This window comes from Zobellia uliginosa (assembly GCF_900156625.1).
Classification (GTDB): Bacteria; Bacteroidota; Bacteroidia; order Flavobacteriales; family Flavobacteriaceae; genus Zobellia; species Zobellia uliginosa.
In genome coordinates, this window is the sequence record NZ_FTOB01000001.1 from 692060 (window position 1) to 749730 (window position 57671).

General features: G+C 42.9%; 56 protein-coding genes (2 of these 56 running past the window's edge). 42 read left to right on the plus strand and 14 right to left on the minus strand.

What is annotated here, in order from left to right; translation table 11 throughout:
- Window positions 1-1458, minus strand: the 5' portion of a protein-coding gene (locus tag BW980_RS02840; RefSeq protein WP_076453419.1) for a M61 family metallopeptidase. Its footprint begins 354 nt before the window's first position; the window shows 1458 of its 1812 coding nt (coding positions 1-1458); it begins with the start codon at window positions 1456-1458; its stop codon lies off the left edge, out of view.
- Between the two features lie 143 nt (window positions 1459-1601).
- Between BW980_RS02840 and BW980_RS02845 the strand changes: the two genes are divergently transcribed.
- The 3 genes from BW980_RS02845 to bioD are packed head-to-tail and all read left to right on the plus strand — an operon-like array spanning window position 1602 to window position 3757.
- Window positions 1602-2753, plus strand: a complete 1152-nt coding sequence (locus BW980_RS02845) for an aminotransferase class I/II-fold pyridoxal phosphate-dependent enzyme (RefSeq protein ID WP_076453420.1) — start codon at window positions 1602-1604, stop codon at window positions 2751-2753.
- A 1-nt stretch (window position 2754) separates the two neighbouring features.
- Entirely contained in the window at window positions 2755-3138 is a 384-nt protein-coding gene (locus BW980_RS02850) for a putative signal transducing protein (protein ID WP_076453421.1), read from the plus strand.
- 1 nt (window position 3139) lies between these two features.
- Entirely contained in the window at window positions 3140-3757 is a 618-nt protein-coding gene (gene bioD, locus BW980_RS02855) for a dethiobiotin synthase (RefSeq protein WP_076453422.1), read from the plus strand.
- Between the two features lie 6 nt (window positions 3758-3763).
- Here bioD and BW980_RS02860 read toward each other — a convergent pair whose 3' ends face one another.
- Window positions 3764-5389 carry an ArnT family glycosyltransferase gene (locus tag BW980_RS02860; protein ID WP_076453423.1) on the minus strand — a complete coding sequence of 542 codons (1626 nt, stop codon included), beginning with the start codon at window positions 5387-5389 and terminating at the stop codon, window positions 3764-3766.
- A 75-nt stretch (window positions 5390-5464) separates the two neighbouring features.
- On the opposite strand from BW980_RS02860, the gene bioA reads away from it, so the two are divergent.
- From bioA to BW980_RS02895, 7 genes are all read left to right on the plus strand, one after another.
- Window positions 5465-6766 carry an adenosylmethionine--8-amino-7-oxononanoate transaminase gene (gene bioA, locus BW980_RS02865; RefSeq protein WP_076453424.1) on the plus strand — a complete coding sequence of 434 codons (1302 nt, stop codon included), beginning with the start codon at window positions 5465-5467 and terminating at the stop codon, window positions 6764-6766.
- A 9-nt stretch (window positions 6767-6775) separates the two neighbouring features.
- Window positions 6776-7963: a beta-ketoacyl synthase N-terminal-like domain-containing protein gene (locus BW980_RS02870; protein ID WP_076453425.1), complete on the plus strand. Its 1188-nt coding sequence runs from the start codon at window positions 6776-6778 to the stop codon at window positions 7961-7963.
- 72 nt (window positions 7964-8035) lie between these two features.
- Window positions 8036-8614, plus strand: a complete 579-nt coding sequence (locus BW980_RS02875; RefSeq protein ID WP_076453426.1) for a hypothetical protein — start codon at window positions 8036-8038, stop codon at window positions 8612-8614.
- Window positions 8615-8618: 4 nt separating this feature from the next.
- A complete protein-coding gene (locus BW980_RS02880) occupies window positions 8619-10055 on the plus strand; it encodes a flotillin family protein (RefSeq protein WP_076453427.1) in 1437 nt (478 codons plus the stop codon).
- 140 nt (window positions 10056-10195) lie between these two features.
- On the plus strand, window positions 10196-11290 hold the full coding sequence (bioB, locus tag BW980_RS02885; RefSeq protein ID WP_076453428.1) for a biotin synthase BioB: 1095 nt from the start codon (window positions 10196-10198) through the stop codon (window positions 11288-11290).
- Between the two features lie 70 nt (window positions 11291-11360).
- Window positions 11361-12227: a cupin-like domain-containing protein gene (locus BW980_RS02890; RefSeq protein ID WP_076453429.1), complete on the plus strand. Its 867-nt coding sequence runs from the start codon at window positions 11361-11363 to the stop codon at window positions 12225-12227.
- Window positions 12228-12265: 38 nt separating this feature from the next.
- A complete protein-coding gene (locus BW980_RS02895) occupies window positions 12266-12763 on the plus strand; it encodes a DUF6646 family protein (protein WP_076453430.1) in 498 nt (165 codons plus the stop codon).
- Between the two features lie 13 nt (window positions 12764-12776).
- Here the strand turns inward: BW980_RS02895 and BW980_RS02900 are convergent, their stop codons facing one another.
- The 3 genes from BW980_RS02900 to BW980_RS02910 form a co-directional block, all read right to left on the minus strand.
- Window positions 12777-13250 (minus strand): regulatory protein RecX, encoded by a 474-nt coding sequence (locus tag BW980_RS02900; protein WP_076453431.1) that lies wholly within the window; start codon window positions 13248-13250, stop codon window positions 12777-12779.
- Window positions 13251-13382: 132 nt separating this feature from the next.
- Window positions 13383-14930 carry an Rne/Rng family ribonuclease gene (locus BW980_RS02905; protein ID WP_013992740.1) on the minus strand — a complete coding sequence of 516 codons (1548 nt, stop codon included), beginning with the start codon at window positions 14928-14930 and terminating at the stop codon, window positions 13383-13385.
- Between the two features lie 298 nt (window positions 14931-15228).
- Entirely contained in the window at window positions 15229-15519 is a 291-nt protein-coding gene (locus BW980_RS02910; protein WP_013992739.1) for an HU family DNA-binding protein, read from the minus strand.
- A 179-nt stretch (window positions 15520-15698) separates the two neighbouring features.
- Here BW980_RS02910 and mutY point away from each other — a divergent pair, with 179 nt between their 5' ends.
- The 4 genes from mutY (at window position 15699) to gldD (ending at window position 19375) form a co-directional block, all read left to right on the plus strand.
- A complete protein-coding gene (gene mutY / locus BW980_RS02915) occupies window positions 15699-16745 on the plus strand; it encodes an A/G-specific adenine glycosylase (RefSeq protein WP_076453432.1) in 1047 nt (348 codons plus the stop codon).
- A 134-nt stretch (window positions 16746-16879) separates the two neighbouring features.
- Entirely contained in the window at window positions 16880-17344 is a 465-nt protein-coding gene (locus BW980_RS02920) for a single-stranded DNA-binding protein (RefSeq protein ID WP_076453433.1), read from the plus strand.
- Between the two features lie 170 nt (window positions 17345-17514).
- Window positions 17515-18834, plus strand: coding sequence for a gliding motility-associated protein GldE (locus BW980_RS02925; protein WP_076453434.1), 1320 nt, complete (start codon window positions 17515-17517; stop codon window positions 18832-18834).
- Window positions 18821-19375, plus strand: coding sequence for a gliding motility lipoprotein GldD (gene gldD, locus BW980_RS02930; protein WP_076453435.1), 555 nt, complete (start codon window positions 18821-18823; stop codon window positions 19373-19375). The genes BW980_RS02925 and gldD overlap by 14 nt, the downstream gene beginning before the upstream one ends.
- Before the next feature lie 30 nt (window positions 19376-19405).
- Here the strand turns inward: gldD and BW980_RS02935 are convergent, their stop codons facing one another.
- Window positions 19406-19828 carry a hypothetical protein gene (locus BW980_RS02935; protein WP_076453436.1) on the minus strand — a complete coding sequence of 141 codons (423 nt, stop codon included), beginning with the start codon at window positions 19826-19828 and terminating at the stop codon, window positions 19406-19408.
- A 108-nt stretch (window positions 19829-19936) separates the two neighbouring features.
- Window positions 19937-20347 (minus strand): hypothetical protein, encoded by a 411-nt coding sequence (locus tag BW980_RS02940; RefSeq protein WP_076453437.1) that lies wholly within the window; start codon window positions 20345-20347, stop codon window positions 19937-19939.
- Between the two features lie 201 nt (window positions 20348-20548).
- Here BW980_RS02940 and BW980_RS02945 point away from each other — a divergent pair, with 201 nt between their 5' ends.
- The 4 genes from BW980_RS02945 (at window position 20549) to BW980_RS02960 (ending at window position 25375) form a co-directional block, all read left to right on the plus strand.
- Window positions 20549-21421, plus strand: a complete 873-nt coding sequence (locus BW980_RS02945) for a DMT family transporter (protein WP_076453438.1) — start codon at window positions 20549-20551, stop codon at window positions 21419-21421.
- Window positions 21422-21584: 163 nt separating this feature from the next.
- Entirely contained in the window at window positions 21585-22760 is a 1176-nt protein-coding gene (locus BW980_RS02950; RefSeq protein WP_076453439.1) for an imelysin family protein, read from the plus strand.
- Window positions 22761-22830: 70 nt separating this feature from the next.
- The gene (locus BW980_RS02955) at window positions 22831-24255 is read left to right on the plus strand and encodes a di-heme oxidoreductase family protein (protein ID WP_245799923.1); all 1425 of its coding nucleotides are present in this window, start codon (window positions 22831-22833) and stop codon (window positions 24253-24255) included.
- A gap of 13 nt (window positions 24256-24268) precedes the next feature.
- On the plus strand, window positions 24269-25375 hold the full coding sequence (locus tag BW980_RS02960; RefSeq protein ID WP_076453440.1) for an imelysin family protein: 1107 nt from the start codon (window positions 24269-24271) through the stop codon (window positions 25373-25375).
- A 157-nt stretch (window positions 25376-25532) separates the two neighbouring features.
- Here BW980_RS02960 and BW980_RS02965 read toward each other — a convergent pair whose 3' ends face one another.
- Window positions 25533-27602, minus strand: a complete 2070-nt coding sequence (locus tag BW980_RS02965; protein ID WP_076453441.1) for a M16 family metallopeptidase — start codon at window positions 27600-27602, stop codon at window positions 25533-25535.
- A 64-nt stretch (window positions 27603-27666) separates the two neighbouring features.
- On the minus strand, window positions 27667-28989 hold the full coding sequence (locus BW980_RS02970; RefSeq protein ID WP_076453785.1) for a M16 family metallopeptidase: 1323 nt from the start codon (window positions 28987-28989) through the stop codon (window positions 27667-27669).
- Between the two features lie 172 nt (window positions 28990-29161).
- On the opposite strand from BW980_RS02970, the gene BW980_RS02975 reads away from it, so the two are divergent.
- From BW980_RS02975 to BW980_RS03000, 6 genes are all read left to right on the plus strand, one after another.
- Window positions 29162-29626, plus strand: a complete 465-nt coding sequence (locus tag BW980_RS02975; RefSeq protein ID WP_076453442.1) for a DUF4199 domain-containing protein — start codon at window positions 29162-29164, stop codon at window positions 29624-29626.
- 185 nt (window positions 29627-29811) lie between these two features.
- Window positions 29812-30456 carry a 50S ribosomal protein L21 gene (rplU, locus tag BW980_RS02980; RefSeq protein ID WP_076453443.1) on the plus strand — a complete coding sequence of 215 codons (645 nt, stop codon included), beginning with the start codon at window positions 29812-29814 and terminating at the stop codon, window positions 30454-30456.
- Between the two features lie 81 nt (window positions 30457-30537).
- Complete coding sequence (rpmA, locus tag BW980_RS02985) at window positions 30538-30798, plus strand: 50S ribosomal protein L27 (RefSeq protein WP_013992723.1); 261 nt, start codon at window positions 30538-30540, stop codon at window positions 30796-30798.
- 143 nt (window positions 30799-30941) lie between these two features.
- The gene (locus BW980_RS02990; RefSeq protein WP_083690328.1) at window positions 30942-32519 is read left to right on the plus strand and encodes a tetratricopeptide repeat protein; all 1578 of its coding nucleotides are present in this window, start codon (window positions 30942-30944) and stop codon (window positions 32517-32519) included.
- Window positions 32520-32674: 155 nt separating this feature from the next.
- Window positions 32675-35539, plus strand: coding sequence for a TonB-dependent receptor (locus tag BW980_RS02995; protein ID WP_175609839.1), 2865 nt, complete (start codon window positions 32675-32677; stop codon window positions 35537-35539).
- Between the two features lie 56 nt (window positions 35540-35595).
- Window positions 35596-36612 (plus strand): phytase, encoded by a 1017-nt coding sequence (locus BW980_RS03000; RefSeq protein WP_076453446.1) that lies wholly within the window; start codon window positions 35596-35598, stop codon window positions 36610-36612.
- Between the two features lie 265 nt (window positions 36613-36877).
- Here BW980_RS03000 and ahcY read toward each other — a convergent pair whose 3' ends face one another.
- Entirely contained in the window at window positions 36878-38194 is a 1317-nt protein-coding gene (gene ahcY / locus BW980_RS03005) for an adenosylhomocysteinase (protein ID WP_076453447.1), read from the minus strand.
- Between the two features lie 82 nt (window positions 38195-38276).
- Here ahcY and BW980_RS03010 point away from each other — a divergent pair, with 82 nt between their 5' ends.
- The 10 genes from BW980_RS03010 (at window position 38277) to BW980_RS03055 (ending at window position 45871) form a co-directional block, all read left to right on the plus strand.
- A complete protein-coding gene (locus tag BW980_RS03010; protein WP_076453448.1) occupies window positions 38277-38909 on the plus strand; it encodes a 4'-phosphopantetheinyl transferase family protein in 633 nt (210 codons plus the stop codon).
- A 101-nt stretch (window positions 38910-39010) separates the two neighbouring features.
- Window positions 39011-39271: a thiamine-binding protein gene (locus BW980_RS03015; protein ID WP_076453449.1), complete on the plus strand. Its 261-nt coding sequence runs from the start codon at window positions 39011-39013 to the stop codon at window positions 39269-39271.
- The gene (gene pnuC / locus BW980_RS03020) at window positions 39255-39893 is read left to right on the plus strand and encodes a nicotinamide riboside transporter PnuC (RefSeq protein WP_076453450.1); all 639 of its coding nucleotides are present in this window, start codon (window positions 39255-39257) and stop codon (window positions 39891-39893) included. Before BW980_RS03015 ends, pnuC begins: the two co-directional genes overlap by 17 nt.
- Window positions 39848-40414, plus strand: coding sequence for an AAA family ATPase (locus BW980_RS03025; RefSeq protein ID WP_076453786.1), 567 nt, complete (start codon window positions 39848-39850; stop codon window positions 40412-40414). Before pnuC ends, BW980_RS03025 begins: the two co-directional genes overlap by 46 nt.
- A complete protein-coding gene (locus tag BW980_RS03030; protein ID WP_076453451.1) occupies window positions 40411-41949 on the plus strand; it encodes a DUF4301 family protein in 1539 nt (512 codons plus the stop codon). Before BW980_RS03025 ends, BW980_RS03030 begins: the two co-directional genes overlap by 4 nt.
- A 234-nt stretch (window positions 41950-42183) precedes the next feature.
- Entirely contained in the window at window positions 42184-42489 is a 306-nt protein-coding gene (locus BW980_RS03035; protein WP_076453452.1) for a hypothetical protein, read from the plus strand.
- Window positions 42490-42845: 356 nt separating this feature from the next.
- On the plus strand, window positions 42846-43124 hold the full coding sequence (locus BW980_RS03040) for a hypothetical protein (RefSeq protein ID WP_231854802.1): 279 nt from the start codon (window positions 42846-42848) through the stop codon (window positions 43122-43124).
- 500 nt (window positions 43125-43624) lie between these two features.
- Window positions 43625-43930 carry a hypothetical protein gene (locus tag BW980_RS03045; protein WP_076453454.1) on the plus strand — a complete coding sequence of 102 codons (306 nt, stop codon included), beginning with the start codon at window positions 43625-43627 and terminating at the stop codon, window positions 43928-43930.
- Between the two features lie 74 nt (window positions 43931-44004).
- On the plus strand, window positions 44005-44310 hold the full coding sequence (locus tag BW980_RS03050; RefSeq protein WP_013992709.1) for a hypothetical protein: 306 nt from the start codon (window positions 44005-44007) through the stop codon (window positions 44308-44310).
- Window positions 44311-44488: 178 nt separating this feature from the next.
- A complete protein-coding gene (locus BW980_RS03055; protein ID WP_076453455.1) occupies window positions 44489-45871 on the plus strand; it encodes a sigma-54-dependent transcriptional regulator in 1383 nt (460 codons plus the stop codon).
- Here BW980_RS03055 and BW980_RS03060 read toward each other — a convergent pair.
- On the minus strand, window positions 45846-48344 hold the full coding sequence (locus BW980_RS03060; protein ID WP_139327578.1) for a hybrid sensor histidine kinase/response regulator: 2499 nt from the start codon (window positions 48342-48344) through the stop codon (window positions 45846-45848). The two genes, BW980_RS03055 and BW980_RS03060, sit on opposite strands and share 26 nt — an antisense overlap.
- Before the next feature lie 373 nt (window positions 48345-48717).
- Here BW980_RS03060 and BW980_RS03065 point away from each other — a divergent pair, with 373 nt between their 5' ends.
- Both BW980_RS03065 and BW980_RS03070 read left to right on the plus strand, forming a co-directional pair.
- A complete protein-coding gene (locus BW980_RS03065) occupies window positions 48718-50850 on the plus strand; it encodes a TonB-dependent receptor (protein ID WP_076453457.1) in 2133 nt (710 codons plus the stop codon).
- 169 nt (window positions 50851-51019) lie between these two features.
- A complete protein-coding gene (locus BW980_RS03070) occupies window positions 51020-52000 on the plus strand; it encodes a Gfo/Idh/MocA family protein (protein WP_076453787.1) in 981 nt (326 codons plus the stop codon).
- A gap of 153 nt (window positions 52001-52153) precedes the next feature.
- Here BW980_RS03070 and BW980_RS03075 read toward each other — a convergent pair whose 3' ends face one another.
- Window positions 52154-52591, minus strand: coding sequence for a hypothetical protein (locus tag BW980_RS03075; RefSeq protein WP_076453458.1), 438 nt, complete (start codon window positions 52589-52591; stop codon window positions 52154-52156).
- 146 nt (window positions 52592-52737) lie between these two features.
- Here BW980_RS03075 and greA point away from each other — a divergent pair, with 146 nt between their 5' ends.
- Both greA and BW980_RS03085 read left to right on the plus strand, forming a co-directional pair.
- Window positions 52738-53214, plus strand: a complete 477-nt coding sequence (greA, locus tag BW980_RS03080; RefSeq protein WP_076453459.1) for a transcription elongation factor GreA — start codon at window positions 52738-52740, stop codon at window positions 53212-53214.
- A gap of 14 nt (window positions 53215-53228) precedes the next feature.
- Window positions 53229-53621 carry an HIT family protein gene (locus BW980_RS03085; RefSeq protein WP_076453460.1) on the plus strand — a complete coding sequence of 131 codons (393 nt, stop codon included), beginning with the start codon at window positions 53229-53231 and terminating at the stop codon, window positions 53619-53621.
- Here BW980_RS03085 and BW980_RS03090 read toward each other — a convergent pair.
- Together BW980_RS03090 and BW980_RS03095 are read right to left on the minus strand one after the other, a co-directional pair.
- Complete coding sequence (locus tag BW980_RS03090; protein WP_076453461.1) at window positions 53618-53965, minus strand: hypothetical protein; 348 nt, start codon at window positions 53963-53965, stop codon at window positions 53618-53620. The two genes, BW980_RS03085 and BW980_RS03090, sit on opposite strands and share 4 nt — an antisense overlap.
- Before the next feature lie 85 nt (window positions 53966-54050).
- Entirely contained in the window at window positions 54051-55199 is a 1149-nt protein-coding gene (locus BW980_RS03095; protein WP_076453462.1) for a sensor histidine kinase, read from the minus strand.
- Between the two features lie 144 nt (window positions 55200-55343).
- Here BW980_RS03095 and BW980_RS03100 point away from each other — a divergent pair, with 144 nt between their 5' ends.
- From BW980_RS03100 to aat, 4 genes are all read left to right on the plus strand, one after another.
- A complete protein-coding gene (locus BW980_RS03100; protein ID WP_394333487.1) occupies window positions 55344-56228 on the plus strand; it encodes a flavin reductase family protein in 885 nt (294 codons plus the stop codon).
- Between the two features lie 88 nt (window positions 56229-56316).
- Entirely contained in the window at window positions 56317-56982 is a 666-nt protein-coding gene (locus BW980_RS03105; RefSeq protein ID WP_076453463.1) for a hypothetical protein, read from the plus strand.
- Window positions 56983-57083: 101 nt separating this feature from the next.
- Complete coding sequence (locus tag BW980_RS03110; protein ID WP_076453464.1) at window positions 57084-57461, plus strand: DUF3127 domain-containing protein; 378 nt, start codon at window positions 57084-57086, stop codon at window positions 57459-57461.
- Window positions 57462-57567: 106 nt separating this feature from the next.
- A protein-coding gene (gene aat / locus BW980_RS03115) for a leucyl/phenylalanyl-tRNA--protein transferase (RefSeq protein ID WP_076453465.1) crosses the window boundary here: on the plus strand, window positions 57568-57671 show its beginning. Its footprint extends 577 nt past the window's final position; 104 of the gene's 681 nt are visible here — the first part of the coding sequence; its start codon is at window positions 57568-57570; its stop codon lies off the right edge, out of view.

Sequence of the window (57671 nt, forward strand, 5' to 3'; positions counted from 1 at the left end):
CGCTTGCGGATTTTGCTTCAACTCTACCCCCACAAGGCTTAATAGCGTTGGGTAATCGGGCATTTCGCTCTTGTAGATGTACTTGCCGAAGAATACCTCGGCAAAATCGCTTCCGGCATATTCGGCCAGTGTCTGCCGAAGGTCCTCTATAGTGTACGGTTTTTCGGTTTTTCCGTATTTCTTCCAAACGAGTTTCATAAAATCGTCGAGGTTGAGTTTTTCCCCGCGAAGCGATAAATCCAAGGCAAGACCAAGGACACTTCCGTACGAATAATAGGAAATAAAGGTGTTTTCGCGGTTAACGGGGTCTACCGAAGTGGCCGCATCCACAAAGGGGGCTTGGTAGCTCATCTCGATAGGGTTAAAAAATCGGCGTGCCGGGGAGTTCCATACATAGTTGAAGGTACCTGAAATGCCTTCCACATATTTTTCCGGGGAGATAATGCCCGCCCTACAAAGGATCAGGTTGGTGTAATAACTGGTAAAACCTTCGGCAAACCATAGGGCCCCGCTCATATTGGCCTCTTCAAAATTAAAGGGTTCCAACGATTTCGGGCGGATGCGCTCCACGTTCCACGCATGGAAGAATTCGTGGGAAACGGTACCGATATTAGCTTGCATTCCTCCTTCCGAAAGGCTACGGGTACTGGTCAAAACCGTCGAGTTGCGGTGTTCCATACCGTCACCGGAAGCATTTGGGATATAGCAGGCCAGAAAGGTATAGGTACCGTAGTCGAAATCGGGCAGTTCGCCATAGACCTCTTTTTCCGCAAGCACCACCTTTTTAACCTGTTCAAAATAGGCGTCGAGTTCCTCGTCCGTGCCGTTGTGGTGCAGTACAAATCGTATGCTCTGCTGCTTTCCGTTATGGTACACTTTAAATTCACGAACGGAATGGTCGCTGATCTCCGTTGGACTATCCATAAAATAATAGAGGTCTGGGGCGGAATAGGTAGTGCCCGAAACCAAGGGCAATTGTGTGGCTACCTTCCAGTTTAAATCTTCCCGAACCTTAAAATCCACTTCAATTTTTCGATCGCTCAGTTCGGGGGCATACATGAACGTGGCGGGTATGTTCAAATGGGCATGGGTTTCGTCTACTTGCGAATAGGTTCCTCCTCCGCGGTTGGCAAATAGGGTATAGCTAATGGTGATGGAGCCGTCGTGGCCCACCACTTGCCATTGATAGGGATCGGGGCGAAAAACCTCAAGGGCCTGCCCCTTGCTGTCCCATGCCTTAAAAAGGTATACGTTTTTTGCAAATTCGTGCAAGGCGTAGCGTCCGGGTGAAGTGCGGCTCATACGAAAAGCGACCGTGTCCGTTTTCAATTCCGGAAAAATGCCTTTTACGACCGCTTCGTGGTGTACGGCATTCCCAAAGGAAATTTCGTAATGGTTGGTTTGGGCATAGAGAATGCCGGCGCTAATACACAGAAGGAAGGATAAAGAGAATTTCATTAAATCAGGATTGTGGATGTTCAATAGGTTAAAGGTATAATATTCGTCAAAAAAACGGTAGAATAGGGCGAGGAATAGAAAGGACCTTGATCCGGATGCGCGCCGTGGTTTTTCTATTCGTTCAAAGATGCTACATTTGGGTTATGGTAGACCTGCCCGAAAAATTAGCGAAAAAGCTAAGCGATAGAAATGCTGTTAATGCCTTAAGGAGCTTGCCCGCATCCCATGGTTTGGTCGATTTTTCGTCCAATGATTATTTGGGACTTTCACGGAGCCAATCGGTTTCTACCGAAGCCTTGCGTCTTATGGAAGGGCATAAGGTCTTGCAAAACGGGGCAACAGGTTCGCGTTTGCTTTCGGGGAACCACCCTCTTTATCAGGCTTTGGAAACCGAGCTGTGTCAATTTCACCGAGCCGAAGCGGCCTTGGTCTTTAACTCGGGTTACGATTCCAATATCGGCTTTTTTAGTTCGGTGCCCCAACGCGGCGATGTTGTTTTTTATGACGAGTACATTCATGCGAGCATTCGCGACGGTATTCGTATGGGCCATGCCAAGAGTTATAAATTTAAACATAACGACCTCGACGACCTGAACAACAGATGCCGGGTGGAGCGGAGTCGAAATCTCGCCGGCACCGAAATATACGTGGTGACGGAATCGGTTTTTTCCATGGATGGGGATGCCCCCGATTTAAATGGTTTAGCGGCCATATGCAAAGCCCAAAATTGCTGTTTGGTGGTCGACGAGGCCCACGCTCTTGGCGTCTTTGGAAGCCATGGGGAGGGCTTGGTGCAGGCCTCGGACCTGCAAGACAGCGTATTTGCCCGCCTAGTTACCTTCGGGAAAGGTGTGGGCTGCCATGGTGCGGCGATTTTGGGCAGCGAGGGCCTAAAGTCGTACTTGGTGAATTTTGCCCGTAGTTTTATCTATACGACAGGGCTTCCGCCCCATTCGATAGCTTCCGTACTATCGGCCTATGGCCATTTGAAGGTGCCCGTCGATGGGTTGGAAAAACTAAAGCATAACATTTCCTATTTCAACCGTAAACAAAGTGATTTGGACCTGAAGGAGCAATTCATCATCAGCGATTCCGCCATTCACTGTTGCTTAGTTCCCGGGAACCACAAGGCCCGGAACATGGCCAAGGCCATTCAAGATAAAGGCTTCGATGTTCGTGCGATCCTTTCGCCTACCGTTCCGGAGGGGCAAGAGCGATTGCGGATCTGCCTACATAGTTTTAACACCGAAAAAGAGATCGATAATCTACTGGAAGAAGTGGCCAGCTTATTATAATATGAAAGAGAAGTTTTATACCATTGCCTCCTTTGAATATCCCTCCGACGTTCAAATACTGAAAGGAAAATTAGAGTCCGAGGGCATTTCTGTTTTTCTCAAGGATGAGCATACCTTAAATTCCGACCCGCTCATCAGCAATGCCATTGGCGGGGTCAAATTGCAGGTGTACACCGAAGATAAAGAGAAGGCCATTGAAATATATAACGAGGTTAGGGCATATGCCCTAGATGATAATGGGAATTTAGTGGTTTGTCCGAATTGTAAAATGCAAAAATCAGAGGTGTATTATAACAGAAAAGGAATTTTATATAAACTTTTCCCTTTTTTTGAAGAAAAAAAATACAAATGCCTACATTGTAACATGATAACAAAACCTCAATAGCATGCAGCAAATTTTTGTGACAGGAATATCTACCGAAGTAGGAAAGACCATAGCTTCCGCGATTATTGCCGAAGCCCTTGAAGCGGATTATTGGAAGCCCGTTCAGGCGGGAGAGCTGGATCATACCGATAGTGACAAGGTGAAGTCTTTGGTTTCAAATGATAAAACGGTCATTCACAAAAGCAGCTATGAATTGAAAACGCCTATGAGCCCACATGCGGCGGCGGAAAGGGACGGGGTATCCATAGACCGACTTGATATTGTTTTGCCCGAGACGGATAATGCCTTGGTGATCGAAGGAGCAGGGGGAATTTTGGTTCCTTTGAACGAAAACGACACCGTGCTAGATATCATTATGCCTACCTACCATGTTGTAGTAGTGTCTAGACACTATTTGGGCAGTATCAACCACACCTTGTTGACCGTGGGTTGGTTGCAACAAAAGGGATATGATGTCTCCATACTCTTTAGTGGGGATGCCAATCCGGAAACCGAAAATATCATCCTGCACAAAACAGGGGCATCCTTGATCGGTCGCATAGATGAGGAGCCTGTTTTTGACAAGGCCGTCGTTAAAAGATACGCCGATAAGTTCGCTTCTATTTTAAAAACGCTCTAGGTAGGCTCAGTCTATTTTTACCAGGGCCAAATCTACCTTGCTTATGGTGAATTCATACAAGGGTTTGCGCCCTTCTAAATTCTGCTTGTTGAAAATATAGTAGCCGGGCAACTCACACTGATCTGTATTCATTACGATTGACTTGCGAGACATTTCTAGGTATGATGCCGTTTCGTACAATTTGAACGGTGTTTGTATGTGGGTCCGTAAATTTTCTTGTGTAAACACGTAAAGGGGAGTTTGGTCCTCGCCAATGATTTTGTAAATATCTTCGGCATAGCTCTTGTGTGCCGCGCCGGATGAGGTCAAGGCCTTCATGGGCAGGGCCACATGGTCAAAGACCAATCTACAGAGTACGATAAAGGTAATAACAAAAAGGTGTTTGGTATATCCGATGGTCTTATGGTGAAAAATAAGGGTGAGGATAAGAAGCAGTCCGAAAAGCGGCATGGTGTATTTTAGATGGGGTAAAATGGAAAAATAGCCCACAAACGGAATGACCAGACAGGCAAGGGCGGCAATGGCCATGATTGCCTTAAAAAGAGTGTGATAGGCCTTGTGTTTCCAGTTGGTTTCTTTCAGCTGAAGAAACAAAGGGTAGCTCAATACGGTTACTACCATGGGGAAGAACATATAGGTGTACCTGATTCTAGCTCCGGGAGAAACCCAATACACCAAAAAGTTGGCGATAAAGGCGATGACCAGAAAAACAAGGTAGGGTCGTGCCTTGATGTTTTGTATCTGTTCTTTTTTCCAAATAAACAATAGGAATAGGGTAGAGGGAAAGATTACGCCCAAGAAATTCAAGGGAAACATGAAAAGATGTTTTATGATTCCCTCAAACCGGTCGCTGAGTAAGGTGCGTTGTTGTGTTAGTCCCCACATTTCCGAAATATATCTGCCTAGGTTCTCGTAACTTCCATAGATGTAAAAGTAGAAATAGACCGCCGCCATAGATAAGAGGGCGCAAAAAATATGCGGCCAAGAGAAAAGTCGCTTGAGGTCTTTTTTATACAACAGGTATGAGCCCAAGGTGATTATTATAAAGGCGAAAGAGGCAAAACCCTTGGTTAAGAAAGCAAGGGTAATAAAAAAATAGGCAGCACCAAAAAGACGGTAAAACCGCTTCTGTTCGTAAAAATGAAAGATGCTGAATATGCTAAGGGTGACCAGTAAGGAGTAAAAGATATCGATTTCGGCGGTTACCGAAAAATAGAAATAAAGGTCGGCACAGACCAAGTAATAGAAGGCGCTTAAGATGCCGAATCTGGTGCTAATGTATTTTCTGCCCATGTAAAAGGATAGAATGCCCGTGAGCAGAAGTGACAATGCCGAGGGAAAACGAAGGGCAAAGGTGTTATAGCCAAAGAGCTTTATGCTTCCGGCGAGTACAATGTTCCATAATGGTGGGTGGTCGTAAAAGGTTTGGTTTAGAATGGTAGTGACTACAAAGTTGTTGTTCAGCAGCATTTCCAGAGCTACCAGTGCACGCCGTGGTTCTTCAGAATACAAGGGTGCGAGGTGCAGATTGTAAAAAAGGGATATCGTATAGAGGACAATGATTAAAAACGATAGCCGATATAGGTTTTTTGTATTGGTCGGGTGTAAAAAACCGACGTCAAAAAATTTCATTTTCCTTTGATTTTTCTAGGCTAAAGATCAACAAAATACTTCAAAAAAAATGTTTTAATTTCCCATCTTTGCATTATGAAGAAGGCAAACGGGTCAGAAACCCTAGTAAGGGAAAGTTTATCGCTTAGGGATAAAAAGCATTTATGGCATCCTTTAACACAGCATAAGTTGCATCCTGACATGTTAGGGATCGTCAAGGCGAAAGGTGCGGTTTTGTACGATGAGGATGGAAGGGAGTATATAGACGGTATCGCTTCTTGGTATACCAGTGCCTATGGTCATTGTAATACCTATATCACTGACAGGGTCTATGCCCAGATGCAAAAATTAGATCAAGTGGTCTTCAGTGGCTTTACCCATGAGCCTGCCGTAAAACTGTCGGAAGAGCTGATAAAGTTACTGCCCGAAAACCAAGAAAAGCTTTTCTTTTCCGATAATGGCTCCACAGCTACGGAAATCGGTATTAAAATGGCCTTGCAATTCCATTTTAACCAAGGTAGAAAACGCAAGACCCTACTGGCCTTTGAAGAGGGTTTTCATGGGGATACCTTCGGGGCGATGTCCGTTTCGGGATTATCGGTTTACAACGGTCCCTTCGAGGAGTTTTTTATTGATGTGGAACGAATAGCCGTGCCCACAGATGAAAATATTGAAGGCATTCTGGCACAATTGGAAGCCAGGTTGCAGCAAAACGACATTGCAGGGTTCATTTACGAGCCTTTGGTGCAAGGTGCCGCGGCCATGAAAATGCACAAAGCCGAAAACCTGGACCGGATTTTGGTGCTTTTGAAAAAGCACGGGGTGCTTACGATCGCCGATGAAGTAATGACGGGCTTCGGTAAGACTGGAAAGGCTTTTGCTTCCGACCATATAACTTCCAAGCCCGATATCATATGTATGTCGAAAGCCTTAACGGCGGGACTGGTGCCTATGGCAATTACAAGTTGTACCCTAGAGGTGTACAATGCGTTTTATAGTGATGACCTGGCAAAAGGCTTGTTCCACGGGCATACCTATACGGCCAATCCCTTGGCCTGTAAGGCGGCTTTGGCAGGTTTAGACCTGCTACGGTCACAAGAGATCCAAGACAGTATCAAAAGAATAATCGCCTCACACCAGGACTTCGATCTTAAAATAAAGAATCACCCCAAGGTGGCCCGTACACGACAGTGCGGAACCATATATGCGTTAGACCTGAACGTGAAAATGGAGCGCTATGGCAATTTACGTGACCAAATTTTCAGGCATTTTATGAATAATGGGGTATTTTTGCGGCCTTTGGGTAGTACTGTTTATATTTCTGCTCCATATGTCATTACCGATGCACAGCTACAGAAAATATATGCTACCATAGAGGATCTGCTGAACAGTATTTAAATCCAAGGCTTGAAAGAACGACCGATATCCATTACCGCAATAGGCTCAATTTCCCCATTGGGAAAAACTTCAGGGGAAACCTGGGCGAGCTACCTTAAAGGCAGCCATCTTTTTGAACAAAAGGATTTTGGTGAAACCAAGGAATGGGCCGCTCCCTTGTCAAAGGACTCAAAAGAGGAAATAGAACAGCTTAGGAATTCCGACAACAAATACAAAAGCCTTGACGATTCGGTCTTGTTCGCACTTTATGCCTCAAGGGATGCAATTGCCAAAGCAGGATGGAAGGCGGGCGATGGTTTCGGCGTCAATATCGGTTCATCGCGGGGGGCAACGGCACTCTTTGAAAAATACCATAAAGAATTCCTCGAAAACAATAGAACGGCAACACTCTCGTCGCCTACCACCACCTTGGGGAATATTTCGTCTTGGGTGGCACACGACCTAAAGACCAAGGGCCCCGATATTTCCCATTCCATTACTTGTTCTACGGCCCTTCATGCCGTTTTAAACGGAGTGGCATGGCTAAGAAGCGGTATGGCCAATAAGTTTTTGGTAGGAGGAAGCGAGGCGCCATTGACCCCTTTTACCATTGCGCAAATGAAGGCCCTTAAAATTTATTCGCAGTATCGGGAGGAGAAGGCTTCCGAAGGAAATGGGGGCTTCCCTAGTCGAGCCTTGGATTTTGAAAAGGAAAAAAGTACCATGATCCTCGGTGAGGGGGCTTCTGTAATTTGCATGGAAAAGGGACTGACGGAAAAGACCCTGGCCCTTATCGAAGGTGTGGGCTACGCTACGGAACCCTTGCGCCATAATATCTCTATTTCTACAGATGCCGAGTGTTTTCAGGCTTCCATGAAAATGGCCTTAGGAAAAATTCACCCCGATGAGGTAGATGCCATCGTAATGCATGCCCCGGGTACTGTTAAGGGCGATATATCTGAGTATAAGGCTATTGAAAAAGTATTCTGTAACAACTTGCCGTTTTTGACTACAAATAAATGGAAAGTAGGGCATACTTTTGGAGCGTCGGGAGCGTTAAGCATAGAACTGGCGGTCTTGATGTTGCAAGAACAACAGCTGATAAAAGTACCATTTGTTACGAATACTTCAGCACCGGGAAAGCTAAGGAAAATACTGGTAAATGCAGTAGGTTTCGGTGGTAATGCGGTTTCCATTCTGTTGTCCCGTAAGGTCTAGCCTGCTTTTTGAATTCGGTTGAAGTGAGATTATTCTTATCTTTAATCGCCAACCTAAACTTTTTTTTAGCTTATGGAACTAGGGTTCGAAATGATGACGTTGTTCGAAAAAATCTACTGGGTCACAGCCATAACGGCATCCATTATTCTCATTGTTTTATTGATAATGACCTTTATCGGAGGGGAGATAGACGACATCGAGGGCGATGTCGATGTCGAAATTGAGGGCGATACCGGTATAGAATTTCAATTTTTATCCTTTAAAAACCTTGTCGGCTTTTTTACCATATTCGGATGGTCGGGCATTGCGTGTTTGGATGCCGGAGTAGCAAAAGGCCTTACGGTGGTTATATCTGTCATATGCGGTTTGCTTATGATGTTGGCCATGGCCTCGCTCTTCTATTATTTAGGCAAATTACAGAGCAGTGGAACCCTAAGACTAAAGAATGCACTGAACCAGATCGGCGAGGTGTATTTGACCATTGGGGCCAATCGCAAGAGCATCGGTAAAGTAAGTATCAATGTGCAGGGCACGCTACGTGAATTGGAAGCATTGACCAATGCCGATAAAGACCTGGTGCAAGGCGATGTGGTCGTCGTAAAGGAAGTGACCGCGAACGGAATTTTAATTGTTGAACCCATAAATAATTAACTAAATGCTATCAGTACCCCTACAACTTGCGGGAAGCGCTTCGTTGCTTGCCATTGGCTTTGCCATTCTTTTCTTTTTTATCATTATCATATCGTTTATCAGACGGTACAAACGCTGTCCTTCCGACCGTATCCTTGTGGTTTACGGAAAGGTGGGAGAAGGTAGTTCTGCCAAGTGTATACACGGTGGTGCAGCCTTTATCTGGCCGGTCATCCAAGATTACGAATACTTGGACCTGACCCCTATTTCAATCGAGGTGAACCTAGTAAATGCCTTGAGTAAACAGAATATTAGGGTAAACGTACCTTCCCGTTTTACCATCGGTATCTCTACCGAGCCCGGAATCATGCAAAATGCCGCCGAACGTCTTTTAGGTCAGGGTATGCAAGAAGTGCAAGACTTGGCCAAGGAAATCATTTTCGGTCAGTTGCGTTTGGTAGTGGCTTCAATGGATATTGAGGAAATTAACTCGGATAGGGATAAATTTTTGACCAATATCTCACAGAGTGTAGAATCGGAATTAAAGAAAGTGGGTCTAAAACTCATTAACGTAAACATTACGGATATTGTTGATGAGTCGGGCTATATAGAAGCATTGGGTAAAGAAGCCGCGGCACACGCCATTAACGCGGCAAGAAAATCCGTTGCTGAGAAAAATAGGGACGGTTCCATTGGTGAGGCCAATGCCGTTCAAGATGAGCGTACCCAAGTGGCCGCTGCCAATGCGCAGGCCGTTGAAGGGGAGAACATTGCGAAAATTAATGTGGCGAATTCAGATTCCTTACGTCGTCAGCGTGAGGCCGAGGCCGAAAGAACTGCGATCGCAGCGGAAAAAGTACAGGCGGCAAAAGCTTTGGAAGAATCGTATGCTGCTGAAAAAGATGCGGAAATTGCAAGGGCCGAAAGGGTTCGTAGTTCACAAATGGCCGATATTGTAGTTCCTGCGGAAATCGATAAAAAGAAAGTGGAAATCGCCGCCGAAGCCGAAGCGGAAATGATCCGTAGAAAGGCGAGAGGTGAGGCCGATGCGATCCTTTTCAAGGCACAGGCCGAAGCGAAGGGGCTTTTTGAAATATTGACCAAACAGGCACAAGGTTTCGATGAAATCGTAAAAGCGGCAGGTGACAGTCCTAAAGACGCCGTACTGTTGTTAGTGGCCGACAAGCTTCCTGAATTGGTGAAAACCCAGGCCGAAGCCATCAAGAATATTAAAATAGATAAGGTGACCGTATGGGATTCTGGCGCCAAGACGGGTGATGGAAAAGGCTCTACCGCCAACTTCATCTCCGGAATGTACAAGTCCGTTCCGCCTTTACAGGAAATGTTCAACATGGCCGGAATGCAATTGCCCGACTACTTGAAGGGTAGGGAAGTGGCCGAAGCTGCCAGGGCACAGGAAAACGATGCGACCGAGGTCGATACGGAATCCGATAAGGAGTAACGCGATTCTAAATCATAAAGAACAAAGCCCGTGGATTCATTTTCACGGGCTTTTTTTGTGGGCTTGGGTATGATTGTTAGGGCGAATTTGGAATATCAATTTTAGAAAGGTTATTTTTGAACCGAGATTTCAATAAGACTATGAGCGAAACAAGACATAACTGGACGAAAGAAGAAATTCTTGAGATATACAATAAACCTTTGATGGAGCTGCTTTACGATGCGGCCACCATTCATAGAAAACATCACGATCCGAATACGGTTCAGGTTTCTACCCTACTTTCGATAAAGACCGGGGGCTGTCCTGAAGATTGTGGCTATTGTCCGCAAGCGGCCCGCTATCACACCGATATCGAGGGCAACGACCTGATGTCGGTTTCGCATGTAAAGGCCCAGGCGCTAAGGGCGAAGGCCTCTGGAAGTTCGCGTGTTTGTATGGGGGCGGCTTGGCGTAATGTAAAAGACGGGCCCGAGTTCGATCAGGTCTTAGAGATGGTTCGCACTATCAACAAGCTTGATATGGAGGTTTGCTGTACCCTAGGTATGCTGACCGAAAACCAGGCACAACGTTTGGCCGAAGCAGGTTTGTACGCCTATAATCACAACCTGGATACTTCTGAAGATTACTATAAGGATGTAATCTCTACCCGTGCTTTTGAAGATCGGTTAGAGACCATAGATAACGTTCGCAAGAGCAATGTAACGGTTTGTAGCGGTGGTATCATCGGTATGGGCGAGGCCGTTGAAGACCGTGCCGGAATGTTGGTGGCCTTGGCCAGTTTAAATCCCCAGCCCGAATCCGTTCCGATCAATGCCTTGGTTGCCGTAGAAGGTACTCCGATGGAGGATATGGAACCCGTTTCTATTTGGGACATGATCCGCATGGTGGCCACTACCCGTATCGTTATGCCCGAAACACAGGTGCGTTTGTCGGCTGGCCGTACCGAAATGAGCAGGGAAGGACAGGCTATGTGCTTCTTTGCAGGGGCCAATTCGATTTTTGCGGGGGACAAGTTGTTGACCACTCCGAATCCTGACGTAAACGAAGATATGGAGATGTTCAAAATGCTAGGCCTGAACCCTCAGAAGCCCTTTACCAAAGTTTCCCAACCCAAGACGGTGGAAGCTGGGGAATCAAAATTGAAGCCCTTGGGCGAGAAGCCCAAATGGAGCCGACCAGGGCATACCATAGAGCGTAACGAAGAAGCCAAGGCAAAGAGCAAAGTGGTAGATTAGTCATTTAAATTAATTTTAATAAAATCTTTCCACAACGTTATTTAAATTTGCCGCTTAAACTGCAATAAAGATTCCATTGAAGTTAACTGCTGTTCCTAGGGTATCTACTATAACCAAGGAAGATTTTTTAGAGCATTATTTTAAGCCGCAGAAACCTGTGGTGATAGAACGTGCGATAGAAAATTGGCCCGCTTTTGAAAAGTGGAACCTCGATTATATCCGAGAGATCGCGGGAGACAAGGTCGTTCCCTTGTACGATGATCGGCCCGTAAGCCATAAAGATGGTTTTAACGAGCCCCACGCCCAAATGAAAATGTCGGAATATATAGACTTGCTAAAGGCCGAGCCTACCAAGTACCGTATTTTCCTTTGGAATGTACTCAAGGAAGTGCCCCAGTTGCAACAAGACTACCAATTTCCCGATTTCGGATTGAAATTAAAGAAAAAGTTGCCGATGCTTTTCTTTGGAGGACGGGAATCGTACACCTTCATGCATTACGATATTGATATGTCGAATATCTTTCATTTTCACTTTGAAGGAAAAAAGGAGTGTATCTTATTTGCGCCATCAGAAACGAAATACCTGTATAAGGTTCCTAATTCGCTTATAGCGCACGAAAGCATAGACTTCTCCGATCCCGATTTAGAAAAATGGCCGGCCCTGCGTCATGCCAGTGGTTTTAAGGCGGAACTCAATCACGGGGAGGTACTTTATATGCCCGAAGGGTATTGGCATTATATGAAATATAAAACCCCAGGTTTTTCCATGAGCCTAAGATCTTGGCCAAAGAATCCTATAAATTTTGCCGAGGGGCTTTATAATGTTTTCGTAATGCGTAATTTTGACGTTTTAATGCGAAAGATACGAGGTCAGAAATGGATAGACGGTAAAAATAAAAGGGCGATTGAGCGAACCACCAAGTTAGCAGCTAAATAATTTTTTTTGAATATCCTTTTCCTTAAAAAACACTTTAAATGAAATTCTACGTTTTATCCGTTTGTTTACTTCTTACGACTACTTTTATTTCTGCACAGGCTTATGAAGGTAGAGATGATCAAAAGTTTCAGGTAGGGGCCAATTTGCAGAATAATGGTACCGGAATAATGGCGTCGTATGACTTTGGTCTGGGCGAAAATATATCCATCGGTGCAACTTCGACCTATTTGTTGGGTATAGATGAAAGCGTGTCGGCCAGTACTTGGGACCGTTTTGATCTAAAGGCCCGCTTTAGTGCCCACTTGGGGAACATCATCGGCCTTAGTGATGAAGTCGATATTTATCCGGGTTTGGATTTGGGACTTAAGAATTTCGGGTTTCACACAGGGGCGCGTTTCTTTTTCTCCGACGGATTGGGTATTTATACCGAAATCGGTTTCCCTATAGCAAAGTATAAAATAGAAGATTTGGAACCTGCCGATAAATTCCACAACCAGTTTATGGTGAATATCGGGGCTGTCTTTAATTTTTTATAGGAAGCAGTTGTTGCTAGGGTACGAGCTCTTTTAGTTTTTCGTAGACCAAGTGGCTTTCCCATCCCCTGTACAAGAGGTAGTCTGCCAATTTTTTCTTTCGCTTTTGTGGATTGCGTTCTGAGATCTGTGCCAATCTTTTCTCTGCTAGGGCGTCTAAGGTCTTTTGGTAGTCTTCTGGGTCTATTTCCTTAAGGGCCGTGGCAATGTTGTATTTTGAGATATTGCGTTGCTTCAGCTCGCTTACAATGCGGTTTCTGCCCCATTTTTTTATGGAAAACTTCCCTCGGGCAAAACTTTGGGCAAAGCGTTCTTCGTTCAAAAAATTTTCTTGGATCAAATGCACCACGATTTGGTCGATTGCTTCGGGGATCATGCGCATTTCGCGAAGCTTTGCGACCACTTCCTTATGGCAACGGTCTTGATAGGCGCAGTAGCCTTCCAGTTTTCTTTTGGCTTCTTCTATGGAATAAGCGCGTTCCGTATTCATGGGGGTATTGGGTTGGATTGACGTATTACTTTACGCGAAAATACACTTTACGCACCAAATGTTGGGGTGGTGATCGTAAAATAGCGGGCATAAAAAAAGCGACCATCGTTGTCGAAGGTCGCTTTTAAATTCTTAATATATGGTTTTACCGTCTTTATCCTTAAAGCGGTATTCGAGATACGTATACGCATCCCTAGGTTGAATTTTAATCCATTTTTTATGCTCTAAGAACCACTTAGAACGTATGGAAGGAAAACCTTTAGTAATATAGGCCGCGATAAACGGATGAATGTTAAGTGTAATTCCGTTATCTTTCTTGGGCCCTTTCAACAACTTTTCAAGGTCGGCGTTAATTTTGTCTATCAAGACAATTGGGGCTTCTATTTCTTTGCCCCCACCATTCGGATTTTCCTCGGTGGTCTTGATGTTCATTTCGGGCCGTACCCGTTGTCTGGTAATCTGTATAAGTCCGAATTTACTCGGAGGCAATATTTTGTGCTTGGCCCGATCATCTTTCATCTCATCGCGAAGATGGTCAAAAAGTTTTCTACGGTGTGGCGCTTTTACCATGTCTATAAAGTCGACTACGATAATTCCGCCCATATCGCGCAAGCGCAACTGTCTGGCTATTTCTGAAGCTGCCAAAAGGTTGACTTCCAAGGCTGTATCTTCTTGATTCTTGGCCTTGTTCGAACGGTTACCGCTGTTTACATCTATAACGTGCAATGCTTCGGTATGTTCTATAATGAGGTACGCGCCTTTGCTCATGCTGGCGGTACGGCCAAAAGAAGTTTTTATCTGCCGCTCGATCCCGTATTTTTCAAAAATAGGAACTGTCGAGTTATACAGTTTTACTATAGATTCCTTTCCAGGTGCAATCTCTAGCACGTAATCTTTGATCTGCTCGTAAAGGGTTTCGTCATCTACGTGGATTCCTGTAAAGGAATCATTAAAAACATCCCTAAGGATGGAAGATGCCCTATTGAGCTCGACCAACACCTTTGAAGGTGCTTGTGCCTTGTACAATTTTTTACACATTGTCGACCATTTGGCCAACAAGTTTTCTAGGTCTTTGTCTAATTCCGCTACTTTTTTGCCTTCGGCCACTGTTCTGATAATGACACCGAAACCTTTAGGTTTTATACTTCTTACGAGTCTTTTTAACCTGTCTTTTTCTTCGTTGCTTCCAATTTTTTGGGATACGGAAACGCGATCAGAAAAGGGTACCATCACCAAATAACGCCCCGCAATGGAAAGTTCGGAGCTAATTCTGGGTCCTTTGGTAGAAATGGGTTCTTTAACGATTTGAACCAGTAATGATTGATTTGCTTTAATGACGTCTGTAATAACGCCATTTTTGTCAATGTCTTTTTCGAATGGAAAGTTGGCAAGTGAGTAATCCTTGATTTTATTGGTACTCACGCCCTTGATGAATTTAAGCATAGTGGCCAATTGTGGCCCGAGGTCATGATAGTGCAAAAAGGCATCTTTTTCATAACCTACGTTTACAAAGGCAGCGTTCAAACCGGTAACAGGCTTGCGTACCTTTGCCAAGAATATGTCACCAACAGAAAAATTGTTGTTGTCTTCTTCTTTATGCAATTCAGTGAGCTTTCCATCTTTTAACAGGGCAAAATCGACGGCATCGGAACTAGATCTTACGATTAATTCTCTATTCACCTGAATGTATTTGTATTCGTTCGGCCCCTATATAAAAATAGATATATAGTGTGAACGAATAGATTAAACAATGCTTGAAACGGATTATAAAATCCGCCGAAATTTTCTTAAATCTCTATGTCAATGAACGTATGTGATGAAAAAACAAGCAAAGGGGCTGAAAATTTTTTCAACCCCTGGCAATTATTTTTTCTTGTGTCGGTTAGCTCTCCTACGCTTCTTGCGTTTATGGGTAGCCACCTTATGTCTTTTTCTTTTTTTACCGCTCGGCATAAAATTCTACTTTTAGTTAGTATATTTATTTAACTTGTACGTTGCTTTTGACACCTTCTACAAAAACCTTAGCGGGCTTAAATGCAGGAATATTGTGTGCCGGTATTTTAATGGTGGTGTTCTTGCTGATGTTTCTTCCGGTCTTCTCAGCTCTTGTTTTAATGATAAAACTGCCAAAACCACGAAGGTAAACATTATCTCCACCTTCCAAAGAAGATTTCACCTCTTCCATAAAACTCTCAACTGTGGCCTGTACATCTCCTTTTTCAATTCCCAGCTTGTCTGAGATTTTCGATACAATTTCTGCTTTCGTCATCTTTCGTGTTAAATTTTCAGTATAATTTTTTTGGGATGCAAATATATAAATTAAAATTAATCTTTCCTGCTAAAGACTTAATTTTAAGTAGTTCACCGTTACTTTTTATTTCTATCGCCTTCCTGGCAATACATATCGATCGTGAAACCATTAGTTTTGTGGTTTAACCTTAGGGCATAATGAACTTTTCAGAGGAAATTCTCAAGTGGTATCAAGTCAATAAACGGAGCCTGCCTTGGCGTGGTTCTACCGATCCCTACAAGATTTGGTTGTCAGAGGTTATATTACAGCAAACTCGAGTGGTGCAGGGTATTCCCTACTACCTTAAATTTGTTGAGACTTACCCTGAAGTAGGTGATTTGGCCCGTGCTTCCGAGGCTGAAGTCTTGAAGCTTTGGCAGGGTTTGGGCTACTATTCAAGAGCTAGAAACCTGCATGCCGCGGCCAAGATGGTGAGCGAACAATATGGGGGTGTTTTTCCTGAAACCTATGGCGGTTTACTTGGGTTAAAAGGGGTGGGCGACTATACGGCAAGTGCTATTGCGAGCATATGTTTCAATGTGCCCGAACCCGTTGTAGATGGTAACGTTTATCGGGTTTTGGCGCGTTACTTCGGAGTCGATTTGGCCATCAATAGTACCGAAGGTGTTAAATATTTCAAAAAATTGGCGAGAGAGGTGATGGATGTGGGCCGAATTAGGGATTATAATCAGGGTATCATGGAATTTGGGGCCATTCAGTGTGTGCCTAAAAGTCCTGATTGTGAGGCGTGTCCGTTGAGTGAAAGTTGTGTGGCGCTTCAAATGAAGCGCGTGGGTGATCTTCCCTTAAAATTAAAAAAGACCAAGGTCAGGTCGAGGTACTTTAATTATATTGTTTTTGTTTCCAAAGATGGCCGAACGGTGCTGGAACAGCGCAAAGGGAAGGGAATTTGGGAAAATTTATGGCAATTCCCGCTTATAGAATCGACCCAAAAACTTTCGCAATCCGGTTTTGAACGGCGTTTTGGGGAGTTGAACCAAACGGTAGACCTGGTTTCCATAGATCTTTTCAACCCAGAGGCCATTGTTCACAAATTGTCGCACCAGCATTTGTATACCAGCTTTTGGGTCGTACGTACAAAGGAATTTCCCATGGATGGAATTTCGTTCGAAGAAGCCGATACATACCCCGTTCCCGTGTTGATTGCCGACTTTTTGAGAAGCTTTAAAAAATCGTATTTTTGAAAGGGTCCTTTACTGTGAATTTCTTTCGGGACAGGGTTTCCCGTAAATTTTAGGCCCGCATAGGAAACACTTGGTAGTGGAGGCCAAAAAACGAGTATATTTGTAGATTCATATTGCAAAAAAAAAGGAAGATTATGAGTGGTACGTTGAATAAAGTTATGTTGATCGGGCATTTGGGCGATGAGGTTAAAATGCACTATTTTGAAGGAGGAGGATGTATTGGCCGCTTTCCTATTGCCACCAATGAAACCTATACCAATAAGCAAACCGGAGAACGCGTAACCAATACAGATTGGCACAATGTCGTGGTCAGGAACAAAGCTGCTGAAATTTGCGAAAAGTACCTGAGCAAAGGTGATAAGGTGTATGTTGAAGGTCGCCTTAAAAATAGGCAGTGGCAAGGTGAAGATGGCAATATGCGCTATAGTACCGAGGTTCATGTACAAGATTTTACATTTCTTTCTACCAAAAAAGAAAGTATGGCAAATCAGCAATCGGGAGGGCAACAAGCTCGTCAAAATACCGTTTCAAATACATCGAGTGCCCCTAAAGAGGCTCCGTTAGTTAGACCAGAAGAAGACGATGATCTTCCATTCTAAATAAAAATGAGTAATTTTAGTAAACAAGAGGTATAGCCAAACATTATGATACGACTGTTTTCAGACCGATTTAGTGTTAAGAAGTATCGCAACTTTACTTGCTCTTTTGATGAGGGGTGTGGATCAAAGTGTTGTTCACGAACCTCCGTTTATTATTAAATTACTGACCGTTGGACCCTGACCCCCTTAGTTTACAGCCTTACTTTATTAATTTCGGAAGTGCTTTTGCACTTGAAATTACTATTCTGATACTCCTGCTCATATGCTCGGCCCTTATTTCGGGTGCCGAAGTGGCCTTTTTTGGCCTTTCGCCGACCGATGTAAACGAGATAGCGGAAAAGAAAAGCGTACGTGGTAATATTATTGCCAAGCTCTTGGAAAGGCCCAAAAAACTTTTGGCTACCATTCTTATCGCCAACAATGCGATCAATATTGGGGTGGTACTGTTGTTCAGTACCATTGGAAACAGCCTTTTTGCCAATATCGAACTTGAATGGCTCAGGTTTTTATTGGAAGTTGTAGTCGCTACATTTCTTATATTGATGTTCGGCGAAATCTTGCCTAAGGTGTACGCCAACCGAAACCGGGTGCTCTTTGCACATTTGATGGCCTACCCATTGAAAATGCTCGATTTTCTGTTTTCACCGTTGAGCATGCCTATGAGGGCCGGTACCCTATTTCTCTACGATAAGTTGGGAAAACAAAAATCCAATCTTAGCGTAGACCACCTTTCACAGGCACTGGAGCTTACCGTAGATGGCGATACTACTAAGGAGGAACAGAAGATCCTACAGGGAATCGTTACTTTTGGTAATACCGACACCAAACAGGTGATGCGCCCGCGCATAGATATTTTTGCGGTTAGTGAGGACATGAAGTTTATGGAGGTCTTGGCCGAGATCAAAAAGCACGGATATTCGCGTATACCCGTCTTTTCCGAAAACATGGACAATGTATTGGGGGTGCTCTACGTTAAAGACCTGTTGCCTTATATCGATAGGAAGACGTTCAATTGGATGTCGCTTATTCGGGAACCTTATTTTGTGCCCGAGAACAAAAAGCTTGACGATCTTTTACTTGAATTTCAGGAGAAGAAAAACCACCTGGCCGTTGTGGTCGACGAATATGGCGGTACTTCGGGAATCGTTACCTTAGAGGATATTATTGAGGAAATAGTAGGTGACATCAGTGATGAGTTCGATGATGAGGACTTGGTGTTTTCAAAATTGGATGATTTTAACTTTGTTTTTGATGGAAAGACGGCATTGAAAGATTTTTACCGTGTGACCAAAATTGAAAACGAGAACGAATTTGAAGAGCAAAAAGGAGAGTCGGAAACCATTGCCGGTTTTGTGCTTGAAATAGCGGGAAGCTTCCCTAAGCGGGGAGAAACCGTGGTGTTTAAAGACTATCGATTTGTTGTAGAGAGTTTAGATAAGAAAAGACTGAAACAGATAAAAATTACCTTGCCCCAAAATGTTGAAATGTAGCCCGTTGCTTTTTGTTGTTTTTTTAATGGCCATCGGCTGTAAGGAAGATGTGTTGCCCAAACCCAAGGCGCAATTGCGTTTGGAGTACGAGGCACCCAAACTAGGCGAGCTGCAAACCGACCATTTCGAGTTTACGTACAACACCAAGGCCAAGATCAAGACGCGTACCGAAACGGCGTTGACCCTTGAATACCCTGAAATGAAGGGCGAAATCTATATCAATTATAAAAAGGTGGATGGCAATATCGATAAATTGCTTTCAGATGCCCAAAAGTTGAGCTATGAACACTCGGTAAAAGCCGACGGCATCACGGAGCAGCCTTTTATAAACGATGAAAAAAAGGTATACGGAATGTATTATCAAGTCAGTGGGAATGCCGCTTCGCAGGCCCAGTTTTACGCCACCGATAGCACCGATAACTTTGTAATGGGGTCTTTGTATTTCTATACAAAACCCAACTACGATTCCATCTATCCGGCAGCGGCCTATCTTCAGAACGACATTCGCGGCATTATGGAAACCCTTAAGTGGAAGGAGTAAGGGGGTAAAATTAAAATAAGAAGCTGTTTCTTATTCTATGCCTAAGGTAGTTTTTGCTTGGGCGATACTCAAATCTATCTCTTCGTCAAGCAAGGCAACTTTCTTTTCCTCTTCCAATAGCCATTTTTTCTTTTGCGCGCTTAGCTTTTTGCCTTTGAACATTTCGTCGGCCGTAAAACGCTTACCGAAATTCTCCATCCAGATCATCATGGATTTATTGGCATTTTTAAGGTCGGCTATCGCGTTCTCGTATTTGGTCTTTTCGTAAGAGGCATTGGCCTTGGTCTGTAATTTGCTTATGAGTTTAGAGACAATGGGCATTTTATCCATGACCCTGTCGTGCGATTCCATAACCTCTTCCATTTTAGTGGGTTCGGCAGCATCATTTTGTGCGTTAACGCTAGGTGTGCCCAAAACCAAAACAGTGGTAAGTAGTAAGAATAAGTTTTTCATAGCCGTATAACCCTTGTAATTAAGCAAGGTAAAAATACGGCTTCGGTAGAGCTAAGGCCCTGTTTGTCCGTTAACGCTATGTTTTTTCGTTGTACGGTAGCTTTTAACCTATTTTTTCAATAATTCTTCGGCATTTTTGATGCTTCCGTTTATCTGGTCGCGCACTTTTTCAATGTTCGTTTCTTCCTCGTTCAGCCAAGCTTGCTTTTCTTTTGATAGCGCTGCTCCGTTCAAGATTTCATCCGAAGTAAATCTAGAGCCAAAATTCTGCATCCAGTCCATCATAGATTTGTGGGCCGCTTGAAGGTCTTTACGGGCTTTTTTATATTCGAGGCCTATTTCGGTGCTGTCTTCCTTGCTGCTTAACTCACCTACTAATTTGCCTATTTTTCCCATTTCAGGCATTACATCATCGTGAATGGCCATCACGGTTTTCATTTGGTTGCTTTCTTCTTTTGACTTACACGAAACCGCAATTACGGTACACGCTATGACCAATGCCATTATTATTTTTTTCATTGCTAGTTCTTTTTTGCAAATATAATACTCCTGCGATGGTTAAGAGGTATCTGTGGCCCGAATTGATGTTTTCCTTCGGGGATGTATCTTGTTTTACGAATAAAAAGGCTTGTAGATGCGGGGCTAAATTCAAAAGCATATCAATAAAAAATCGCACTTTTGTGGCTCATTTCCAATGACGGGATATAATATGGCAAGACCTTGAGCGATTACAACAAAAAGTGGCTTTACCTGGTTCTTTTATCCTTGGTCTGGGGCTCTTCCTTTATTTTGATAAAGAAGGCCTTGGTAGGGCTTACGCCTATGCAATTGGGGGGTCTGCGAATTGTATTTGCCTCCTTGGTGCTTTTTTTGGTGGGTTTTAAATCGGTACGTTCCTTAAAGCTAAAAGATTGGAAATGGATAACCTGGGCCGGTTTGTTAAGTTCTTTTTTCCCTCCTTTTTTATTCGCCTTGGCACAAACCCAGATCGATAGTGGGGTTACTTCTATTTTTAATTCGGTCGTACCCTTGTTGACTACTATCGTTGGGGTGCTTCTTTTTGGTGCAATTATTACCAAGCGACAGGTGCTTGGCGTATTCATTGGTCTGGGCGGAACGATAGCCCTGATCGTTGCCGGTATGGACTTTAATCCCGACCAAAATTATTGGTACGCCATATTTATATTATTGTCGGCCTTGGGCTATGCTTTGAACATTAATATAGTTAAGAAACATTTGTCTCATTTGAGTCCTTTGGCGGTTACCACATCTAGTTTTGCCATTGCTTTTCTACCGGCTTTGGCCTTGGTCGTTCATTCCGGCTTTTTTAATGAGGTTCTAGGAAACCCGAGTATGCAGACTTCCTTATGGTATTTGTTGGCCTTGGCCGTTATAGGGACGTCGATGGCCAATATCTTTTTTAATAAGTTGATATACTTGTCCAGTCCGGTTTTTGCGGCTTCCGTAACCTATACCATTCCTTTGGTGGCCATTTCTTGGGCCGTGCTGGATGGAGAATCCTTAAACGCTTACCAGCTTATTGGCGGGGTAATTATATTGTTGGGGGTGTGGATGGTCAATCGGAAAAAATAAGATTTTTCTATTCTTCTATACATTTGAATCTTACCTGTGTTCTTGAGTAAAACCCTGATACGTTTCGTTGAATTATTTCTATTTAATCTAAATAAAGGTTGTTAGTTCGAAATCGAAAAAATATATTTGCGCTTTATTTTAAAACAGTCTAAATAAGAATCATATGAAAAGACCAATTTCAAGATTATACGCAATCAGTGCTTTGGCTTTAGTGTTATCCGCTTGTTCAAGTGATGATAATAGTACTCCGGATATTGATAAGGAAAAACTTTTACTACGTGCTGAGGCAATTGAAAACTATGCTGACATTGTACAAGCTAATTATGTTGATGCCCTGACAGACGCCCAAGCATTGCAAACGGCAATAGATACATTTGTCGCCGATCCTACTGAAGCTAATTTTGAAGCTGCTAAAACCGCATGGTTAGCGTCCAGAGAGTCTTACGGGACTACGGAAGCTTTCCGTTTTGCAAATGGTCCTATAGATTCTGGAGATACGGAAGATTTAGAGGGTTTGTTGAACTCGTGGCCTATGGACGAGGCGTATGTAGATTATGTTGAAGGAGATGCTGATGCGGGTCTTATTAATCATGATAATGCCACTTTTGAGATTACCAAAGAAAATTTAGTGGTGAAAAATGGTGAAGGCGATACTGAAGAAAATGTATCCGTAGGGTATCATGCCATTGAGTTTTTGCTTTGGGGCCAAGATAATACGGATCCATCTGAAAAATTAAGTGGGCAAAGACCGTATACTGATTATGTTGATGGGGGTACGGCAGCCAATCAAGATAGGAGAAGAACTTATTTGCAACTTACGGCAGAGCTTTTGGTAGATGACCTTCAGGAGGTTGTAGATGCTTGGTCAACAAGTTATAGGGCTACATTTTTGGCTTTATCCGAAGAAGAGGCGTTGAACAACATTCTGGGCAGTATTGCTGAGTTGTCCAGTAGCGAACTGGCTGTTGAGCGTATGGCTGTTGCTCTAAAAAATCAAGACCAAGAAGATGAACATTCTTGCTTTAGCGATAATACACACCGTGATATTAGATTGAATTTTGAAGGGATTAAAAATGTATACACTGGGTCTTACGGCACTGTAAGTGGAGTTTCATTAGCTGATTTGATTAAAGAGGCCGATGCCGACTTAGCTTCGGAATTAGATATATTACTTGCTGCCGCTGAAACTGCTGTGAATGGAACGGCCATTCCTTTTGATTTTGCCATTGCTCAAGGTAAAACAAGTGTTGAAGGCGCAAAAGTACAAGCTGCGGTGGTAGCACTTACTGATTTTGGAAACAAACTCTTAGAGGCAAAACAAGCACTGGAAATCGACTAGAAATCGCTTTGTATAATATTGAAAAACAGGGTTGCTTTACTGCGGCCCTGTTTCATGTTTTAAGTTAATTATGAAACCATCAAACTATAAAATTAACATTGATCGGTTCAAGTTTGGGGCAATGTTGGGTCTGTTACTCTTATTGGCGACTTCCTGTAATACAGCAGATGATTATGTTTCCTTGGTTCCAGAAGAGGGCGAAGAACGCTCCGGCGGCAACGCAACTTCTTTTATATTTTCTCCTGATGCTTTTGGTTTTTCGGTAGATGGTTTGTCCTTGGATGAACAGATTACATTTGGGGTGGGTAATTCTCTATTCAATCAGAATTGGGTTACAGCTCCGGCATCTACAACGGCCCGCGATGGTCTTGGCCCTTTTTTCAATGCACGTTCTTGTTCCGGGTGTCATTTTAAAGATGGAAGGGGGCGTCCTCCCGCTTTTGAAGGTGAATTGGCCCATGGCCTGTTGTTGCGTTTAACTTTACCGGGAACTGGCGCCAATGGAGGAACCATTCCCGACCCTATCTACGGAGGGCAATTTCAGGATAATAGTATTCTGGGCGTAGATAAGGAAGGTTTGCTCAAAGTAACATATGAAACGGTAGGGATAACCTATCCTGACGGAAGCTCCGTAGATTTGCAGAAGCCCATTTATGAAATGGTTAATTTAAACTACGGCGACATGAATTCCGCGGTTCAGGTGTCACCCAGAGTAGCCAGTCAAATGATAGGTCTTGGGTTGTTAGGTGCTATTCCTGAATCGGTTCTGCTAAGTTATGAAGATGAAAACGATGCTGATGGAGATGGTATTTCCGGACGTGCCAACTACGTTTATGATGTGGAGTCTGCCAGCTTAAAACTGGGGCGGTTTGGGTGGAAAGCCAATCAGCCTACTGTAAAACAACAAGTGGCCGCCGCATTTTCAGGGGATTTGGGTATTACCTCTTCGCTTTTTCCGGACGAAAACTGCAATGAGATTCTAAATTGTGATGAAATTGCCAACGGGGGCAGTCCTGAAATTCCAGATGATAATTTAGACAATGTGGCTTTTTACTCTGCTACACTATCCGTGCCGGCAAGACGTGATTTTGATAATGAAGAAGTACTCCAGGGCAAAGAACTGTTTAATTCCATTAATTGTTCGGGCTGCCATATCGCTATTTTTCAGACAGGCACTTCCAATATTAATGCGCTGTCCAATCAAACCATTAGACCGTATACGGATTTGCTTTTGCATGATATGGGAGACGGCCTTTCAGATAATGCACCTGAATTTAAGGCGACTGGTAAAGAGTGGAGAACACCACCACTTTGGGGTATTGGGCTGATCAAAACCGTTAATGACCATACAAATTTACTGCATGATGGGCGCGCTAGAAATATTGAAGAAGCCATATTGTGGCACGGTGGGGAAGCGGAAGCCATAAAGAATAATTTTATGGACCTAGACAAAGATGACCGTGCGAAAATTATAAAATTTATTGAAACCTTATAATCTAGTTGATAAGATGAAATATCCGAAGGTAATAGTGTATATAATTCTATTTTGTGGCGCCTTTGCCCTGAACATATCCTGTGGGTCCGATGATAATCAGGCTGAAGAGAAAATAACCAGTGTTGAAGAAGGGCGTAGGTTGCAGATCGAGAATTTATACGATGCGCAAATAGAGCCGTTTCAGGTGTCACATATAGCCCTAACGGAAACGCTCATGGAGGCAGCCAGGGCTTTTAGGGAGCTGCCTACGGAAACATCGTTGGTAAACTTAAAAAACAGTTGGTCTCAAGCGTTTCTGTTTTGGGAACAAGGGGAGATTTATAACATTGGTATAGTCAGGAATTCTTTTGTGCATTCGCAAATTCATGAGTGGCCTGTGAACGTTGAGGTCATTGAGGCAAATATTGCTGGTGAAACCAGTATTGATGAAGCCTATATTGCCAGTTTGGGGGCTTCTTCAAAGGGGTATGGTGCCATGGAATATTTACTTTTTCATGCTTCTGAAACGGAAATTCTAAGTGAAATGAGTTCCGAAGAAAATGCCGAGAGCCGTTTAGATTATTTGGTCTCTTTGTCCGAAAGCTTGAACAGTAACGCCATGAGCTTGCGGGAATTATGGACGGCAACGGAAACTTCTTTTAAAACTAGGCTTGAAAGCGGTGTAAACGGAAGTCAGAATTTGTCGGTAAACGCAGTTATAGCAGAACTAGAGACCATCAAACTAAGAAAACTTGAACAGATAATCAACAATCCTAATAGTCCGGAAATGGGGTTGGAGGCTTTTTATAGTGAAACTTCAAGAGAGGCTATTCTTGTTAACTTGGAAACTCTGAAAGAGATCTATACCGGTAATTTTGAAGCAGAAGGTTTTGGGATGGAAGACTATTTGGTAGAAGTATTGGGCCGGCCGGATTTAAACGACTTAATACTTGCTAAGTTTGATGAGGCTCTTACTCTGTTCAAAGAGACTCAATCAAGTCTAAGGATTCTTGCGAAAGATAACCCTGATGCAATTGTAGAATTAAGGGATGCGGTTACAGAAATTATCGCTCTGTTGAAAAATGATTATTCCAGCGCTGCCAGTATTGTGGTTACCTTTAATGATAACGACGGGGACTAAGACTTGGGGTTTTACTTCGCTAGCCCATTTTATTTATAAAACTTGGATGCAGTTGGGTAGTTTCAAAGCAAGCAGCTCTTGAATGAAATACAGCCAAAGAATAGGGTGAATTCCCCATTGCTTTGGCCGTATAAAGAGTTATGTTTAACTATCGTGCTTACTCAAAATCGGTTTCAGAGACCTCTTCGTTGATTTTAATTTCAGAAACTATAAATTCAAAACGTTGTGGTCCCACGGCCTGGGCCATGATAAACGGAAATTGTATGCCGGAAACCTCTTTGTAATCCATGTAGTTTATGGTGCTGGTGATAGTCTGCCCGCCCATTTCTGCGGTAGTCACCTCTTGTAGTTTGAGTCCGCTTTCCACATCGTAGAAGGCCATTTTTTCTTCCGACAATTTAATTTTATAGGCCTTTTTATCTTCTACGATCTCAATGCCTTCTAAAGTAACATCGGTGTTGAGGTAGTTCAATTCGGGAAAGGGTGCCGATTCGACTTTTACCTTTTCGATTTCATCGTCGCCCATATCTTTTCTTTGTCCTTGCATGACCATATAGCCCTTGTCTCCGTTAAGTACCTGTTTGCTCATGGAATTTCCGGCTACCTTTATATCTTGCATAAACTGGGCATTGGTCGTTTTTTTGACCTCTAGGTTCAGTTTTGTGCCCTGCATTTCGGCTTCTGCCAAAAGGAAGTATGATTTTACGCCTTCTAGTTTTTCCTTGCCGCCTATGGCCTCAATGTACTTGTTGAGTACCGTAGTGGCCGAAACATCGGAGGGTACATTGGCACTATAGTCTGGTTTTTCTACGGCATTGGCGTATTTGTCAAAGTACCAAACCGGAATTTTTTTGCCTTTAAAGCTTATCTTTTCAAGGTTTTCGAGTACTTCGCTTCCCTTTCCTGCCACAACAATACGAATGTTGCCCGGTTTCATATATTTCTGTGCGGCCCTTTGTACGTCTTCAATGGTAATGGCGTTGATTTTTTCAAGATAGGTTTTGTAAAAATTCTTGGGGAGGTTTTCGGTTTCTATGTTTAGGGCATAATTGGCAATGGTAGAAGGGTCTTCCAAAGCCATTACGAAGCGACCGGTATATTTGGCCTTGGTGTTCTCTAGCTCTTCTTTCGAGACCGGTTCGGTGCGGATGCGATCGATTTCCTTAAGGATCTCTACTACGGAACTATCGGTAACGGCGTTACGGACACTGGCGGTAGCCCTAAAACGTGCCGGGGCATATTTGTCGTTGCCCAATCGGGAGTAAGAACCATAGGTGTAGGCCTTGTCTTCGCGCAGGTTTAGGAATAGGCGGCCTTCCCCACCACCTCCTAAGATTTCGTTCGCCATAAGGGCCGGAAGGTAGTCGGGGTCTTTCATTTCTAGGTTGACCAAGTTTCCGACGGTGATTTCGGATTGAACGGCATTAGGTACGTCTATAAAATTGATTTGTGCATATTGGGCATTACTGGGTTTTGAAAAACCAAAAGAAGGTGGTACGGCCTTGGTCCATGGGGTAAATTGTTCTTCTACCAAAGTTTTTACATCGTCGAACTTGATGTCACCCACAACCACCAAATATGCGTTAGCGGGAACAAAATAATCCTCATAGAATTGAATGACATCGGTAAGGGAAACCTTGTTCAGGGTCTCTTCGGTCATAAATTCCCCATAAGGGTGTTTTTTGCTATAGGCCAGGGCCAAGCCGACCCTTTGGGAGATGGCGGCCACACTTTTTTCTTCCGACTTGAGTCCGGTGATGATCTTCTGTTTTTCCTTGTCGAACTCATCTTGGGTAAAGTTCGGGTTTAAAGCGGCGTCAGCCATCAGCTCTAAGATTCTAGGAAAGTATTTTGAAAGTGAAGAAGCATAGGCCCCTTGGGAATTGAAATTGATGCGGGCCCCTAGAAAATCGACTTCTTCGTTAAAATCGTCTTTTTTAATGTTTTTGGAACCCTTGCCCAACAGGCTTCCCGTCAAGGAGGAAACCCCGGCCTTGTCAGCCTCCAATACGGGTGGGTTGTCAATGCTCAGTTGAATGGAGACCCGAGGGAGTTTGTGGTTTTCCACGACTAAGACCTTGAGTCCGTTGCGCAGTTCAAAACGTTGTGCATCTTCGAGCTTGATTTCAGGTGCCGGACCGGCTTCGGGCATTTGACTGCGGTCTATCTGTGCTTTCGCAACGAAGGCAAAAGCGAGAAAGAATAAGCTTGTGAATATATGTTTCATGAATAGTGTTTTTGCTTTTTTAAAAGAATAAAAATTGGGGTGGTGAGTGTGAAACTCGCCCTGATTAGTTGGATTGTGGTTCTTTCGGAAGGTAATCTATGATTACGCGCTGATCGGGTCTTAGGTATTTGTTCGCGACTTCCATGATTTCCTCGCGGGTAATGGACCTGAAGATGTCAATTTCCTTATTGATCAGCTCCGTATCCCCATAGAGTAGATAATATCGGGCCAATGAATGGGCTATTCCTTCTACACCGGAATTGGAATTGACAAATTGGTTTTCAAACTTGTTCAGCAGTTTTTGGTGGTCTTTTTCAGATATCAAGCTGTCCCTTACCTTGGCAACTTCTTCTTCCATTTCGGCGATCAAGGTTTCAAGATCGGTTTCCCCAACGGGAAGCGCATAGACCAAATACATGCCATAATCTTCTTGGCCTACGTTAAAGGCACCTACCTGTATCGCCTGTTTCTGCTCGTCTACCATTTTTTTGTAGAGTTTTGAGCTGCGTCCGTCACTTAGATAGGTGGAAATCATATCAAGAACATAGGCGTCCCTTTCCTTAAAGCCTGGGGTCCGATAGGAAATAACCGAGGCGGGAAGCTGAATATTTGGGTCGTAGGCCTTGGTCCTGACCTCCTTTAAGATAGGATCTTCTTTTGGGTAATTGCGTACTACGTCCTTTCCCTTGGGTATCGGTCCGAAATAATCTTGGATCATCTTTTTGGTTTCGGCCGGGTCAATGTCGCCCGCAACTACCAAAACGGCATTGTTGGGTACGTAATATTTATGGTTGTAGGCGATTACATCGTCTAGGGTGGCCGCGTCCAAATCTTTCATATACCCAATGTTAGGGTCTTTATAAGGATGCTTTTTGAATAAATTTTTGCCAACTTCCGTAATCAGTTGGCCGTAAGGCCTATTATCGTATCGCAGTCGCTTTTCTTCTTTTACCACTTCTTGTTGGGTGTCTATTCCCTTTTGGTCGATCACGGGGTGCAGCATACGCTCCGATTCGAGCCAAAGTCCTAGTTTTAGATTGTTCGAAGGAAAAACTTCGTAGTAGTAGGTGCGGTCTTGGGAGGTGTTGGCATTGTTTATACCACCGTGGGAAGAAACGATTTCAAACCATTTTCCACGTTCTATGTTTTTCGTGCCCTCAAAGAGTAGGTGCTCAAAGAAATGGGCGAAGCCTGTACGGCCTTCGGTGCGGTCTTTGCCCCCAACATGGTACATGACCGAGGTGGTGACCAAGGGGGCCGAGTTGTCTTGATGGAGAATGACATGAAGGCCATTGTCTAGGTCGTATTCTTCATATCTTACTTCTTGCGCTTGCAGGCAAAGCCCGATTAGAAGGAGAAAACCTCCTACAAGTAATTTTTTTTTCATGATATAGTGTGTTAGTTGCTTTGTTAGTGGATGATTGCCAAAGATTGTTACACGAAGATATTCATTTTTTTTGTAAGAAAAATAGCCCGAAATAAGATCCTTTAACACGCTTTTGTGGTGTTGCTTTATTTTTTTTATTAACTTAAAGAATTGAACTTCAAAAACTTAGAAAATGAAACAATTTGCACAACCCATTCGATTCGGAATCGCTACGAGCGGTTGCCTAATTGCTTATTTTTTAATACTCTCTTTGTTTGATTTGCACACCAATATATTCTTTAGTTTATTTAACGGTGTTATAACCGGTTTCGGAATTTATGAGGCCATTAAGTATTTTAAATTGAAGAATCCCGATAGCTTTAACTACGGGAAAGGCTTTACGGCCGGACTTGTGACCGGTTTTGTGGCTACATTGGTGTTTACCATTTTCTTTGCATTTTACAGTACGGAAATCAACTTGCTGTTTTTAGAACAACTTTCTACGGTGTGGTTTAAAGACTATAAAAGTTTTGAGGGAATCGTATTTTTTACCGTTGCGATAATGGGCTTTGCCTCTACTTTGGTGTTGACGCTTTCGTTTATGCAGTTGTTCAAAACAAGCCGTAACCTTAAAAGAAAATTGGTCAAACATAGTTGAGGATTACCTCGAATAAAGTAAAGTTGGAGCCGCAAATCATCTTTGCGGCTTTATTTTTGGACTTTTAGCGTGAAAATTGAGGGTAAAATATATAAAAAACGCTTGTAGGTTAACGATTTAGGCGTATATTTGCATCCGCTTATTGAAAAAATGGGCGGAAACAATAAACTAATATATACACAATTATGTACGCAATCGTAGAGATGGCAGGGCAGCAATTTAAAGTTGCGAAAGACCAAAAAGTGTATGTTCACCGTTTACAGACTGAAGAAGGCAAAAAGGTAACTTTTGACAATGTACTTCTTTTAGCTGACGGAACGAACATTACTGTAGGCGCCCCGGCTATAGACGGAGCCACTGTTGAGGCAAAAGTCGTGAAACACCTAAGAGGTGACAAAGTAATCGTTTTTAAGAAGAAAAGACGTAAAGGGTACCGTGTTAAGAACGGTCACCGTCAAGCTTTGACCGAAATCGTAATCGAGAGTATCGTTGCGAAAGGTGGAAAGAAAGCTGCTGCTCCTAAGAAAGAGGAGAAGCCTGCTAAAAAGGAAGCTGCACCAAAAGCCGCTCCTAAGAAAGCAGCAAAAGCAGATGATCTGAAAAAAATTGAAGGTATCGGGCCAAAAATCGCCGAGACCCTGATTGCAGCCGGTGTTTCTACCTTTGCCGAATTGGCAAAGACTGATGCCGCCAAAATTTCCGAGATCATCGCCGATGTACGTGGTAACCACGTAACCGATACTTGGCCTGCACAAGCTAAATTAGCTGCCGAAGGTAAGTGGGACGAGTTGAAGAAATGGCAAGACGAATTAGACGGTGGTAAGGCTTAATCGCCAAACCCCACAAAGTATAATCAATATAGTGTATCCTTAAGTGATTACTGAGGGAAACACTTTTTAAAACCTAATATCATGGCACACAAAAAAGGTGTAGGTAGTTCTAAAAACGGTAGGGAATCGGAATCGAAACGCTTGGGCGTTAAGATTTTTGGTGGCCAAGCCGCTATTGCCGGAAATATCATCGTTAGACAACGTGGTACAAGACACAATCCAGGTGAGAATGTGTATGCCGGTAAAGACCATACATTGCATGCCCGTGTAGACGGACTAGTAAAGTTTGAAAAGAAAGCTGGTGGAAAATCTTATGTTTCCATAGAGCCGTTCGAGGCTTAAGAAGTTTTTCTTTTATCGTATAAAAACCCTTTCCAAGACTCTTGGAGAGGGTTTTTTTGTTTGAATGTTTATACATTAAGATAATGTTGGGGTAATATAAAGGCAATGTAAGCAGCGTAACTTGCTCGATTCTTACGGTCCTTATGTACCATAAAATTAGAACTACGTTTTTTCTTTTTAGTTTCTTGGCAATTCCGTTTTTGATGGTGGGGCAATATTCTGACGATAAGGGTATTGATGCTGTTTTTGTCGAATTAAATGAAAACCTAAAAACGGAGCAGGCCAAGGGGGGCGTTAAAAACATTGTCCTCGCCCATGCGGAACTAGGTTATTTCTGTCAAGAAAACGGTGTTTATATAGAGGCTTTAGATCAATTTAATAAAGCTCTTGTCTTGTTGGAAAACGAAGTCCACGATACGTTATACGTAGACCTTATCAATCGTTTGGGCTCTATTCATCTGGGGCTGAAAAATTATGAGGCCGCCATTACCCATTTCGAAAAATGTATTCTAGAAGCGCAGATTATAGATGCGGGATATATTGTCGCTACCGCAAAGAGTAATCTAGGTACCTGCTATGAAAAGAAGGGTGATTATGCCAGGGCTTTAGTCTGTCAAAATGAAAGTCTTAAAATGTATTTAGAGTTAGACGATTCCAATGGTATTTCCTTGGTAAATGAGAGTATTGGCAGTTCTTATGAAGATTTAGAAGATTTTGAAACGGCCCAGGGTTATTTTGAAACGGCATTAAAATACCATTCCACTCTCGATAAAGGACGGGCCAATATTTTGAACAATTTAGGTGATGTCCATAGAAAAACGGGCGCCCTTGATCAAGGACTGCAATTTACCCTAGAATCTTTAGACGTAGCTACACGTATTGGTCATACTGCAGAACAGGCAAGTGCGCACAAAGATTTGTCTAAAACCTACTATCTGATGGGGGAAGGGGAAAGGGCATACGAAGAACTTACCATCTTTTTGGAATTGGACGAGCGAAACCAGTCCTTGTACAGAAGTAATCAAGCCAGTGCCTTACAAGTCATCTACGATACCAAGGAAAGGGAAGCCAAAATACAACAGCTTTTACACGAAGGGGAAATAGATCGCGCCCAAAAATATCTGTTGGTCTGTGCTATGGCGACCTTAGGTATACTCGGTATACTCTGGTTGTTATATGTTAAACGAAAAAAAAGGGAAGGTCAAAAAATAGCGGATTTTGAAAAGCGTATTCTTGAGGCCGAACTTGAAAATAAGCGTATGGAAGAAATAGGCTTGCAGAAAGAGGTGTACCTTAAAAATGCCGCACTATCACGGTACAGTTTGCATCTCGCACAAAAGAATAAGATGTTATCGGGACTTTCCCATACCTTGAAAAATAGTCTTGGGCGTTCCAATATAGATTTAAAACGAAAGTTGCGGGAAGTAGTCAATGAAATTGATTTTAGTTTATCTCAAGAACATGAGTGGGACGAGTTCTTGCTTCTTTTCAATGAAATCCATCCAGATTTTATAAAGCAATTGCATGCTAAAGTTTTAGGGCCCCTATCCCCTGCAGAATTACGCTTGTCTATTTTGTTGCGCCTTAATTTATCTTCCAAGGAAATCGCGGCAATCTTACGGCTTACTCCAGACAGTGTACGTGTATCTAGATACCGGCTTCGTAAAAAACTGCCTATTGGTCCAAAAGAAGAATTAAGCCGTTTTTTGTTGACTTTTTAGCCTTGTGTTTCCGGAAGGTTACTTCTGTGTAAACCCAGTATTATTGTTGCCTTGTTGTTTCCTTCTTTTTTTCGATTGTTGCTTATTTGTTTCCTTTTAGAAAACATTGTATGTGATTGATATCCATATTTTTGGGAGCATAAAACCAATCAAAAATGAATTCGAGAAAAGCATTTAAAAATCTAGTGCTATTACTATTTGTTGCCTGTTCAAATATGGTCGTTTCGGCTCAGTCAGGGAATGTAGAGGGAACAATTTCAGATGAAAACGGTATTAATGTACCTGGGGCCAATATTATTATTTCAGAACTAAAAAAAGGGGCTATTTCAGATTTTGACGGTCGTTTTTCACTTGTTGGTATTCCTGCTGGCAACTACACCTTGAACATTACTTATTTAGGGTATGCTGATATTGCCCAAGAGGTAGAGGTCAAAGAAAGGGAAACGGCATCGGTATCTATTTTTATTACACCTAAGACCTTGGAATTGGATGGGGTAGAAGTTACTGGTTTCGGGTTGGGTAGTCAAGCTAGGGCATTGAATACACAGAGAACCAATATGAATATTACCAACGTGGTAGCAACCGATCAAATCGGGAAGTTTCCCGATGCCAATATTGGTGATGCCGTAAAACGCATCCCTGGTATTACCATGCAGGTAGATCAAGGGGAGGCTAGAAATATTATTGTTCGCGGACTTTCTCCGCAGTTAAATTCCGTTTCGCTTAACGGGAGTCGTGTGCCCTCGGCCGAAGGCGATAATAGAAATGTGCAGATGGACTTGATTCCTGCCGATATGATACAAAGTATTGAAGTGAGTAAAGCGGTCACTCCCGATATGGATGCAGATGCCTTGGGAGGCTCCGTAAACTTGGTTACTAGAACGTCGCCGCAAGGTTTTCGGCTTTCTTCGACCTTAGGGTCAGGCGTGAACTTTATAACCGATAAGCCAATCATTAATGGGTCTTTCCTTTTGGGCAATAGAAGTGATAATGGCAAATTTGGGTGGATGGTCAGTGCTTCGTATAATGATAATGATTTTGGTTCCGATAACGTTGAGGCGGAATGGTCGGATGAATTTGAATACTATACGGGTGAAGATGATGTTGATGGTGACCCTGTTTTAGAAGCGGTCGATGTCAATCCGTATACAAGTGCCTTTGAGCAGCGTGAATATTTGGTGCAGCGGGTGAGGCGTAGTCTTTCGGCCAATTTTGATTATAGGTTCGATGCCAACAACTCCATCTTTCTTAAATCGATATACAATTGGCGTGACGATCGCGAGAACCGATTTGTACTACAGAGTGAAATACTAGATGGCGAAGATATAGAAATAGGTGATTTTACGGTACATCAAGGCAATTTGACACGGTTCCCCGCTGAAATTACTAGAGAAACAAAAGGGGGGATTGACAATAACCGGAACAAGAATCGACGTTTGGAAGACCAACGAATGCAAAATTACAGTCTTGGGGGTAACCATTTATGGGGAAGTTTAAAAATGGATTGGATGACCTCTTTCGCAAAAGCTTCCGAAGAGCGGCTAAATGAACGGTATATCGTATTTGAAAATGAATATGCCGTACGAAACGACAATAGTAGTTCTAGATACCCTTTAATGACTGCGGAAAACAGTGCCGATGCCGATTTGTCGAATTTTAAATATGACGAGGTGACCGAAGAAAATCAATTCACTAAAGAAGAAGATTTTAATGTTTTTGTAAACTTTGAAGTGCCTTCCGATTTCTTTGGAAACGGGGATGGGAGTATAAAATTCGGCGGAAGGGCAAGAGTGAAAAACAAGCTTAGGGATAATGATTTTTTTGAATATGACCTAGAAGATGATTTTCCCACATTGGCAGATGTTACCCAAAGAGATCTTTCCGATACCAAATTTCTGGCCGGAAGCCAATATATAGCTGGGTCTTTTGCTGATGAAAAATGGCTAGGAGCATTGGATTTGGTTGATGGGGAGTCTGTTCCGGACGAATTTTTGAGGGCTAATTTCAATGTAGATGAAAATGTTTTCGCGGCCTATGCCATGACCAATCAAAATATTACTGAAAAACTAAGTGGGCTGTTTGGGCTTAGATTAGAGGCAACTAAAGTCACCGCGGTCGGCAATAGTATCATTGATGAAGAGGATTTAGTAGGGAAAATAACAGAGGAGAGCTCGTATACCAACGTCTTGCCGGGTTTGCATCTTAAGTACGACCTTAGTGATGCAACTATTCTGCGCTTTGCATGGACAAATACCTTGGCTAGGCCAAACTATGAAGATTTGGTACCTTCTTTGGATGTTGTTTCAGGTGATGGGGAAATTTATTTAGGTAATCCGGAATTAGCGGCGACCACATCGATGAATTTTGATGTTATGGCCGAACATTATTTTAGGAGTGTGGGTATTCTTTCCGGGGGACTTTTTTATAAGAACATCGATAACTTTATATACCTGTCTAGAGGAGAGGTTACTGATGATCTTTATGGGGACGATACTACGGGTTTTGAAATTTTTCAACCCTTAAATGGAGATGGTGCCCGAATTTTTGGAGCGGAGTTTGCTTTTCAAAGGCAGCTTGATTTTCTGCCAGGATTCGCACGTAACTTCAGCTTATACCTAAATTACACGTTCATATCCTCTACTGCAGAGGGTATTAAGAACGAAGATGGCGAGGATCGGGAAGATGTAGATCTGCCCAATACCACGCCCAATACCTTTAATGCTTCTTTGGGGTATAACGATAAAAAATTCTCGGCTCGTATGTCCGTTAATTTTTCAGATGCATATATAGATGAACTTGGGGGCAACGAGTTTGAAGACAGATATTACGACACACAGCTTTTCTTAGATTTTAATGCTAGTTATAAAATTACCAATAGCCTAAGTGTGTATGCAGACCTGAATAATATAAGCAACCAACCCTTGCGTTATTTTCAAGGTGTTAAAGACCGCACGCAACAGATTGAGTTCTATGGAAGACGATTGACATTTGGTCTTAAATATGATCTCTTTAAAAAATAACTCTTGGCTCGAAAGGCCAATTCTAAAATCTTGTATAAAATTTCAATCCCTATACGATGAAAAATATATTCTTATTTCTTTTGGTTCTTTTGGCCACGCCGTCTTGCAACACCTCAAAACTACCTGCTATAGCCCCAAATGTGATTACCGAAAAAACGGTTAACGATACAGATGATCCCGCTATTTGGGTCAATCCTATGGATGCATCGAAAAGTATTGTTTTTGGAACTGATAAGGAAACCAATGGGGCTATCTATGCATTTGACCTTAATGGTAAGATAATTGAGGAAAAAACCATTAGGGATATTCGTCGGCCTAATAATGTCGATATCGCTTATGGATTTGCAATAAACGATACAACAAAGGTCGATATTTTAGTGTTTACAGAGCGAGAGAAAAGTCAGGTTCGCTTGTTTTCGGTGCCGGATATGAAACCTTTGGATAATGGAGGTTTTCCTGTCTTTGCAGACGAGAAGAATCCTGAAATGAGGCTGCCTATGGGGGTCAGTTTATACAAATCTTCAAAAGATCAGAGTATATATGCCATAGTGGGACGAAAGACGGGACCTACGCAAGGCTACCTGTACCAATATAAAATAGTTGCTAATGATAAGGGCCGGGTAAATGCCGAGTTGGTGCGTGAGTTTGGAAAATTTAGTGGAAAAAAAGAGATTGAGGCTATAGCGGTAGATCATGAGCTAGGCTTTGTCTATTATTCAGATGAGCAACATTGCATACGGAAATATTATGCAGAGCCGTCCATGGGGGATGTGGAGCTAAGTTGTTTTGGCAGCGAAAATTTTAAAAGTGATATAGAGGGCATTGCTATTGCGCAATATCCGAATGGTGAGGGGTATATTATTGTTTCGGACCAACAACGAGGGCAGTTCAATATTTTTTCAAGAAAAACGAATGCTTTTGTAAGGGCGGTCAATCTTTCAACTTTGGAAACCGATGGGTGCGAGGTTGTAACCGTCCCGTTAAATGATACGTTTAAAAGCGGCCTATTTGTCGCTATGAACGATGAAAAGAATTTTTATTTCTACGATTTGGAAAAATTGGGAATAGACTAGGCTGTTTCTTTAACCCGGTTAGGGGGTAGCGTGTTAAGATTTGGCCCTTAGGGTATACGATAGCTCTTAGGTGGTGTAGGCTATGGTAATGCAGGTCAGGTGGAACCGAGGTCTATATTTTACCTCCGCTAAGGGAAGGTACGGGGGCTTTATGCTAAAAGTAAGGTTCGGAAAAACAAAAAACCCTCACATTGCTGTAAGGGTTTTGGGTTTTATATTAGGATTGGGCCCTTGGCCCTGTATTAAGACTGAGTACAGTCGAGGCCTAATATCTGTAATAGTCCGGCTTGTAAGGGCCTTCTACGGTTACACCGATATATTCGGCCTGTTCTGGTTTAAGCTCCGTTAATTCGGCTCCTAAACGCGACAAGTGCAAGGCGGCTACCTTTTCATCTAGGTGCTTGGGTAGCATATATACTTCGTTCTTGTACTTCTCGCTGTTATTCCAAAGTTCGATTTGGGCCAAGGTTTGGTTTGTGAACGAGTTGCTCATTACAAAGCTTGGGTGTCCTGTGGCGCAACCTAGGTTCACCAAGCGGCCTTCGGCCAAGACAATAATGTCTTTTCCGTCTATGGTGTACTTGTCTACCTGTGGTTTGATTTCGTCTTTGGTGTTGCCATAGTTCTTGTTTAACCAGCTCATGTCAATTTCATTGTCAAAATGGCCAATGTTGCAAACAATGGCTTTGTCTTTCATTGCCTTAAAGTGTTCGGGGCGAATGATGTCTTTGTTCCCTGTAGTGGTAATGACAATATCGGCCTTGCCGACAACGGTTTCCAATTTTTTTACTTCAAAACCATCCATACATGCCTGTAGGGCACAAATAGGGTCGATTTCGGTAACGGTAACGATAGAACCGGCACCTCTGAAAGAAGCGGCGGTACCTTTACCTACGTCACCGTAACCGGCAACTACTACTTTTTTACCGGCGAGCATGGTGTCGGTTGCACGGCGAATGGCATCAACGGCACTTTCGCGACATCCGTACTTGTTGTCAAATTTCGACTTGGTAACCGAGTCGTTTACGTTGATGGCCGGCATAGGCAAAGTACCGTTCTTTACGCGTTCGTACAAACGGTGAACACCGGTAGTGGTTTCTTCGGAGAGACCTTTAATGGCCTTGGCCAATTCAGGATAATCGTCCAATACCATATTGGTAAGGTCGCCACCATCGTCCAAGATCATATTTAAGGGCTCGCGCTCTTCGCCAAAAAAGAGGGTTTGTTCGATACACCAGTTAAATTCTTCCTCGCTCATTCCTTTCCAAGCATATACAGGTATGCCCGCAGCGGCAATGGCGGCGGCGGCGTGGTCTTGTGTAGAGAATATATTGCAAGAGCTCCAAGTAACATCGGCGCCCAATGCCACCAAAGTTTCTATAAGAACAGCGGTTTGAATGGTCATGTGAAGACATCCGGCTATTCGTGCACCTTTTAAAGGTTGCTCTTTTCCGTATTCTTCGCGCAAAGCCATAAGGCCAGGCATCTCGGCTTCTGCAAGTTCGATTTCTTTTCTTCCCCAGTCCGCCAAAGAAATATCTTTTACCTTATAAGGCACATAAGAAACAGTTTTGGTATCCATATTCTTTTTTATTTTTTACTTTCGTTATATTAGCTATACAGCTATTTGTGGTTGCAAAGTTAAGAAAAACGTATAGAACCCTATGCCTCTTTATAAGATAGTCAAGGTAAATAAAGACACCAAGGTGTATATCTGGAAGGTTACCGAGTCGGAACAGGAACTTTCTAAGGGTATAGACCTGACCCCGCATTGCCAAAAAAGAATGCAGGGCATGAAATCTGAGATGCATCGCAGGGGGTTCTTGAGCATCAGGCACTTGATGGCCGAAGCCGGATATATAGATGCCGATTTGTATTATGATGAATTTGGAAAGCCCCATTTAAATGATGGCAACAAGATAAGTATTACCCATTCAAACCATTTTACGGGAATCATCGTAAGCAGTAAAGACGATGTGGGGATCGATATTGAAATGCAAAGGGAAAAAATCTTGCGTATAGCACATAAGTTTACCCCTATAGAAGAATACCGGACCATAGCCAATACCGACGCCCTTATACGAAAATTGACCATTGTATGGGGAAGCAAGGAGGCCCTCTATAAAATATATGCCCAGCAAGGTCTAAGCTTTATACATCATATAGATGTAAAGGATTTTGTTTTCGACAGTGCGGCGACCACGGCGGAAATATTGTATCACGGTGACCTCTCTATGTACCATATAAGGTTTATGGAGTTTGAAGGGTTTACCTGTGTCTACGCCTTAAAAGGCTAGCCGGAAAAATGGGGCGGTCAATAAATACTGGGAATTGAAGTTGTACGTGATTGTTGTAGCGTTGGCGGCCATAATCGACGAACAACCAAATATAAAATAGAATGAACATATCGGTAGAGCTTACCTTTTCTCCCTTACAGGATGATTTTGAAGAACACATTATCAACTTTATTAAAAAAATACGGGCTTCGGGACTTACTGTTTTGGAAAACCCTTTAAGTACTCAGGTCTATGGTGAGTATGATGAAGTAATGGACCTTCTTAAAGAAGATATTAAGGAAGCTTTTGAGTTGATGGACAAGGGGCTGTTGTATATGAAAGTGGTAAAGTCTGACCGAAGCGATTATGAGCCACATTTTTGATTGGATTTTTGCACAGTACGAAGGTGTTCCCGTCCATTTGGTGATCTTGGAAATCATAGGTGTAATCTTCGGGTTCTTAAGTGTATGGTTTTCAAAAAAGGAAAATATCCTGGTTTTTCCTACCGGTATAATTAGCACCGCTATATTTGTTTATATCCTCTTGGTTTTCGGCCTGTTGGGCGATATGCTCATCAATGCTTACTATTTTTCAATGAGTATATATGGATGGTATTTCTGGACGCGAAAAGTAGACCAGACCCATTTTATACCGATTACACGAACGACAAACAAAGAGAAGCAATGGTCGGCCCTGTTGTTCGTGGGTACTGTAATTTTCGTGTGTGGGGTCTATTATCTTTTTGATAAGTTCAACAATTGGACAGCCTACGTAGACACCTTTACCACGGCTATTTTCTTTGTGGGAATGTGGCTGATGGCAAAGAAAAAGCTTGAAAACTGGGTCTATTGGATTATCGGGGATATCATCAGTGTTCCCCTTTATTGGTACAAAGGCCTTATATTTACCTCCCTGCAATATTTCTTGTTTACGATTATTGCGGTTTACGGTTATCTCGCATGGAAAAAAAGTTTGAACAAGAGCCCTCAGATGTTGTTAAAATAGTACTGTTCGGTCCTGAATCTACAGGCAAGACCACGCTTTCCGATCAATTGGCACGTGAGTACAATACGGTTTGGGTACCCGAATACGCTAGGGAGTATTTACAAAACAAATGGAACAACGAGCGAAAAACTTGTGAGCCCAAAGATTTATTGCCGATAGCCGAAGGTCAGATGCGGCTTGAAAACGAACTTGCCAAAAAAGCCACGGATGTGCTTATCTGCGATACCGATCTGCTTGAGACCAAGGTATATTCAGAGGCTTATTATCTGGGTTATTGCGATCCGGTCTTGGAAAAGTACGCGTTAAATAATCATTATGATTTATATTTTCTTACGTATATAGATGTGCCCTGGGTGGGCGATGATCTAAGGGATAAGCCCAATGAACGTGAGCGTATGTTCAATTACTTTAAAGAAACCCTTGAAAAATATAATCGTAATTTTATTATATTGACCGGAGGAAGGGAAGAACGCTTGGCGACCGCCGTAAAACATATAGATAACTTATTGAAGAATAAATGACACTAACAGAAAATGATTTGGCCCTGCTGGCCAAAAAGGGAATTTCGGAGAAAAAGGTAAACGAACAAATAGAGACCTTTAAAGAGGGTATTCCGTTTGTACAACTAGAAAAGGCCGTTACGGTAGGTGAAGGGCTTTCAAAATTTACCCCATCCGAAGAAAAGGAATTGATTCAAAAGTTCGAAGCCTCACGCACCGGGTTGTCTTTGTTGAAATTTGTACCTGCTTCAGGGGCCGCATCGCGTATGTTCAAGGCTTTGTTCAATTTTTTGGATGCCTACGACCCTAAGGAAGAATCGTTGGAAGCGTATTTTGAGCGTACAGACGATAAAGCCATGAAAACCTTTTCGGAGGGTGTAGCCGACTTCGCCTTCTACGATTTGGTCAAACAGCGCATTGCGGGAAAGACTTCTTCCAAAGATGAAGAACTCTATCTTTTTGTAAAGGAAATGATGTCTGAAGATGGTCTTAATTACGGATTTTATCCTAAAGGATTATTGCCTTTCCATAACTATGGAGACCATACGGCTACGCCTTTTGAAGAACATTTAAAGGAAGCATCGGTGTATGCCAAGACAGGTAATACCGCAGAATTGCACTTTACCATTAGCGAACAACATGGCGATATGTTCAACGCGGAGTTCAACGCCGTAAGTGAACGGGTGTCGAAGGCGACCGAGACCTCTTTTAAGGTGAGTTATTCCTATCAAAAACCATCGACCGATACTATTGCGGTAGATATGCAGAACGAACCCTTTCGAAACAGTGATGGTTCCGTCTTGTTTAGACCTGGAGGCCATGGTGCCCTGATCGAGAATTTGAACGAGCAAGATGCCGATATCATATTTATCAAGAATATCGACAATGTTACCGTCCCAAGATTTGCAGGTGAGGTAGCGGATAGTAAAAAGATATTGGCGGGGGTACTCTTAAGTGCCCAAGAAAAGGCCTTTGCCTATGCCAAAAGTCTCGATAACGATGAATTGACCTCAAGTCAACTAGACGAGATCAAGAGCTTCTTGGAGAATGAGCTTAACGTTCGTTTTTCCGATAATTTCGCGGGATTCAGTATCGGCGAACAAATTGAAGTGTTAAAAGATAAAATCGACAGGCCTATACGTATCTGTGGTATGGTCAAGAATGAGGGAGAGCCCGGAGGTGGCCCATTCTGGATCAATGATCGAAAAGGGAATATTTCCTTACAGATTATAGAGTCTGCCCAAATTGATATGGATAACGCGCATCAGGCCGCGATTCTTAAAAATTCGACGCATTTCAATCCGGTCGATTTGGTCTGTGCCGTGAAGAACTATAAAGGGGAAAAATACAACCTGATGAACTACATCGATACCAAGCAAGGGTTTATTACAGGCAAGACCAAAGAAGGTAGGGAGTTAAAGGCCTTGGAACTTCCAGGATTGTGGAATGGCGCCATGGCGTTTTGGAACACTATATTTGTCGAGGTGCCATCTTCAACTTTCAATCCGGTAAAAACCGTAAACGATCTATTGCGGCCCGCGCATCAGGTGAAATAGCTCTTCATTTGATGGAGTTCAGTATAAGGTTTACCCAAAAAAGTGTGTATTTTTTACACACTTTTTTATGTTTTTACACACCTGTATACAAGTGGTGTATGGGGTGGATTGGAATTAATTTAATGATAATCAGGTGTTTAGTGTGTTTTGGGCGAAAATGTTTTGAGTTGGCATCATTTTCTCTTGGTACTAAGAGATTATCAAAACAAATCAATAATTTAAAACACACACAAAATGAAAAACTTAATGTTTGCTGCAGTATTGTCTTTAGGTACAATGACTGCTTTTGCACAAGAAGAAACAGTAGTAGAAGAAACAGTAGCAACCGAGGTTGTTGAAGCTCAAGATGCTTTTGCTGAAGTAGCAGTTGAAGAAGTTCCTGCCGCTATCTCTGAAGCTTTAGAGGCTGCCCATCCAGGTGCAACTATCTCTAAAGCCTTCATGAACAAAGATGCCCAGTACAAATTGGAAGTTGCCAAAGAAGATGGTGAAACTGCTGAATTGTATGCTGACGCTGAAGGTAACTGGATCGAAAAATAAGCTAACACTTTATTAGCAGCATAGTTAGATAGTTAGTAAAAGGCCCCATCTTCATTTGAAGGTGGGGCTTTTTTAATATATACCTCAATAGGGTTACGGTTCAAAAGATACTGTATACGAAGGAGGGTGTTGCAGATACCTCGTTCGGGTACCGTATGGTTATTCGTATACATTTTACACACCAAAACGCTAAAAATACACACAATTACACACTTGATATATTTTAAGAAATAGTTATATATCTGTAAATCAAATAATTATGCTTGTTTTGTGATTTTGGTATCATTATTTCTTTAAGGTATACAGTTATTAATTCTAAAGAACACATCATGAATAAGATATTTATCACAGCAGTATTGGCATTAGGAAGTCTTTCGGCTTTTGCCCAAGAGGAATCTACGGCAGTTGAAGCGGCAGCCACTGAGGCAGCAGCTACCCAAGATGATTTTTCCGAGGTATCTGCCGATGAGTTGCCCGAAGCGGTGACCGCAGCAGTTGCTAAAAACTACCCTACTGCATCTATTGATAAAGCATACGTAAACGAAGCAAAGCAGTTCAAGCTAGAGGTTTCTCTAGAAGATGGTACTGCCGGTACTTTGTACGCTGACGAAAATGGTAACTGGATTGAAATGTAAATAACTTGAGTTATTTGTTTTGTATCAAGTTGGTTTGGTCAGAAAGGGGTTGCATCTGCAGCCCCTTTCTATTTTATATAAGGTCTTAACTTTTTAAGGAGCCGAAATTATAAGGTGGGGTGGCCATCATACCCAGTTAACAAAAAAAGGAAATTACAGTATTGCTATTAGCTTCCTATAGTACCGATACGGGCTTGTCTATTAAAGGGAAGAAGGTCTTAATCTAAAATGGTCTGGCATAAGTTGCCCGGATTTTTTGCTTTTAGACCTGATTCATCCCAAGAAATTAAAAAAGCCTAAGGCTTGGGTTTTACATTGCGATGGTTGGTTGTGAAATTATTACCCAAATGAAACAGAATTTTACAATAATACACAGTTTTGAAAACCAATAAAATATGTAAGGTGCTGTTCTTTAGTTATTTAGTGTTTTTATGGGATTTGGTATCATATTTTCTATACACTAACTGAAATTAATTAATAACACATAACACCTGAATATCATGAAAAAATTATTTATCACCACCGTTTTTGCATTAGGAAGTTTAACTGCATTCGCTCAAGAAGAGCAAGCTACTGACGCTACAGAAACAGCTGCTGAGGCTGTGGCCCAAGATGCTTTTGCCGAGGTTGCTTTGGAGGAAGTTCCGGAAGCCGTTACTAAAATGGTTGAAACCAACTATCCTGGAGCTACGATCAACAAGGCTAGCAAGAATGAGGCTAACCAGTACAAATTGGAAGTTTCTTTGGAAGATGGTACTTCTGGAGCCCTTATCGTTGATGAAGAAGGCAACGCCGTTCAACAATAAAAAGCGCCTAGCGTTTAGTTCCCCCACATTAAATTTTACCATTAGTTAGTTACACATATAAAAATAAGAATATTATGAAAAAATTATTTATCACTACCGTTTTCGCATTAGGAAGTTTAACTGCATTCGCTCAAGAAGAGCAAGCTGCTGACGCTACAGAGACAGCTACTGAAGCTGTAGCCCAAGATGCTTTTGCCGAGGTTGCCTTGGAAGAAGTTCCGGAAGCCGTAACCGCAATGATCGAAACCAACTACCCAGGCGCTACGATCAACAAGGCAAGCAAGAACGAAGCTAACCAATACAAATTGGAAGTTTCTTTGGAAGATGGTACTTCTGGTGCCCTTATCGTTGATGAAGAAGGTAACGCCGTTCAACAATAGGAAGAACTAAATTGTCGGAAGAAATTCCGAACCAATTTTGAGAAAGGAACCGTGATATAACGGTTCCTTTTTTGTGTTTTGCCCCTTTTTTAAAAATATCTTTTATGATAAATTTAGAGGAGAGACAGCTTTCTTGTGCTATTTTTACGTAGATAGATACAGAATACTAAACAGCTTTATGCCAAACCTTTTAATCATTGAAGATGACGCCGCTTTTTGTCAGATGCTTCAAAAGTTTTTGACGCGACACGGCTACGAAGTAGAGACGAGCTTTACAGCCCCAGATGCCAAGGAAAAATTCGGGAAAACCGATTTTGATTTGATATTGACCGATTTGCGTTTGCCCGATTATGACGGTATACAGTTACTGACCGATATAAAAGAGGTGAGCCCAAAGACCCAGGTAATCGTTATGACCGGTTATGCTGAGGTTGGTACGGCCGTAAATGCCATGAAAAAGGGGGCTTTTGACTACATTTCGAAGCCTTTTACCCCCGACGAAATCGTAATGATCTTAGACAACGCCTTAAAGGTAGAGGTCAGTATGGCCCAAACCAAACCAATTGAGGGCGAAGGGTCGAAAAAGGATCCGAAACAAAATGGTTCCAAGCCGGCCAGCTCGGAGGGAAGAACGAATACTATAGTTAAAGGGGTGAGCGAGGCTTCCAAAAAATTGGAAGATTATATAAAATTGGTGGCCCCTACCGATATGTCGGTTTTAATTACCGGTGAAAGCGGAACGGGTAAGGAGGTGACGGCCAAGGCCATTCACGATAATAGCAGGCGGAAGGACTTTAATTTTATTGCTGTCGACTGTGGTGCCATACCCAAAGAATTGGCGACAAGTGAGTTTTTTGGACATATAAAGGGAAGTTTTACCGGAGCGGTAGAAGATAAAATAGGAAATTTTGAAGCTGCCAATAAGGGGACTTTGTTCTTGGATGAGGTGGGTAACCTATCGTACGAGAACCAAATACAGTTGCTTCGCGCCCTGCAGGAAAGAAAAATAAAACGCGTAGGTAGTACAAAAGAGATTGATGTAGATGTGCGTATCATTACGGCTACGAACGAAGATCTGACCGAGGCAGTGGAGAAAGGTACTTTTAGGGAAGACCTTTTTCATAGATTGAATGAATTCTCCATACAGATTCCTTCCCTAGAGGAACGATTCGAGGACTTGATGTTGTTTGCCGAGAATTTTTTGAACAAGGCGAATGCAAGCTTGGATAAAAACGTTGACGGATTTTCTTCGGAAGTTTGGGAAGCTTTTCAGCAATACCACTGGCCGGGTAACCTTCGTGAACTACAGAATGTAGTAAAAAGGGCCGTGTTGTTGACCACGGGCGATGAGGTTCAAATGGAAGCCTTGCCACGAGAGGTGCTTCAACCGCAAGAAAAAACGACTACCATAGAGAATTTTTCAAAATCGGAATTTGAAAAGGACCGCATTATCAAGGCCTTGAAAAAAACCAATTTCAATAAGTCGAAGGCGGCAAAACTACTTCAGGTTACACGGAAAACGCTTTATAATAAAATCAATCATTATAATCTGGACTTGTAGCCAGGCGCTCTTTGAGTTCGCTTGTTAAATCGGCCACATCTGATGTTAAATTCGCAAATGAACCTGAAAGGGTCTTATGGTCCATGGTTTTTGGGGTCGCAACTTCCATGTGTTCCAATGCAACTACACAGCTTTGGGCTTTCAGCTGCCTAAACATGGGCAACATACGATGGGCTACTTGATTTACCTGAGGGTAGTCTTGTGCACCTACCGTTTCCTCAAGAAGTTTCATATTGGTTTCCGTGTCGCTTAAAAAGGTACCCAGTACGTCTTGGATCGCATCTTCGTTCCTTCCTAAAAAAGAATGGATGATATCAAGGTTATATAATTTGGGTTCACGGCCAAGGGCCGCTGTCTTCTTTCCTTCTTTGGGCGCTTCGTCTTGGGTAGTAATGCCCAGTAGCTTGAGTGTGGCAATAAGTTCCCCTTTTGGAAAGGGTTTTTGCAGCACTTGGGAAAATCCGACCCCAATATAGGCTTCCGGTCCTAGGTCTCTTCTGCCGGTCATGGCAACGATAGGTTGGTCGGTATAGTGCTTGTAGGCCCCGGATTTGAGTTTTTTCAATACTTCAAACCCAGTTACCTGTGGCATTTGAATATCGGTAAGTACTATATCATAGGCCAAGTGGGAGTCTTTTTCTATGGAAAGAAAATTGGTAAAGGTATGCGTCGTAATGCCCATACTCTCTGCCAGTTCGCGTAACATATGTAATAAGGCCGTATCGTCGTCAATAATCAACATACGTAGTTTGGGGGCCAAGTAGGGCATTTCCTTATTTGGCTTTTTTACCGCATCGGTAATTTCAAGGGGTAGCTGTAGGGTAAACGTACTTCCTAAGCCCAATTGGCTTTCAAGGGTCAAGCTGCCCTTTAAGAGTTCGGCCAGTTTTTTTGAAATGGTGAGTCCTAGTCCGTGACCGCCAAACTTTTTATCCGTATCACTGTCGGCCTGGGTAAATTCCTTGAATATTAAATGTTGTTTTTCCTTGGCAATGCCTATACCTGTGTCGACCACTTGAATACGTGCCGTTATGGCCTTGTCCTTGCCCTTGGTTGCGGTGGCTATGATCTTAATTTGGCCCTGCTCGGTAAACTTAAAGGCGTTGCCCATAAGGTTGGTCAGTATTTGTCGAATTCTGAACGGGTCGCCCAATACGGTTTGCTGAAGTTGTGGGGCGATTTCCAAGATTAATTTTAGGCCTTTTTGCACGTTTAGGGCCTGAAGGTTTTCTGCGGTTTCTTGAATCAAATGGGCCGGGATAAAAGGAACCTTTTCGATTTTGAGCTTACCTGCTTCCAGTTTTGAAAAATCGAGTAGGTCGTTCACTAGATTGCCAACATATTCCGAGGCCGATTTTACATTCTTTATATAACCGTTTTGCTTGCGGGTAAGTCCTGTGCTTTCGAGTAGTTCCGAATATCCGCTAATGGTATTTAACGGCGTGCGCAAATCGTGGCTTACGGTAGAGATTAGCTGCTCGCGACTCTTTAAAAGCGACTCGGAGAATTTTTTTTCTTTTTCTAACCGCATTCGATAGGTCTGTACTTTCCAATAGTCCCTCGTAATCAAAAAAGAAAAGATGCCCACGATCATAAAACCAAGAAGTGCCGCCAAACCGGCGATCCGGGTAGTTCTTTTTAGGGTTTCCCGTTTTACGATACTGGTGTTGTAACTGCTGGCTATAATTTCTTTTTCAAAGGCGGCAATAATGTTTTGGAGCTGGCGCGAGAGTTCAAGGTCATTACGGTTTACCTCGATTTCCTTTTGCGCCAAGGAGCGTTGCGATCGGGTATCGGCCAATTTGGCCTTTTTCAGCATAGCTTTTGAAACGTTCAAAATAGAATCTACATAGGCGGCGTTCTTGGTGTTATCGCCTGAATTGGGAACATTTTTGCTGATCAGGTCGGCATAGTCCCTTAGGGATTGCTGCACCTTTGGCGACAACTGGTCGAAGTCGGTAAAAAGGTTTTCTGCTGAAAATTTGCCGAAGGATTCCTCTATTTTTTCAAATTCCTTTAAGGCCTTGTCCAACGAATTGGCCGATTTGCTTTTGACTTTCAATTTTCGCAACTCGTTGTTGTTGCTTACTTTTTGGCTCAATAGAATCTGCAGGCTATCTAACAGACTTTTTTGTTCTTCGCCCAACATCAGCTGCTTTAGGGTGTCGATTTCTATCTGTATGGAGTCTATTTTAAGGGCGTAGGCATCAAAATTGATTTTCTCGTCGCTCTGTAGGGCGAGCTTAGAAAGACTTTCGGCCTCGTAAAGATTGGTCATCAACGAACTTGTCCGCAGTAATTTTTCATCGTTTACATCGGCGGTTTCGGTTGAAATATAGGTTTGTATCTCGGTATATACGAAATAACCGACGGCTGCCGCCAGCATCGCCAAAATAAGATAGCTGGCGATAATTTTTAAGGTGAATTTGTTTTTAGATTTTTTAGAGGCGTTTACCATGTTCGTATGTTCCACAAAAGTCTTTCTAAAAATACGGATATAATACTAATAGGGTTTACCGATAGGCGTTAATTGTTTGCAGGCTATGGCACGATCGATGATCGAAGCCCTGTCTTTTAATCAAATTCGTTATGAAATGTAAAAGGCCCGAGCTATATTTGTGCCATCTCAAAGGGGTGCGAACCCTTGAAACGGTCAAGGCCGCCATAAAGCCTTCGGTTGAATCAAGATAAGCTGAGATTATACCCAATGAACCTGGGCGGGTAATGCTGCCAAGGGACAGTGATTTTTTTCACTTCTTGGATTTTTTATGCCGGTCCGTAATTGGACGAATTTTCAAAACAACATATGGAATAAGGCCCCTTTTATTCGTAGCTAATTTATACGAATGAAACACAGTGTAATGCTTTTGGTCGGTCTGCTAATTACGGGCCAGGTTCTTGCCCAGGAAAAGGAAATCGATTCCCTTACCGGCAAAGAAATTAACTTAGATGAGGTTTTTGTTTCTGCCATTAGGGTCAATAAGGCTAGCCCCGTAACTTTTTCCAATCTTAAAAAAGAAGAATACGCTTCGCGTAATTTGGGTCAAGATATTCCCATTCTTATGAATTTTCTGCCCGGGGTGGTAACTACCTCCGATGCGGGTGCGGGAGTTGGGTATACAGGTATTCGCGTACGTGGTAGTGACAATACGCGCGTTAATGTTACGATAAACGGTATACCTTATAACGATTCTGAGTCGCATGGTACCTTTTGGGTCAATATGCCCGATTTTGCCTCCTCTACCGAAAGTTTGCAACTGCAGCGTGGTGTGGGAACGTCTACCAACGGTTCAGGAGCCTTTGGGGCTAGTCTGAACCTATTGACGGATGCCGTTTCTGACGAAGCCTATGGACAGGTTTCATCGTCCGTAGGAAGCTTTAATACGCTTAGGAACAACATCAAGTTCAGTACGGGCCTACTCAATGATCGCATAGAGATTTCAGGTCGATTGTCGCGAATAACTTCAGATGGCTATGTGGATAGGGCTTCCTCTGATTTGGATTCTTACTTCTTGCAAGCGGCCTACAACGACGGTAAAACACAATTGAAGGCCTTACTCTTTGGTGGGCATGAGGTGACTTATCAGGCATGGAACGGCGTTGATGCGAAAACCTTATTAGAGGATAGAACCTATAATTCGGCGGGCGCCTACACCGATGAAAACGGAGACGGGCAATATTATGACAATGAGGTGGATGACTACAAGCAAAACCATGCCCAATTTCTTTGGAATCAGAAGCTTTCAGGGAATTGGAGTTCCAATGTAGCCCTTCATTTTACCAAAGGGAGCGGATTTTTTGAACAGTACAAACAAGAAGATGACTTTGCAACATACGGCTTTGATCCCATAGTAGTGAATGGCGATGTGGTTGAAACGACCGATTTGATACGTCGTCGTTGGTTAGATAACAAGTTCTACGGCCTGGTTTTTTCGGCCAATTATACCAAAGACCGTTTAGATGTTATTTTAGGGGGAGGATGGAACTCGTATCAAGGGGATCACTTCGGTGAAGTTATTTGGGCGCGTTATGCCACCGATAGCCATATTCGCGATAGGTATTATGATGACGATTCCAATAAATCGGATTTCAATGTGTATTCAAAGGTGAATTATGGTCTAAACGATAAATGGAGTCTCTTTGCTGACCTTCAATATAGAAGGGTTGGTTATTCGGCCAACGGGGAAGATACCGGACTTGTTGATGATACCTTTGGTTTTTTCAACCCTAAGGCGGGGGTCGTATTTAACTTGGATGTTAATAACAATTTCTATTTCAGTTATGCCGTTGCTAATCGTGAGCCGAATAGGAACGATTACGAGGGAGGAAGTCCCAAATCGGAAAAATTGAACGATTTTGAGTTGGGGTGGCGTTATGTCTCCACTGCGTTCCAGCTGAATGCCAATGCCTATTATATGAAGTACAAAGACCAATTGGTGTTGACAGGGCAGCTCAACGATGTAGGGGCTCCGTTGCGTGCCAATGTTGGGGATAGTTACCGACTCGGGTTCGAGTTGGATGCAAATATTCAGATCGGGAAGAAGTTTTTCTGGCGACCGAATTTAGCTGTAAGCTCTAATAAGAACTTAGATTTTTTTACGGAGAACAATGGCGTCTTGGAAGAATTGGGCAATACCCCCATCGCATTTTCGCCTAATATTATTACGGGTAACGTTTTGGGCTACAATCCCCTTTACAATCTGCAGTTGTCGTTGTTGAACAAATACGTGGGAAAACAATACATGAACAATATTCATAACGAAGACTCGGTGTTGGATTGGTATTCCCAGACCGATTTCAATATTCAATATCAAATTGATGTAAATACTTTTATTAAGAGCATCACCCTATCCGGTTTGGTGAACAATATCTTTGATTCAAAGTTTGTTTCGAACGGGGCGGATTATGGAGGTGGGGATATCTATTACTATCCACAGGCAGGAACGAATTTCTTATTGGGGGCTACGGTTAGGTTTTAATGCCGCGGTTGTTTTTCTTCGTAATCGGATGGCGTTAAAAACTTATGGAATTAGTTCTATCGACGCTTAGAAGCTGTTCTTAAATCCGTTATTTTTACTTGATAACCAAGATTAAATGCTTCGAGGCTTGCCCCGAGGTAGTTTACTACTGATTCAAAGTGTCGACTGTATGGAAGAGAGAAAGAAAATTCGCTGGGGTATTTTAGGTTGCGGAAATGTAACCGAAGTGAAAAGCGGACCGGCCTATCAAAAAACCAAGGGATTTGAAGTTGTGGCCGTTATGCGGCGCGATGCCGGGAAAGCTGCTGATTACGCCAAAAGACATGGTGTTTCTAAGTATTATTCAGATGCCGATGCCCTTATAAATGATAAAGAGGTCGATGCCGTCTATATCGCCACGCCTCCCGATAGTCATAAGCGATATGCGCTAAAGGTTGCCGCCGCGGGAAAACCTTGTTGTATTGAAAAACCGATGGCTCCGAGCTATGCCGATAGTCTTGAGATCGAGCAAGCATTTGCAAAGAAAAATACACCCCTTTTCGTAGCGTATTACCGTCGTTCCTTACCGCGTTTTTTAAAGGTGAAGGAATGGTTGGATACCCATCAAATAGGGGAAGTCCGCCACATTCGTTGGTTTTTGGGAAAACCGCCCAACGAAGTCGATTTGAGCGGGCAGTACAATTGGCGTACCGATGCCCAAGTGGCCCCGGGTGGGTATTTTGACGATTTGGCGAGTCACGGCCTGGATCTCTTTGCCTATTTGTTGGGTGATTTTGACGAGGCCTATGGAACGGCACTGAACCAACAGGGCTTGTATACCGCCAAAGATGCCATAACGGGGCATTGGCTTCATAAAAAAGGCATAACGGGTTCGGGTACATGGAATTTTGGAACCCACCAAAGAGAAGACTTGGTCGAGATTTACGGAAGTGAAGGTAAGATCGTTTTTTCCGTTTTTGAGGAGGCCGATGTGGCCTTGATTAATGCCAAGGGCGAAGAGCGCTTGTTTGTAGCCCATCCCGAACATGTGCAGCAATTTCATGTTGAAAATTTAAGGGAGGATCTGTTCGGGGGTAAAAGCCATCCGTCAACAGGAAAGACGGCCTTGCATACCAGTTGGGTAATGGACCGTATTTTAGGGAGTCTATAGACGAGTGCCCGGGTATTCGTGTTTTCGGGCAATTGTTAAAGTCCTTTTTTTGTTCAGTACCGATGTGGCCACCATACGCAATGCCATTTCTGACCCTAGTACGGGTGAACTTTTCAATGCCATTATGGAGCGCTGTAGAAACGAGTAAAAGTGCTAGTTGGTGACCAGTATGATCCTACCGCTGCGTGTGGCGCGATATTCGAGCATATCGTAATACCGCTTGCCCTCTTCCGGTGGGTTGATCAGCTGACCGGTGAATAGGTTGTAAACAAGGTCGTCGCACGAACAAGTAACCTCCAGGCCGTTCTGGGTCATAGTAGAGCAATCGTTGGGCACGTGGTTGGGGCACGTGGCCTCGAAGGCACGGTATTGGTCAATACCCGATTGAATGACATAAACACCTCTTATACCCACACCCGCATTGTCGACAAAAACGATACTTCCGATATTGGTCAGCTGACTGTACTTGGGAAGGTTAAGGTTCATATCGAATCGAAAACCCACCTCTTGCAAGTAGGGATTGCGGACAACCCCATCTTTACTGCACGATAAGGTTGATAAGACAATAAGTATGCTGAACAAACGCTTCATAGAAAAGGATGTAGGTTAAAAATCCGTACAGCAAAAGTGAACAAAATTTATGTATATTTGCGTTAAATCCTCTCTAAAATGGCTGCAGTGTTACGGTCTATGTAGAGGATTTTCCTATTTTACCTGATATATTAAATGAGTATCATATGAGTAACGTATCTTACTACACTAAAGAAGGACTACAAAAATTAAGGGACGAGTTGAATCAATTGAAAGATGTTGAACGACCCAAGGCTTCCCAAGCCATCGCCGAAGCACGTGATAAGGGTGACCTTTCCGAAAATGCGGAGTACGATGCGGCCAAAGAGGCCCAAGGGCTGTTGGAGCTCAAAATCTCTAAGATGGAGGAAATCCTTTCCAATGCACGTCTTATTGATGAATCTCAATTAGACACGTCTAAGGTGCTGGTGCTTTCTACCGTTAAATTGAAGAACCAGACCAACGGTATGGAAATGAAATACACCTTGGTAGCCGAGAGCGAGGCCGACCTGAAAACGGGCAAGATTTCGGTAAGCTCACCTATTGGTAAAGGGCTATTGGGTAAAAAGGTAGGTGATACCGCTGAGATAACCGTACCGAGCGGAACTTTGAAATTCGATATTTTAGAGATTACACGAGCATAAAATTTTAGAGCGCTATGGCATCGATCTTCACAAAAATCATCAACGGCGAAATTCCCTGTTATAAAATAGCGGAAGACGATGACTATTTCGCCTTTTTAGATATCAACCCCAACGCCAAGGGACATACGCTTTGTATACCGAAGAAAGAGGTAGATAAGATCATGGATCTTGACGAGGCTACCTATATGGGACTCATGGCCTTTTCACGAAAAGTTGGGAAGGCCATTGAAGCTGCCGTCGATTGCAAACGGGTAGGGATGACGGTCATTGGCCTTGAGGTGCCGCACGTTCACGTTCATCTTATACCTTTGAACAGCATGCAAGAGGCTACTTTTCAGCATAAGGTCTCACTTGTCAAGGAAGAATTTGAAACGATTGCCGCAAAGATTCGCGCCGAACTAGGCTAGGTCTGCTGCATCAGGAAATAAATACCTGCGGCCACTATGGCCACGATAAGTAAGGTTAAAATCCAGAATAAGGAAGTGAATTTTAAGGTGTTGCGGTCAGGGGTCACCATTTTTTGGTAGTACTTGAAACTACGCTCAATATCGTCGGTCCAACTTACGGGATAGATTTTTGACTCACATTTATTGCATACGATTTCATGGGTAACCTCATTCGTGATAGAGTGAAAGAGTTTGCCGTACTTGTGTTTTTGGTAAAAAGAAACCTTTAAATCTTGATTGAAGCATTCCGGGCAATTGTTTGTCAGTTCCGCTTCCTTGATCATCACTAATTTTTCCTTTGCCATTTCAACTGCTTGTAAAAAATAAAATCTCTTATTTCTGAATATACTCTTTTTATACGAAAATAGAGGTCTTAGGGTTTTCGACCTTCTAACTTAAAGCCTTTAGGGTAACCTGCATAACTGTACCCTCCTTATTCGACGAAAGTACTTTTATCTTCCCCTTATGGTACTCTTCAACGATTCTTTTTACCAAAGAAAGGCCCAAACCCCAACCTCTTTTTTTGCTGGTTACCCCAGGGTTGAAAATGGTTTGGAAGTCACTTTTGGGTATGCCGTGGCCCGTATCCGAAACTTGTACATGTACTTGTTTGCCCTCGCTTCGTATCTCTATGTGGATGCTTCCCTTGCCCTTCATGGCGTCGATACCGTTTTTGACCAGGTTTTCTATCGTCCAATTATATAGGGAGCGGTTCAGTAATACCGGAAGCTGCCCTACATTTGAAGAGAACGAGAAATCGATCAGTTTTGAGCTACGCAATTTTAGGTAGTCGTAGGCATCCTTGGTTTCTTTGACAATATCGTGGGGGTCGAGCTTGGGTAACGAGCCTATTTTTGAAAAACGTTCGGTAATGGTCTCTAGCCTAGAGATATCCTTTGAGATTTCCTTGGTAATCTGGGGGTTGATGTTTTCGCTTTTCAAAAGTTCGTTCCATCCCAATAAGGAAGATAGGGGGGTGCCGATCTGGTGTGCCGTTTCCTTGGCCATGCCCGCCCATAGTTTGTTTTGTTCAGAGGCCTTGTTGGTCTTAAAAAAGAAGAAGATTACCGCCCCGAACAAAAACATGATCAATAAGAGGGCTATGGGGTAGTATTTCAATTTGTTCAAAACCTCCGAATTGCCGTAATAGAGCGTAGCCAAATGTTCGCCCTGTTGGTTTATCGAAATAGGTTTGTTCTCGCTTTCGAACTTCCGTATTCTTTTTTGAACATACACGGAGTCGCTTACTTTTTGCTTGTCCATGTTATTGGTCTTGTACGAGCCGTCTTTGTTGACCAAGATCATGGGGGTCGAGGTGTTGTTCTGAAAAACTTTGAGGTGTAGGTTGCCCAAATCGGTGTCTTCCGACGATTGTTGGAATTCCGACTGCGCCGTGGCCCAAATTTCCATCTTAAGCCGTTCTTCTTCCTTGAACTTTTTAAAGAAACTGTTCGTATTCCACAGTATAAGGCTCACTATACCAAAGGAGGTAATGAGTAAAATGAAATTCGATGTTTTATTTTTAGGATTGAAATTCATCCGCATAAATACCTATTGAATGGGGCCAAGCCCGTATTTCGTTAAGGGTTGAACCCGTCAAAGATAAGGTAAATATGAAGAAAAAAGTGTAGGGGAGATGGGCATCGGTGTTTTTGATGGATTCTATTTTCTTATCTTTATCCTATGGCAAAAGAAATGATTTCAGTACTACCCGAAGCGGTTTCTACCGCTCAGTTGCATGCTTATCTTCTGGGGGCCGTAGGTCCTAGGCCAATTGCGTTTGCCAGTACGGTAGATGAAAAGGGAAACCCCAACCTGTCTCCCTTTAGTTTTTTTAATGTGTTCAGCGCCAAGCCTCCTATTTTGATTTTTTCTCCGGCGCGTAGGGTGCGTGACAACACCACAAAGCATACCTTGCAGAACGTGTTGTTGACCAAGGAGGTGGTTATAAATGTCGTCAATTACAGTATGGTACAGCAAATGTCTTTGTCGAGTACCGAATACGCCAAGGGAGTGAACGAATTTGAAAAAGCGGGCCTGACCATGCAATCTTCAGATATCGTAAGGCCTTTCCGTGTGGCCGAATCACCTGTGCAATTTGAATGTAAGGTAACCAAGGTAGAGGCCTTGGGGCGTGAAGGCGGTGCGGGTAACTTGGTATTTTCCGAAGTGGTAAAAATACATGTCGACCCCGATGTTCTCGATGACAAGGGGGTGATCGACCAACATAAGATCGATCAAGTGGCGCGTATGGGGGGCAATTGGTACAGCAGGGCCAATCTAGGATTGTTCGAAGTACCCAAACCTTTGTCTTCCTTGGGAATCGGCTTTGATCAAATACCCGAGCATATTCGTTTTAGCAAGACCCTTACCGGTAACGATTTGGGAATGTTGGGCAATATAGAGGAAATACCCGATAGCAAATCGGTAGAAGATTTCGTGGCGGAGCATATTGAAATAAGGTCTATGCTCAGTGGAGGGGAAAGAAAGCCGCTAGAGTTAAAGGCCCAAGAATATTTACATAAGAACGATGTGCTTTCTGCATGGAAGGTATTGTTGGCGGAGTAAATCTACTGGAAAACCAGTATTTTAGTAGGGTTTATATGGGGCAAAGTGTTTCAGGTGAAATTAATGGTCACCTATTCCTTTGCGTATTATGAAAACCCATCTGTCCGTTTTGCTCTTGTTTCTTATGGTCGTGCCCCATGCATTTTCGCAGGAAAATGATGTCTCCGGTCAAAGCGGGGCCTCTTCGTATATCACTTTTAGTCCTTTTTCGTCTTTCGATATTTATGCCCCTAGATTACGGGTCGGCTATATCCAGCATGTGACTCCCCATTTGAAAATGGGTCTGGATATGGGTTATGGCAATAAGGAAATAGCCTTCTTAAGCAATCATCTTGGGGATAGTTATCGCTTATGGGAAGTAAGGCCCGAGTTTTACTATGTGCTCAACCCTAAGACTAGAACCTTAAAATATATTGCTGCCGAACTGTTTTATATCGACCAGGCCAATATTTTTTCCAATGGGGAGTATCAGGCTGAAAACGGTGAAGATTTTCGTTATGACCGGGCGAGATACCAACGTCAAAAATATGGAATGCACCTTAAGTTTGGTTTGTTTTTGAACTTGGGACAAAAGGTCGGATTGAATTTTTATGGCGGAATCGGTTTCCGTTGGCGCAAGAGTGAATATCTCGATGCGGAAAACCTGGAAAGCACCGATGTTTTTCGCGAATGGTATTCTTCCATGTATGATGGGGAAGGCCGGGATTTTGGTCCCAACCCATCCTTGGGGGTAAAATTCTATTATCGCTTATAGCTGATAACCTTTAATAACTTCTTTTTGTTTTTTTAGGTGGATTATGCGATTAAAACTACTTTTATCCACTATAAAAATTAGTTCACATATAATTCATAATCATGGAAGTTCAAGGAAAAGTAAAAATGATCGGGGAAACCCAAACCTTCGGGAATAACGGGTTTAGAAAGCGCGAGATAGTGGTAACTACCGAAGAACAGTACCCACAACATATAATGGTAGAGTTTGTACAAGATAAAACCGATTTGTTGAATAACTTTAGTGTAGGTCAAGACGTAAAGATCAGCATCAACTTAAGAGGTAGGGAATGGACCAACCCACAGGGTGAGGTTAAATATTTCAACTCTATCCAAGGTTGGAGAATCGAAGGCGTTCAAGCGGAGCAAAGTGCACCAGGAATGCCGCCTGTGCCACCAGCGGAAGCGTTTCAGCCTGCTGACAACCTAAATGAGGAAGATCACGACGATTTACCCTTCTAAGTTTTACATGGGCTGATAAGTCCGTGAAGAAGATTATAAAAGCCCCGTTAGCTACACTGCCTAACGGGGCTTTTGGCTATTTTTGCAATATATCTAAAACGAAAAGGTGAAAGGAAGCGAAGCTCAAAACAGCCTATTTTTTCTCAGCGAGGCCTTGGTGTTTCCACCGGTGGAATACGCCCAAGACGATGGCCTGTTGGCGGCCGGGGG

Coding starts and splice junctions, on each gene's coding strand:
- BW980_RS02845 (WP_076453420.1), top strand. CDS start 1,602: ATGGTAGACCTGCCCGAAAAATTAGCGAAAAAGCTAAGCGATAGAAAT.
- BW980_RS02850 (WP_076453421.1), top strand. CDS start 2,755: ATGAAAGAGAAGTTTTATACCATTGCCTCCTTTGAATATCCCTCCGAC.
- bioD (WP_076453422.1), top strand. CDS start 3,140: ATGCAGCAAATTTTTGTGACAGGAATATCTACCGAAGTAGGAAAGACC.
- BW980_RS02860 (WP_076453423.1), bottom strand. CDS start 5,389: ATGAAATTTTTTGACGTCGGTTTTTTACACCCGACCAATACAAAAAAC.
- bioA (WP_076453424.1), top strand. CDS start 5,465: ATGAAGAAGGCAAACGGGTCAGAAACCCTAGTAAGGGAAAGTTTATCG.
- BW980_RS02875 (WP_076453426.1), top strand. CDS start 8,036: ATGGAACTAGGGTTCGAAATGATGACGTTGTTCGAAAAAATCTACTGG.
- BW980_RS02880 (WP_076453427.1), top strand. CDS start 8,619: ATGCTATCAGTACCCCTACAACTTGCGGGAAGCGCTTCGTTGCTTGCC.
- bioB (WP_076453428.1), top strand. CDS start 10,196: ATGAGCGAAACAAGACATAACTGGACGAAAGAAGAAATTCTTGAGATA.
- BW980_RS02895 (WP_076453430.1), top strand. CDS start 12,266: ATGAAATTCTACGTTTTATCCGTTTGTTTACTTCTTACGACTACTTTT.
- BW980_RS02900 (WP_076453431.1), bottom strand. CDS start 13,250: ATGAATACGGAACGCGCTTATTCCATAGAAGAAGCCAAAAGAAAACTG.
- BW980_RS02910 (WP_013992739.1), bottom strand. CDS start 15,519: ATGACGAAAGCAGAAATTGTATCGAAAATCTCAGACAAGCTGGGAATT.
- mutY (WP_076453432.1), top strand. CDS start 15,699: ATGAACTTTTCAGAGGAAATTCTCAAGTGGTATCAAGTCAATAAACGG.
- BW980_RS02920 (WP_076453433.1), top strand. CDS start 16,880: ATGAGTGGTACGTTGAATAAAGTTATGTTGATCGGGCATTTGGGCGAT.
- gldD (WP_076453435.1), top strand. CDS start 18,821: ATGTTGAAATGTAGCCCGTTGCTTTTTGTTGTTTTTTTAATGGCCATC.
- BW980_RS02935 (WP_076453436.1), bottom strand. CDS start 19,828: ATGAAAAACTTATTCTTACTACTTACCACTGTTTTGGTTTTGGGCACA.
- BW980_RS02940 (WP_076453437.1), bottom strand. CDS start 20,347: ATGAAAAAAATAATAATGGCATTGGTCATAGCGTGTACCGTAATTGCG.
- BW980_RS02950 (WP_076453439.1), top strand. CDS start 21,585: ATGAAAAGACCAATTTCAAGATTATACGCAATCAGTGCTTTGGCTTTA.
- BW980_RS02955 (WP_245799923.1), top strand. CDS start 22,831: ATGAAACCATCAAACTATAAAATTAACATTGATCGGTTCAAGTTTGGG.
- BW980_RS02960 (WP_076453440.1), top strand. CDS start 24,269: ATGAAATATCCGAAGGTAATAGTGTATATAATTCTATTTTGTGGCGCC.
- BW980_RS02965 (WP_076453441.1), bottom strand. CDS start 27,602: ATGAAACATATATTCACAAGCTTATTCTTTCTCGCTTTTGCCTTCGTT.
- BW980_RS02970 (WP_076453785.1), bottom strand. CDS start 28,989: ATGAAAAAAAAATTACTTGTAGGAGGTTTTCTCCTTCTAATCGGGCTT.
- BW980_RS02975 (WP_076453442.1), top strand. CDS start 29,162: ATGAAACAATTTGCACAACCCATTCGATTCGGAATCGCTACGAGCGGT.
- rplU (WP_076453443.1), top strand. CDS start 29,812: ATGTACGCAATCGTAGAGATGGCAGGGCAGCAATTTAAAGTTGCGAAA.
- rpmA (WP_013992723.1), top strand. CDS start 30,538: ATGGCACACAAAAAAGGTGTAGGTAGTTCTAAAAACGGTAGGGAATCG.
- BW980_RS02990 (WP_083690328.1), top strand. CDS start 30,942: ATGTACCATAAAATTAGAACTACGTTTTTTCTTTTTAGTTTCTTGGCA.
- BW980_RS02995 (WP_175609839.1), top strand. CDS start 32,675: ATGAATTCGAGAAAAGCATTTAAAAATCTAGTGCTATTACTATTTGTT.
- BW980_RS03000 (WP_076453446.1), top strand. CDS start 35,596: ATGAAAAATATATTCTTATTTCTTTTGGTTCTTTTGGCCACGCCGTCT.
- ahcY (WP_076453447.1), bottom strand. CDS start 38,194: ATGGATACCAAAACTGTTTCTTATGTGCCTTATAAGGTAAAAGATATT.
- BW980_RS03010 (WP_076453448.1), top strand. CDS start 38,277: ATGCCTCTTTATAAGATAGTCAAGGTAAATAAAGACACCAAGGTGTAT.
- BW980_RS03015 (WP_076453449.1), top strand. CDS start 39,011: ATGAACATATCGGTAGAGCTTACCTTTTCTCCCTTACAGGATGATTTT.
- pnuC (WP_076453450.1), top strand. CDS start 39,255: ATGAGCCACATTTTTGATTGGATTTTTGCACAGTACGAAGGTGTTCCC.
- BW980_RS03025 (WP_076453786.1), top strand. CDS start 39,848: ATGGAAAAAAAGTTTGAACAAGAGCCCTCAGATGTTGTTAAAATAGTA.
- BW980_RS03030 (WP_076453451.1), top strand. CDS start 40,411: ATGACACTAACAGAAAATGATTTGGCCCTGCTGGCCAAAAAGGGAATT.
- BW980_RS03035 (WP_076453452.1), top strand. CDS start 42,184: ATGAAAAACTTAATGTTTGCTGCAGTATTGTCTTTAGGTACAATGACT.
- BW980_RS03045 (WP_076453454.1), top strand. CDS start 43,625: ATGAAAAAATTATTTATCACCACCGTTTTTGCATTAGGAAGTTTAACT.
- BW980_RS03050 (WP_013992709.1), top strand. CDS start 44,005: ATGAAAAAATTATTTATCACTACCGTTTTCGCATTAGGAAGTTTAACT.
- BW980_RS03055 (WP_076453455.1), top strand. CDS start 44,489: ATGCCAAACCTTTTAATCATTGAAGATGACGCCGCTTTTTGTCAGATG.
- BW980_RS03065 (WP_076453457.1), top strand. CDS start 48,718: ATGAAACACAGTGTAATGCTTTTGGTCGGTCTGCTAATTACGGGCCAG.
- BW980_RS03070 (WP_076453787.1), top strand. CDS start 51,020: ATGGAAGAGAGAAAGAAAATTCGCTGGGGTATTTTAGGTTGCGGAAAT.
- BW980_RS03075 (WP_076453458.1), bottom strand. CDS start 52,591: ATGAAGCGTTTGTTCAGCATACTTATTGTCTTATCAACCTTATCGTGC.
- greA (WP_076453459.1), top strand. CDS start 52,738: ATGAGTAACGTATCTTACTACACTAAAGAAGGACTACAAAAATTAAGG.
- BW980_RS03085 (WP_076453460.1), top strand. CDS start 53,229: ATGGCATCGATCTTCACAAAAATCATCAACGGCGAAATTCCCTGTTAT.
- BW980_RS03090 (WP_076453461.1), bottom strand. CDS start 53,965: ATGGCAAAGGAAAAATTAGTGATGATCAAGGAAGCGGAACTGACAAAC.
- BW980_RS03095 (WP_076453462.1), bottom strand. CDS start 55,199: ATGAATTTCAATCCTAAAAATAAAACATCGAATTTCATTTTACTCATT.
- BW980_RS03100 (WP_394333487.1), top strand. CDS start 55,344: ATGGCAAAAGAAATGATTTCAGTACTACCCGAAGCGGTTTCTACCGCT.
- BW980_RS03105 (WP_076453463.1), top strand. CDS start 56,317: ATGAAAACCCATCTGTCCGTTTTGCTCTTGTTTCTTATGGTCGTGCCC.
- BW980_RS03110 (WP_076453464.1), top strand. CDS start 57,084: ATGGAAGTTCAAGGAAAAGTAAAAATGATCGGGGAAACCCAAACCTTC.